The organism is Methylobacterium oryzisoli, assembly GCF_046557895.1.
GTDB classification, from domain to species: Bacteria; Pseudomonadota; Alphaproteobacteria; order Rhizobiales; family Beijerinckiaceae; genus Methylobacterium; species Methylobacterium oryzisoli.
On the sequence record NZ_JBKIBX010000002.1, the window covers coordinates 93,112 to 148,840 of the forward strand.

The window sequence follows — 55,729 nt, forward strand, 5'->3', positions numbered from 1 at the left end:
GAGCAGCGCCCGATCGCAACGCGATCGGGCGCTGCTCTAGCCAGGGTCGTTGCAGGACCGGCCGCGAGGGATTTGGGATCATGGCAGATCGACTGGATGCGCGCCGGCTCGCCCCCCAGGGCAGCGACGCGTTCGCGCCCGCATGGGATCTCGCGGGGGGTCTCGCAGGAGATCTCGATGGCGACACGCTGCGCGAGGAATGCGGCGTCTTCGGCATCCACGGTCATCCGGATGCGGCCGCCATCGTGGCGCTCGGCCTCCACGCCCTCCAGCATCGCGGGCAGGAGGCGGCCGGCATCGTCTCCTTCGACGGGCGGGTCTTCCACTCGGAGCGCCGCCTCGGCCTCGTGGGCGATTCGTTCTCCGACCTCGCCACGATCGAGCGCCTGAAGGGCACCGCGGCGATGGGGCACGTGCGCTACTCGACCACCGGCGAGACCATCCTGCGCAACGTCCAGCCGCTCTTCGCCGAACTTGAGACCGGCGGCCTTGCGGTGGCGCATAACGGCAATCTCACCAACGGGCTGCTGCTGCGCCGCCAGCTCGTGCGCGACGGCGCCATCTGCCAGTCGACCTCCGACACCGAGGCGATCCTCCACCTCGTCGCCCGCTCGCGCCACGTGCGCATCGTCGACCGGGTGATGGATGCGCTGCGGCAGATCGAGGGCGCCTACGCCCTCGTGATGATGACGAACAAGAAGCTCATCGGCGCGCGCGATCCCTTGGGCATCCGCCCGCTGGTGCTCGGCGAACTCGACGGGCGCTACATCCTCGCCTCCGAGACCTGCGCCCTCGACATCATCGGCGCGCGCTTCGTGCGCGACATCGAGAACGGCGAGATGGTGGTGATCTCGGACGAGGGCATCCGCTCGATCCGCTTCGCCCCCGAGCAGCAGCTGCGCCCCTGCATCTTCGAGTACATCTACTTCGCCCGGCCGGATTCGGTCGTGAACGGCAAGAACGTCTACGCGGTGCGCAAGAGCATCGGCGTCGAACTCGCCAAGGAGGCGCCCGCGGACGCCGACATCGTGGTGCCGGTGCCGGATTCCGGCGTGCCCGCGGCGCTGGGCTACGCCCAGGAGACCGGCCTGCCGTTCGAGATGGGCATCATCCGCAACCACTATGTCGGGCGCACCTTCATCCAGCCGACCCAGTCCGTGCGCGAGCTCGGGGTGCGGATGAAGCATTCGGCCAACCGCGCGGCGATCGCCGGCAAGCGCATCGTGCTCGTGGACGACAGCCTCGTGCGCGGCACCACCTCGGTGAAGATCGTGCGCATGATGCGCGAGGCCGGCGCCAGCGAGGTGCATTTCCGCATCGCCTCGCCGCCGATCACGCATCCGGATTTCTACGGCATCGACACGCCCGAGAAGGAAAAGCTGCTCGCCGCCACCCACGACCTGGAGGGCATGCGCCGCTACATCGGCGCGGATTCTCTCGCCTTCCTGTCGATCCCCGGGCTCTACCGGGCGATGGGCGAGGAAGGCCGGGACGCGGCATGCCCGCAATACACCGACCATTGCTTCACCGGCGACTACCCGACCCCGCTCACCGATCTCGCGGTCGCCTCGCCGCGGCGCATGGCGATCCTGGCCGAGGCGGATTGACCCGATGACCGAACCCTTCCCGGGAGCCCAGCCCCTCGCGGAGCGGATCGCCGTCGTCACCGGCGCCTCGCGCGGCATCGGCCGGGCGGCGGCCCTGGCGCTGGCCGCCGCCGGCGCCCACGTGATCGCGGTGGCGCGCACGCAGGGCGCGCTGGAAGACCTCGACGACGCGATCCGCCAGGGCGGCGGCTCGGCCACCCTCGTGCCCCTCGACCTCAAGGATTACGACGCCATCGACCGGCTCGGGGCGGCGATCAACGAGCGCTGGGGCCGTCTCGACATTTTGGTCGGCAATGCCGGGGTGCTCGGCGCCCTGATGCCGCTCGGGCACATCGACCCGAAGATCTGGGCCAACGTGATGGACATCAACCTCACGGCGAACTGGCGCCTGATCCGCTCGCTCGACCCGCTGCTGCGCCGCTCCGAGGCGGGCCGGGCGGTGTTCGTCTCCTCGGGCGCCGCGTCGAGCTGCCGGGCCTATTGGGGGCCCTACGCGGTGTCGAAGGCCGCTCTCGAAGCGCTGGTGCGCACCTACGCGGCAGAGACCGCCACCACGCCGGTCAAGGCGATGCTCCTCAATCCCGGCCCGCTGCGCACCGCCATGCGCCAGGCCGCGATGCCGGGCGAGGATCCCGAGACGCTGCGCACGCCCGAGGATCTGGCGCCCCACATCGTGCGCCTCGCGAGCCCGGCCTGGACCGAGAGCGGCACGATCTACGACTTCCCGACCGACCGGGTGCTGACGCCGCAGAAGCCGGCCTGACGCGGGCCGGCCCATTCCGGTAAGGGCGCGGGGATCCCCGCGCCCGGCCCTCGGGACGCGCCGCTCAGGCGGCCTTCACCTCCGACAGGAACTGCCCGACCTCCTGGGCCAGACTCGCGGAGTGGTGCGACAGCGCCTCAGCCGCGTGCAGCACCTGCGCGGCCGCCGCCCCGGTCCTGCCAGCCCCCTGGCGCAGCTCCGCGATGCGGCTCGTCACCTGCTCGGTCCCCTGCGCCGCCTCCTGCACGTTGCGCGCGATCTCCTGCGTCGCCGACCCCTGCTCCTCCATCGCCGCCGCGATGCCGGTCGCGTAGCGCGCGATCTCGGCGATCACCTGCCCGATGCGCTGGATGTCGCCCACCGCCTCCCGCGTCACCGTCTGGATCTCCCCGATCTGCCCCGAGATCTCCTCGGTCGCCCGCGTGGTCTGGCCGGCCAGTTCCTTCACCTCGGTCGCCACCACGGCGAAGCCGCGGCCCGCCTCGCCGGCGCGCGCCGCCTCGATGGTGGCGTTCAGCGCCAGCAGGTTCGTCTGCGCGGCGATCGAGGAGATCACCGACACCACGCTGCTGATGCGCTCGGCCGTGCCGGCCAGGCGCTGCACCGTCGCGTCGGTGCGGCGGGCGTCCTCCACCGCCTGCCCGGCGATGTGCGAGGACTGGGTGACCTGATGCACGATCTCTTGGATCGAGGCGGACATCTCCTCGCTCGCCGCCGCCACGGTCTGGACGTTGGCGGCGGTCTGCTGGGCGGCGCCCGCCACCGCGCCCGATTGGCGGGTGCCCTGGTCGGCGGTGTCGGCCATGGCGGCGGCGGTGGCCTGCATCTCGCCCGCGGCGTCCGAGAGCCCGCGGGTGAGGTCGGCGACCCTGGCCTCCAGGGCCCTGGTCAGGCCGTCGAGCAGGGCGGCGCGGCGCATCTTGGCCTCGGCCTCGTCGGCCTGGGCGGCGGCGGCGTCGCGGGCGCGCAGGGCGTGGTCCTTGAAGACCTGAAGCGAGCGGGCGAGCGAGCCGACCTCGTCGCGGCGCGCGGTGCCGGCCACGGCGACGCCGAGATCGCCGCGGGCGAGGGCGTCGAGGGCGGCGGCGACGCCCGAGAGCGGGCGGCTCACCCCGAACACCGCGACGGCGGCGAGCGCCGCGAAGGCGACCGCGAGACCGCCCGCCGCGATGAGGCCGAGGTGGCGCGTGGCCGCCTGCGTCGACCGCTCGATCTGCTCCTTGGCCAGCGCGAGGTCGTGCATGTTGGCCTCGACGTTCTTCGTCACGGCCTCCATCGCCTTCCGGCGCGCCTCCTGGCCCTCGCCGCCCGAGATCGCGAAGGCGCCCTCGGCATCACCCATCATCCCGAGGACCATCGCCCTGTCGGCGATGTCGAAGTAGTCGCGGATCAGGCGCTTCATCGCTTCGTAGACGGCGAGCCGTTCCGGCGTGTCGGCGAGCAGCACCAGGTTGTCGATCGATCCGAGAGCGGTCTGCTGCGCACCGAGATAGCCTTGGTGGAATTTCTCCAGAAGCTCGGGCCTCTTCTCGATGATCGTGTTCCGCTCCTGGATGCTGGCTTCGCTCATGGCGTTGGCCATCTGCAGGGCAACGACGAGCCGCTTCGCCTGCACGTCGATGATGTGCTGGGTTTCCGTCTTCAGCCTCTCGATGCCGGATCGCCCCAACACCACCAAGCCGACCGCCACGAGGAGGATCAGCGTCGTCGGAATGGCCAGCTTTCCGACAAGCTTGACATTGTTGAGTAACGCCACTGCCGCACCCGTCGCTGTGTGAGCCGACCGCCGGCCCGGGCAACCCGGAATCCGCCGTGCGGACCATGGTACGCAAGAGAAGATTCCCAGAGGTTAAGCGCTGACGAAAAATCACCTGACGTAGATGTCGTCGGCGACGAACTCCCGCGCGCGATGCGGCCGACGGTTTTCGTTCGGCTTGGCATCGACGCACCCGCGCGGCTATCACCCGGCGGACGGAGGATTCACGATGATCGACGTGCGGGCGATGTGCGCCATCGGGCAGCGGGGCCAGCTCGGGCTGCACGGCCGGCTGCCCTGGGAGGGCAACACCGACCCGCTCTACGTCGAGGACGTGACGCGGTTCTTCGCCGAGACGCAGGGCCACGTGCTGATCGCCGGCCCCAAGACCATCGAGGCCGTGCCCGACTTCGCCTACCGCGACCGCACCATCGCGGTGATCCGCTCGCACGAGGACCCGCGGGCGGTGCTGGCCCGCTATCCGGGCCGGCGCATCTTCGTGGGAGGCGGCATCGCGGTCTGGAACGTCTACGCGCCCTTCATCCAGAACTGGGACATCACCCGCCTGCCCTACGACGGCGAGGCCGACCGCTGGTTCGACCCCGCGTGGCTGGTCGGTGGGCGGCTGCGCGCGTGAGCGGCGGCGTCATCGCCCTGTCGGCGCTCTTGCGATAGGGTGACCGCAGGACGAGCGGGGCACGGGCGCAGGGAACAGGCGATGAGCGAGAGCACGGATCAGTTCAAGCGCAAGCCGCGGCGCAAGAGCGAGCGCGGCCGCACCCTGACGGTCTCGGCGGAGCAGAAGGCGGCCTACGAGGCGCTGCTGCGCGAGAAGGAATCGCGCGAGGCCTACGCCAAGCACCTCCCGGCCGATCCCAAGCCCCGCTGATCCCAAGCCGCACTGGCGCCAAGCCGCGCTGGGTGCCGCTCACGCGTCCTTGTCGAACGGGTTCTTCGAGGTCCGCAGCGACAGCCGGATCGGCACGCCGGGCAGGTCGAAGGCGTCGCGCAGGCCGTTGACGAGATAGCGGGTGTAGGAGCGCGGCAGCGCGTTGAGCTGGTTGCCGAACAGGGCGAAGTGGGGCGGACGCGTCTTCACCTGCGTGGCGTAGCGGATCTTGATGCGCCGGCCCGAGACCGCGGGCGGCGGGTTCGCCTGCACCGCCTCGGCGAGCCACTGGTTGATGCGCGCGGTCGCCACCCGGCGGTTCCAGACCTCGTGGGCGGCCACCACGGCCTGCATCAGCCGGTCGACGCCCTCCCCCGCCAGCCCCGAGAGCGGCACCACGGCCGCCCCCCGCACCTGCGGCAGCAGCCGGGTGGCCTTCTCCTTGAGATCCTTGAGCAGGCCCGGCTGATCGGCGACGAGATCCCACTTGTTGAGGCCGATGACGAGCGACCGGCCCTCCTGCTCGACGAGGTCCACGATGGTGAGGTCCTGCTTCTCGAACGGGATCGTCGCGTCGAGCAGCACCACCACCACCTCGGCGAAGCGCACCGCCCGCAGGCCGTCCGAGACCGCGAGTTTCTCCAGCTTGTCGTCGACGCGCGCGCGGCGGCGCATGCCGGCGGTGTCGTGCAGCTTGATCCTGCGCCCGCGCCAGACCCAGTCGAGGGAGATGGAATCGCGGGTGATGCCGGCCTCGGGGCCGACGAGCAGCCGCTCCTCGCCGAGCATCCGGTTGATGAGCGTCGACTTGCCGGCGTTCGGGCGCCCGACGATCGCGACCTTGAGGGGACGATCCGCGTCGGCCTCCTCGTCCTCCTCGGGCTCGGGCAGCACCTCGGCGAGGGCGTCGAGCAGGTCGCCCATCCCCTCGCCGTGCTCGGCCGAGACCAGCACCGGGTCGCCGAGCCCGAGGCCGAACGCCTCGTAGGCGCCCGACATCCCGGCCCCGCCCTCGGCCTTGTTGGCGAGCAGGATCACCGGCTTGTCGGAGCGCCGCACCAGTTCGGCGAAGGGCTGGTCGGCCGGCAGCAGCCCGGCGCGGGCATCGATCACGAACAGCACCGCGTCGGCCTCTGCGATGGCCGCCTCGGTCTGGGCGCGCATGCGGCCGGCGAGCGAAGCGGCATCCGCCTCTTCGAGCCCGGCGGTGTCGATGACCGTGAAATGCAGGTGGCCGAGGCGCACTTCGCCCTCGCGCCGGTCGCGGGTGACGCCGGGACGATCGTCCACGAGGGCGAGCTTGCGGCCGACGAGCCGGTTGAACAGCGTCGACTTGCCGACGTTCGGACGCCCGACGATGGCGACGGTGGGCATCGGCATGGGGTTCGGGTCCTGTTGAGATCTTCGTCAAACGCCGCAGGGCCGCGCGGGGTGCCGGCGGCCCGGTTCGGGAGGGTGATGCAGGCCCGCGCAGTGCGAGGGCGAACCGGCGCTGCCTAGCGCGAGGCCTCCGCCGGCGGCGGCGGAGCCGCCGGCGCCGCGGTCGCCGCCTCGCTCACCTGAACGGGACCGCCCGCCACCAGCGCGACGTAGATCTCCAGGCGCTGGCGCAGGCCCTGCGGGGTCTCGCGGTCGGCGGCGATCTGGTCGAACCAGCGGCCGGCGCCCTCGAAGTCGCCCTTGCGCATCGCCGTGAGGCCGAGCATCTCGCGGGCGGTGTGGCGGAAGGCGCTGGTGGGCACGGCGAGGCCCTGGAGGCTGTTCAGCGCCTCGGCGTCTCCGGCATCGAGGCCCAGCAGCGCGGCCCGCAGGCGGGCGAGGTCGCGCAGGCTGGCGCCCACGGCGGTGTCGGCGGTGATGGCCGCGTAGGCCTTCGCTCCGGCCGCCGGGTCGGCCTTGCCCGCTTCCGCGGCCGCGCGCAGCCGCGCCAGCAGCCGGTAGCCGCCCTGGACCTCCCCGGCGAGGGTCTCGAAGACCTTCTCGGCCGCATGCGGCCCGTCGCCCCTGGCGGCGCGCACCGCGGCATCGAAGCGCTGGCTCGCCGCCTCGGCCTGGACGGTCTGCGCGTGCTGCCAGTAGCGCCAGCCGCCGACGCCGAGCACGAGGAGAACCGCGAGCCCGATGAAGACGCCGCTGTAGCGCGTCCAGACCTGCGCCGCCCGGTCACGACGGTAATCCTCGTTGACCTCGCGGATGAACTCGTCTTCCTTCATCGTGTGCTTGCTCGCCGGAATCGTGCCGCGCGCGCCCGCGACAGGGCGGCCCGCGTAGCACAGTCGCGGGCCGATGGCGAGGCTCGGGGCCTGCGGGACGCGTCCGGCCTCAGGCCTGGCCCGGCCAGACCGCGACGCCGATCAGCCACGGGTGCAGCACGCGGGCGAACACGAACCACGCCACGACGCCGATGCCGACCGCGAGCGCGTCGTTGCGCCAGCCGGCCGGGGCCGCGGCCGGCCCCGCATGGGCCTTCACCTCGTCGCGCCGCTTGATGCTGATGCGCGCCGCCACCGCCCAGGCCAGGAAGGCCCCGAACAGCAGCATGGAGCCGAGGTCGCCGTTGGCGAGGAGGTGGGCGGTGGCCCAGAGCTTCACGCCGACCAGCATCGGGTGCTTCAGCCGGCTCTTGATCTGCCCCGGCAGGTAGGCGGCCGCGAAGGCCACGAAGGCGAGGAGCACCAGCAGCAGGGAGAGGTGGCGCGTCCAGACCGGCGGCGACCAGATCTCGACATAGGCATTCGCCCGGTACTGGCCGTAGCCGAGCCCGAGCACGACGAGGCCCACGAGCGAGAGCAGCGTGTAGCCGATCTTGTAGGGCCCCTCCCCGACCCGCGCGATCAGCCGGGCGCGGGGGCCGCGCAGCATGGTGAAGGCGTGGGTGCCGAGAAAGAGCACGAGGCCGACGAGGAGGAGCGTCATGGGCGGATCACCGGCGAGGACGGGGCGGCGTCGCGGGAGCATGGAGCGCCCCGCGATGTTTCGGCGGTCCGCGCAAGCAAGCCGCAAGCAATTCTGGGCAGGCTGCCGGTCCCTGTCCAGGCTCGCCCATGCGCCGTCCCCGCCTCAGCCCCCTTATCTGGGCCGCCCTCCTCCTCGCCGCGGCCCCCGCCCGGGCCGATCCGCCGCTCTCGGCCCTGACCCTGGTCGGGCCGGCTGAGCCCGTCTTCCGGGCCGCCCACGACGCCTGCGACGGGCACGACGTGCCCGATGCCCCGGCCCGGGCGTTTCGCGACGCGGGCGGCGGGCTCGTCCTGTTCGGCATGCATTACCGCAACCGGGCGCTGCGCGGTCCCGATGCCGACCACCTGAAGCTCGATTGCCGGGTGGTGCTTGACTCCGGTCTCAATGGTGATCCGGCGCGCTACGACGACCGCACCTGGATCACCGCCACCTGGACCGAGGACGGCCGCAGCGTCGCGGCGCTCCTCCACCACGAGTATCACGGCGAGGCGCATCCCGGCCGCTGCATCGCCACCGAGATGATGGCCTGCTGGTACAACAGCCTGCTGGCGGCCCGCTCGGCGGATGGGGGCGCGCGCTTCGCGCGGCCTGCGCCGCCGGCCGTGGTGGCCGCCGCGCCGTTCCGGCAGGAGGTAGACCAGGGCCGCCACCGCGGCTTCTTCAACCCCTCGAACATCGTGCGCGAGGGACGCCACTGGTACTTCCTGGCCGCCACCACCGGCTGGGCCGGCCAGCCGCACGGGGTCTGCCTCTTCCGCTCGGACGACGTGAGCGATCCGAGCCGCTGGCGCGCGCATGACGGCCAGGGCTTCACGGTCGCCTACGCGGATCCCTACCGCAAGGGACCCAAGCCGTCCGGCGCCTGCCGCCCGGTCGGGCCGTTTCCCGGACCGGTGGGCTCCGTGAGCCGCCACCGCGGCACGGGCGCCTGGATCGCGGTGTTCCAAGCCGCGGCGGGCGGCGTGTTTCCGCGATCGGGCTTTTACTGGACCACCTCGCGCGACCTGACGACCTGGGACACGCCGCGCCTGCTGCTCGCCGGGGCGACGCTCTACGACGATTACTGCAAGGCGGGCGGCGGCCTGATCAGCTACCCGTCCCTCATCGACCGCGACGCCAAGGGCCGCAACTTCGACGACGTGGGCGACAGCGCCGAGCTCTACTACGCGACGCTGCCGGTGCAGGGCTGCACGGTGCAGGGCGAGCGCGAACTGGTGCGCCGCCGGGTGGCGATCAAGGTCTGGCCCTGACCGCGATCAGCCCTGCCCCACCAGCAGCCGCTCGGCCGCCTCCCGGGCCGCGCCGTCCAGGGGCCGCGGCCGGCGGGTCGCGGTATCGATCAGGACGCAGGTCGCCTCCGCCTCGCCCGCGAGAGCCTCCCCGCACAGGATGCGGTTGCGAAAGCCCATCGAGCTGCGCCCGAGCCGCGCGAGCCACGTGGCGGTGCGCACGCTGCCGGGGAAGTGGAGTTCGGCCCGGTAATCGATCACGAAGCGGGCGATCACCAGCATGCTGCCTTGCGGCAGGGCCGGGGTGATGTGGCGGGCGAAGAACCTCACCCGCCCGCTCTCGCAGAAGGCCGCGAAGACCGCGTTGTTGACGTGGCCGTTGGCGTCGGTGTCGCGGTAGCGCAGGACGTCGTCCGTCCAGAGCACCCGCGGGTCGTCGGCGAGCGCCGCGAGGTCGGGCGAGGCGTCAGCCATGCCGCGCCGTCCCGCCGAGGTGGAAGACCCGGTGCGGCACCAGTTCGCCGCGCTCGACGTCGCCGACCGCCACCAGCACGCCCCCGCAGGTGGCGTAGGCCTTGCCCGCCATCGGCGCGTCGCGCCCGCGCAGGATGACCGGCTGGCCGCGCATCAGCCGGAGCGCCATGTCGCGCGAGACCGGCACGCAGGGCACCGCGTCGAGCGCCGTCTCCACCGGGCGCAGCACCGCCGGGTTCGGCTCGCTCTGCGCCGCCTCCAGCGCCCCGATGGTGCAGGACTGGTCCTCCGCGAAGGGACCGACCCGGGTGCGCCGCAGGGCCGAGACGTGGCCGTGGCAGCCGAGCGCCCGGCCGAGGTCGCGGGCGATCGCCCGCACGTAGGTGCCTTTGCCGCACTCGGCCTCGATGACTGTGCGCTCCTCGGAATGGGCCACCACCGCGAGGCGGTCGATCTGCACCGGCCGGGCCACGAGGTCGACCACCTCGCCGTCGCGGGCGAGGTCGTAGGCGCGCTCGCCCTGGATCTTGATCGCCGAGTAGCGCGGCGGCACCTGCTCGATGGCGCCGACGAAGCGCGGCAGCAGCGCCTCCACCTGCTCGCGGGTCGGGCGCGCCTCGGAGGTCGCGACCGGCCGGCCCTCGGCGTCGTCGGTGTCGGTCTCGACGCCCCAGGTCACCGTGAACACGTAGGCCTTGCGGCCGTCCATCACGAAGGGAACCGTCTTGGTGGCCTCGCCGAGCGCGATCGGCAGGATGCCGGAGGCCAGCGGGTCGAGGGTGCCGGCATGGCCCGCCTTCTTGGCGTTCAGCGCGCGCTTCACCGCCGCGACCGCGTGGGTCGAGGTCATGCCCACGCCCTTGTCGAGGATCACCCAGCCGCTGATCTCGCGGCGCTTGGGCCGGTCGCCGGCCGGGCGCCCGCGCCCGCGCGGCGGGCGGCCCTCCCGGGGTGGCGCCGGCGCGCGCTCGGCAGGCTGGTCCTCGTGCATCATCGTCTCGCGTTCCCACACACAAGGGGAACGGTCCTGCGAGGCCTCTCCATCCCCGGACCGCCGCCCCGTTCTGATCAATTCACGGCAGAGCCGCCCGGTTCGGGAGAGCCCTCACGCCGCTCTCACTCCTCGGAGTCGGTATCCGGCGCGAGGTCGCGCTGGACCTTGTCGCTGCGCAGGAGCGCGTCGATGCGCGCGGCCTCGTCGAAGGTCTCGTCGCGGCGGAAGCGCAGGTCGGGGGCATATTTCAGGTTGACCCGGCGGGCCACCTCCTGGCGCAGGGCTTTGCGGTTGCGGTCGAGCGCTTCGAGGACCCCGGTCTCGTCCCGGCCCCCCAGCGGCATCACGTAGGCGGTGGCGAGCTTGAGGTCCGGCGACATGCGGACCTCCGGCACCGTGATGACGTGCTGGCTCAGCACGGGATCCTGCAGGTCGCCGCGGCTCAGCACCTCCGCGATGGCGTGGCGCACGAGTTCGGCCACGCGCTGCTGGCGCTGCGAGGGGCCGGTGGTTTCGGTCGGTTTGCGCACGTTCTCTCTCCGGACCCCAGGTGGCCGGCGCGCTGCGCGGGCGTGAGGCACAGGCCTGAACCGACGAGCCCGAGGCGGTCGACGCCTCGGGCTCGGCAGATGCGGGGGCCGCCCGGCGTGAGGCGGCCGAACGGCGTGTGGCGGATCAGAGCGTCCGCCGCTCCTCGTGGACGATGTAGCACTCGATCACGTCCCGGACGCGCATGTCCTGGTAGTTCTCGAACGCCATGCCGCATTCCTGGCCGGCCGACACCTCGCGGGCGTCGTCCTTGAAGCGCTTGAGCTGCGAGAGCTTGCCCTCGTGCACCACCACGTTGTCGCGGATGAGCCGGACATGGGCGCCGCGCTCGACGCGGCCGTCCTCGACGCGGCAGCCGGCGATCTTGCCGACCTTCGAGACGTTGAAGATCTCGAGGATCCGCGCCTCGCCCAGGCGCTCCTCGCGGAGCGTCGGCGGCAGCAGGCCCGACATCGCCGCCCGGACGTCATCCACGAGGTCGTAGATGATGTTGTAGTAGCGGATCTCGACGCCCGCCCGCTCGGCGGCCTCTCTCGCCTCCTTGTGGGCGCGCACGTTGAAGCCGATCACCACCGCGCCGGAGGCCTGCGCCAGCGTGATGTCGGATTCGGTGATGCCGCCCACGCCCGCGTGCAGGATGCGGGCCGCGACCTCGTCGTTGCCGAGCTTTTCCAGCGCGCCGGCGATGGCCTCGACCGAGCCCTGAACGTCGCCCTTGACGACGAGCGGAAATTCCTTGCGGCCGGCGCCCTCGCGCAGGTCGCGCATCATGTCCATCAGCGAACGGCCGGCGCCGGTGCCGGCGGCCGCCGCGCGCTCGCGCTTCTGGCGGGCCCGGTACTCGGTGACCTCGCGGGCGCGCGCCTCGTTCTCGACCACCGCCACGCGGTCGCCGGCCTCGGGCGTGCCGTTGAAGCCCAGCACCTCCACCGGAACCGACGGCCCGGCTTCCTTGGTGTTGCGGCCGGTGTCGTCGATGAGGGCGCGCACGCGGCCCCACTCGGCGCCCGCCACCACGATGTCGCCGGTGTGCAGGGTACCGCGCTCCACGAGCACGGTCGCCACCGGACCGCGGCCGCGGTCGAGCTTGGCCTCGATCACCGTGCCCTCCGCCGACCGGTCGGGGTTGGCGCGCAGGTTGAGGATCTCGGCCTGCAGCGCGAGGCCCTCCAGCAGGTCTTCGAGGCCCTGCTTCGTCTTGGCCGAGACCTCGAACTCGAGGGTCTCGCCGCCCATCGATTCCACCTGCACGTCGTGCTGGAGGAGTTCGGTGCGCACCCGCTGCGGGTTGGCGTCGGGCTTGTCGACCTTGTTGATCGCCACGATCAGCGGCACCTCGGCCGCCTTGGCGTGGGAGATCGCCTCGATCGTCTGGGGCATCACGCCATCATCGGCCGCCACGACCAGCACCACGATGTCCGTGACGCGGGCGCCGCGGGCGCGCATCGACGTGAAGGCCGCGTGGCCCGGGGTGTCGATGAAGGTGATCTTGCCGCCGGAGGGCGAGGTCACCTGGTAGGCGCCGATGTGCTGCGTGATGCCGCCCGCCTCGCCCGAGACGACGTTGGCGTTGCGGATCGCGTCGAGCAGCGAGGTCTTGCCGTGGTCGACGTGGCCCATGATGGTCACGACGGGCGGACGCGGCTGGGTGTCCTCGTCGGTGTCGGGCTCGTCGAACAGGCCCTCCTCGACGTCGGATTCCGCCACGCGGCGCACCGTGTGGCCGAGTTCCTCGGCGATGAGCTGGGCCGTGTCCGAGTCGATCACGTCGGTGATCTTGTGGATCTGGCCCTGCTTCATGAGCATGCGGATCACGTCGACGGCGCGCTCGCTCATGCGGTTGGCGAGTTCCTGGATCGTGATCGTCTCCGGGATCACCACGTCGCGCGACAGCTTCTCCTTCTGCTCCATCTGGCGATGGCCGGTCAGGCGCTGCGTGCGGCGGCGGAACGAGGCGAGCGAGCGGGTGCGCTCGTCCTCGCCGGAGGTCGCCGTGGCGATGGTGAGACGGCCGCGGTTGCGGTCGCCGCCGGGCGATTTCGGGGTCTTGGGCGGCGTGATGATCTTGAGCGGCATGCCGGGCCGCCGGATCACCCGCTTGGTGTCCTCCTCCTCCGCGGCGGCCGCGGCCGGACGGCCGGTGGCGGGGCGCGCGGGGGTGGTGCCGGGCGCCGGCTTGGCGGTGGCCGCCGCGGGCTTCGGCTCGGGCTGCGGCTCGGGCTTGGGCGCGGGGCGCGCCATGAAGTTCAGGTCGCGGGGCTTGCGCGCATCCGCGGTGAGCAAGCGGCGCGGCTCGGCCGGGGCGGCCGGGCGAGCCGCCGCCGGACGTGCGGCAGCCGGGCGCGCGGCAGCCGGACCGGCCGCGGCCGGACGCGGGGCGGCCGGGCTGGCGGCAGCTGGCCGCGCAGCGGCGGGCGTCGGCGTCGGCGCGGCGGGTGCAGCAGGCTCGGCCGTCGGCGCGGCGGTGGCGGCCGCGGAGCGGGCCGCCTCCTCGTTCATGCGGCGCTCGGCCTCCTCGGCGGCGCGGCGCTTGCGCGCGTCCTCCTGGCGGCGGCGCTCCTCCTCCTCGCGCTTGCGGGCCTCGGCCGCCTCGCGCTCGCGGATCTCGGCGGCCTCGCGCTCGACCCGGCGGCGCGCGTCGTCGGCGGCGCGGCGGCGCTCGTCCTCCTCTCGCTTGCGGGCATCCGCCAGCGCGTTCATGCGGGCGCTCTGCTCCTGATCGCTCAGGGTGCGCAGCACCACGCCCGAGCGCGCCGGGGCCTGGCGCGGCTCGGAGGGCCGCGGCGCCGCGGCGGCCGGGCGACTCGGAGCCGCCGGCGCGGGAGCCGTCTCCTTCGGGGCTGCCGGCGCGGGGGCACCGATGACGCGACGCTTGACCGTCTCGACCACCACCGACTTCGAGCGGCCGTGGGAGAAGCTCTGTCGCACGATGCCCTGCTCGATCGGACGCTTCATCGAGAGCGTCTTCGCAGGGCCCGCGTGCAGCGTCTTGTCGCCCGGATTCTTCGTCTCACTCATTCAGTTCAGACCCTGGGGGTTCTCAATCGTCCCGGGATCCGGCCTCCCGGAGGCCGCCTCCCACCTGCATCCCGGGAACGGGCCGACCAGGCCGATCCCTGCCATTCACTCAATCACCGGCCTTCCGGGGGCCGGTCACAGACACTGTCGCATCCGCCTGGACTGTCGTCCGGGAGCGCCGCGTCGGCGCCGCTCGGCGCCGGTCCGACATCCCCGGGCATCGCCGCCGCGCCGCGAAAGGCACGGAGCCGACGCCAACGCGCGAGCAAGCCGGCAGTGCCGGCTCCCGCGACGAGGGCAGCGTGTATCACATGATCCCGGCCCAAGGCCATGTCCAATTCTTCGCTGGACATGTCGTCCACCACCGGGATGCCCGATATGGCATCGCCGTAGCGGCGGCGCAATGCCTGGGCCAGTTTGCGCCGCCCGTCCTGGCTCGCGTCGCTCGCGTGCACGAGGGCGGCGACGCCCGCCCGGCTCTCCACCGCGCTCTCAACCTTGGTGAAGCCCGTGACGACGCAGCCCGCCTTGTTGGCGAGCGCCAGCGCCTGGCGCAGGTCGTGGCGCAGGGCGGCCTCGATCACATCCGCGAGATCGGGGCCGGCGACCGCGTGCTTCGCCTTGAAGGCGCGCTGGAACAGGCGGCGGCGCACCGCCTCGCCCACCGCCGCGCGCGTCGCCGTGACCCAGGCTCCCCGGCCCGGCAGGCGGGCCTTGAGGTCGGGCACCACCGTCCCGTCGGGCCCGAGCGCGAAGCGGATCAGGCCAGCGGGATTCTGCGACTCGCGCGTGACGAGGCAGGTCCGCTCCGCATGCGCGCGGCCGCGCCCGATCCCGGCATCGAGGATGTCGGGCGGCAGGTCGTCGGCGGGGGCGTCGGTTGCGGACATCGGGAGGGTCAACAGGTTGAGCGCGGACGGCGCGGGATCCGCGCCATTTTCTGCGGGTGATGTGAATCGTCAGGTCGGCTCGCCCTCGGCCTCCTCCAGGGCCTGCTCGTCCTCGGCGGGCGCCTCGGGCGGGGCCTCGATCCAGCCGGCGCTCACGCGGGCCGCGACGATCATCGCCTCCGCCTCGGCGCGCGAGAGGTCGAACCCGTCGAGGTAGCCGGCGTGGCGCACCGCCTCCGGCCCGCGCCCCTCGGTGTAGCCGACGAGGTCGTCGGTGGCGCAGCCCGCCAGATCCTCGATGGTCCGCACCTCGTTCTCGCCGAGCGCCACCAGCATCGGCGTGGTGATGCCGTCGATCTCGCGCAGCTCGTCCTCGACGCCGAGTTCGCGGCGGCGGGCGTCGTTCTCGGCCTCGATGCGCGCGAGGTAGTCCTGGGCGCGGCTCTGGATCTCGGCCCCGGTCTCCTCGTCGAGGCCCTGGATGTTGGCGATGTCGCCGGGCTCCGTGTAGGCGATTTCTTCCACCGAGCGGAACCCTTCCGCCGACAGGAGCTGCCCCACGGTCTCGTCGACGTCCAGCGCCTCCATGAAGGCGTTGGTGCGCTCGACGAACTCCTTCTGGCGGCGCTCCGACTCCTCGGCCTCGGTCAGGATGTCGATGTCCCAGCCGGTGAGCTGCGAGGCGAGCCGCACGTTCTGGCCGCGCCGGCCGATGGCCAGCGAGAGCTGGTCGTCGGGCACCACGACCTCGATGCGGTCAGCCTCCTCGTCGAGCACCACCTTGACCACCTCGGCGGGCTGGAGGGCGTTGACGATGAAGGTGGCCTGATCCTGCGACCAGGGGATGATGTCGATCTTCTCGCCCTGCAATTCGCCCACCACGGCCTGGACGCGCGAGCCGCGCATGCCCACGCAGGCGCCGACCGGATCGATGGAGGAATCGCGCGAGATCACGGCGATCTTGGCCCGCGAGCCCGGATCGCGCGCCACCGCCTTCACCTCGACGATGCCGTCGTAGATCTCCGGCACTTCCTGGGCGAAGAGCTTGGCCATGAACTGCGGGTGCGAGCGCGAGAGGAAGATCTGCGGCCCGCGCACCTCGCGGCGCACGTCGAACAGGTAGGAGCGGATGCGGTCGCCCGGCCGGAAGGTCTCGCGCGGGATGCCCTCGTCGCGGCGCACGATGCCCTCGCCGCGGCCGAGATCGACGATGACGTTGCCGTACTCGACGCGCTTCACGAGGCCGTTCACGACCTCGCCGATGCGGTCCTTGTACTCCTCGTACTGGCGGTCGCGCTCGGCGTCGCGCACCTTCTGGACGATGACCTGCTTGGCCGACTGGGCGGCGACGCGGCCGAAATCGAAGGGCGGCAGGGTGTCGGCGATCACGTCCCCGACCTGGGCGGCCGGGTTGTGGCGGCGCGCGGTCTCGAGGTCGATCTCGCGGGCGTCGTTCTCGACCTGCTCGACGACGAGCAGGTGGCGCGACAGGCGCAGCGCCCCGGTGCGGGGATCGATCTCGGCGTGGACGTCCGTCTCGGCGCCGTAGCGGGAGCGGGCCGCCTTGGCGATGGCCTCCTCCATCGCCCCGATCACGATCGAACGGTCGATCACCTTCTCGCGGGCGACGGCGTCGGCGATCTGCAGGAGTTCGAGCCGGTTGGCACTGACGACGGCCATGAGTGCAATCCTTCCCTTGTGTCTTCGTGGCCGCGGCGACGGCGCGGCGCTGATGTGCGGTGTCTTCGTTGCAGGGTGTCTTGGCGAGGTGTCTTGGTTGCAGGGTGCCCTGGCCGGGCGCCCCGGCCTGATCCTTCGCGGTCAGTGCGCGGTCGGCGCCTCCGCGCCGTCGTCCTCGTCCTCCTCGTCGTCCCCGGGCGGCGCGGAGCCGCGGCGCAGGGATTCGCGGACGAGATCGTCGGTGAGCACGAGGTGCGCCTCGCCGATGTCGGAGAGCCGCAGGTCGTAGGAGGCCGGCAGCCCTTCCTTGACGTCGGGAAGGTCGATGCGGACCGTCGCGCCCTCGGGCGCCCGGATGATGCCCCGGAAGCGCTTGCGCCCGTCCAGCGGCACGCTGAGCTCCACCTTGGCCTCGTAACCGGCCCAGCGGGCGAAGTCCTGCGCCCGCACCAGCGGCCGGTCGATTCCCGGCGAAGAAATCTCCAGGTGGTAGGCCCGGCCGATCGGGTCGTCGACGTCGAGAAGCGGCGAGATCGTGCGGCTCACCGCCTCGCAATCCTCCACCGTCATGGTGCCGTCCGGCCGCTCGGCCATGATCTGCACCGTGCAGCCGTTCTGGCCCGTGACCTTCACGCGCACGAGGCGGAAGCCCAGGCCTTCGAGGGAGGGCTCGACGATCTGCGCCACGCGCGCGGCCACGCCGGTCTCGGTGATCAGGCGCTTCTCGCCCGGGGGCTGGTCTGGGGCGTCGGTCATGGATCCCGGCGGTGACGTCCTGGCGATCGGGGGCGGTCCCGCCCGCGCCGATGAGCTTGCGGCAATAAAAAAGAGCGGACCCCGGGGGGCCCACTCCCGCACCGCGATCATCGACCGCGAACAGAACTGTTGGTGAACAGATAATCCCATGCGGACCGGAATGCAAGGCGCTCGCCGGGCGTTCCGTCGTGGCGGAGAGACATGGCGCGGCGGAGCATCCGGCCCGCCGCGCCGGTCCGCGCTCACAATGGCGGCAGGCGCAGGTGCCAGTCGGTGGCCTGCTGGTAGGCCTGGCCCACGCGCAGGGCCATCGTCTCCTCGTAGCCGCGGCAGACGATCTGGAGCGAGAGCGGCATCCCCTCGGCGGTGAAGCCGCTCGGCAGGGCGAGCGCGCAGAGATCGAGGAAGTTGCCGAAGCGGGTGAAGCGCGAGGGCATCACCGCCTGGTCCACCGCGTCGAGGCGCGGGGCCGCCGTCTCGGTGGTGGGGGTGAGGAGCGCGTCGAGCCCCGCGAAGGCCCGGTCGAGCGCCCGCTTCATGTCCTGCTGCAGGCGCCGGGTGCGCAGGTAGTCCCGGGCCGAGATCGACGCGCCCGACAGGATGCGCGCGCGCACGTCCTCGTCGAGGGGCGCGGAAAAGTCCTCCGCCACCGCGCCGTTGTGGAAGTAGGCCTCGGCGTGGAGGATCGCCGAGGCGTTGACGAAGTCGACGAACCGAAACGGCAGCGCGACGTCCACGATCTCGGCGCCGAGCCGCTCCAGCCTGTCGAGGGCGCGGTCGTAGGCGGCGAGCATCTCGGGCGCCACGCCCTCGCGCTCGGCGGCGGGCATCCGCCCGAGGCGCAGGCCCCGCACGCCCCGGTCGAGGGAGGGCATTGGGTCGGCGGGGGCGATCCCGCGGGTGTTGGGGTCGAGGGGATCGGGTCCCTGCATCACGCCGTAGAGGAGCGCCACGTCCTCGACGGTGCGGGCCATCGGCCCGGGCGTGTCGAGGGTGGTGGAGAGCGGCAGCACCCCGTGCGTGCTCACCCGCCCCACCGTGACCTTGAGCCCGGTGATGCCGCAGAACGAGGCCGGCAGCCGCACCGAGCCGCCCGTGTCGGTGCCGATCGCCCAGGGCGCCATCCGGCCCGCCACCGCGACCCCCGAGCCGCTGCTCGATCCGCCCGGCGCGCGGGGATGCTCCGGGTCCCAGGGATTGACGGGGGTGCCCATGCGCCGGTTGGTGCCCCAGCCGCCGAGAGCGAACTCCACCGTGTGGGTCTTGCCGATGAGGATCATCCCCTGGGCGATCAGGCGCTTGGCGATGGTGGCGGTCGCGGTGGCGCGCCGCTCCCGCATCGTGTGCGAGCCGCCCGTGGTGACGCGGCCCTCGACGTCGATCAGGTCCTTGAGCGCCACCGGCACCCCGTGCAGCGGCCCGACCGCGTGGCCTGAGCGGATCGCCCGGTCGGCTCCCTCGGCGGCCAGCCGCGCGTCGTCGGCATAGACCTCCACGAAGGCGTGCAGGCGCGGATCGAGCCGGCCGATGCGGGCGAGCAGCGCCTCGACGGCGTCCACCGGCGAGAGCCTCCGGGCGGCGATCGCCCGCCCGAGGCCGGCGGCCGAGAGCAGGGCGGGATCGGATTCGGCGGGAGAAGCGTCTGTCATGAATCCTACTGCAGGCTCACGAGGGTCAGGTCGACGAACCACGATTGCGGAGAGACGAAGCCCTTCACCCGGGGCGACATCGCCCGCGGGTTGAGATCGTGGACGATGTAGAGCCAGGGCGGATCGTCCACGAGGCGCTCGTGGGCCGCCCGGGTCGCCGCGGCGATCTCCCGCGGGTCGGTGGATTCGGAGAGCGTCCGGAGCGTCGCATCGAACGCCTCGTCCTTCCACTGCGCGAAGTTGAACCCCTTCGGGGAGAGGTTCGCGGAGGAGAAGTAGCGCGCCATCACGCTCACGTCCGAGGAGGGCGAGCTGACGTTGAGCGCGAGCGCTCCCTGGAGGGCCGGGGCATCCGGGGCGGAGCGCCCGGCGGTGAGCAGCACCTGCCACTCGACCACGTTGAACGTGACGTCGACCCCGCAATTCTGCTTCAGGTTCTCCTGCAGGAACTCGTTCATCGGCAGGGGCTGCATCTGGCCCGAGCCCGAGGTCGAGATCATGACCGGGAAGGCGAGCGGCCGGCCCGGCCCGTAGCCCGCCTCCTTGAGGAGCGCCCGGCCCTTGCCCGGATCGAGTCCGTAGCGGTGCTGCGGGGCGCCGAAGTTCGGATCGCTCTTCTTGAGCCAGCCGACCGAGGGCTCGGCGGTGCCGTTCAGGAACCCCACCACGGCGTCGCGGTCGACGCAGTAGTTGAGCGCCTGACGCACCCGCACGTCCCGGAAGGGGCTGGCCGGCGCGCCGATGTTGTAGAACCACGGCCAGACATGCGGGTAGGACCCGGTCGTGATGGCGAACCCGGCCTGCCGCAGCGACGGGATGCCGTCCGGCGCGGGCGCCTCGATCCAGTCCACCTGGCCCGCGCGCAAGGCCGCGATGCGGGCATTCGCCTCCGGAATCGGCATCAGCCGCACCCGGTCGAGCTTCGACCGGCGGGCCGGGTCCCAGTAGCCGTCGTGACGGACGAGGTCGACCGCCTCGCGGGGCGCCACGCGGGCGATGCGGAACGGGCCGGTGCCCGCCGCCGGCAGCGTGCCGACCCTGGCCCAGTCCCGCCCCGCCCGCTCGAACGAGGCCGGCGAGGTGAACAGGATGTAGACCGCCATGTAGGGGAAGTAGGAGGCCGGCACCGTCGTGGTGATGGCGACCGTGCGCTCGTCGATCTTCCGGTAGGATTCGAGCAGGGGGGCGCGGGCGCGGGTGATGCCGGCGGCGGGCGGCTCGTACTGCTTGGCATCCGCCTTGAAGTAGCGGTCGAGGTTCCAGATCACCGCGTCGGCGTCGAACGGGCTGCCGTCGTGAAAGGTCACGCCCTGTCGCAGGTGGAAGAGCCAGACGCGCTTGTCGTCGGGGGCCTGCTCCCACCGCTCGGCGAGGCCGGGGCGCAAGGTGGCGAGCCGGTCGGTGCGCGTGAGGTCCCACAGCACCAGCCCCTCGAAGACCGGGTAGCCGAGGAAGCGCATCCCCTCGAAGCCGTTGTTCGGCATGCCGGTCGCGGTGGGCGTGTCGGCCGCCGTCATGGCGATGCGCAGGACGCTCTCGGCGGCCTGCGCCGGCACGGCGGCGAGACTCGCGAGGAGGAAGCCGGTGAAGCGGTTCATGGCAGGCGGATCCCGGTCGGTCGCGACGCCGCGACCCGCATCGGCCATCCGCAAACTCCGGGCCATCCGCACTCGGACCACACGGCCACGCGCGAAATGCACTTTACAGTTTGATCGCGCCGGAGGATGTTCGCGTAGCGCGGGAATCCGCGAGGCTCCGCCGGCCGCATCGTAGCACGAAAGCGGCGAAGGTCTAGCTTCGCGCACCTGTGGATTTATATGTAAAACTCGTTCCCATTTCGAGACAAACCCTCGGGAATGCCTAAAATTTAGTTGTGATTTCGCTCGCAACCGGCTTCTCGGACGTCCCCCGGACCTGCTACGGTTAAGAAACATTAACCAGGACGTGTGGGATCATGCCTGCAAATGCGCTGCGGTCGGTGAGTTGGGCGCCGACGATCGCGATGTCGTGGCTCTGGGGCCTCGGGTTCTTCTACGCGATCCACGTCACGCTGACCTACGGCTGGCTCGGCTTCGTGGGCTTCGCGGCACCGAACGTGCTCGGGCTCTTCCTGTTCGGCTGGGTCTTGGGCGCCCCCGGACGCGACCCGGCCCAGATCCTCAAGACCATCCAGGGCTCCTATGCGGGCGTGTTCCTGCTCTGCCAGCTCGCCGCGGTGGCGATCACCATCTTCGGCTTCCTCGCCTATGCGTGGCGGCCGATGCTCGGCGCGGAGGCGGCGCTGATCGCGGGCGTGGTCATCCTCGGCTCCTGCGCGATCGGTCACGCGGTCGGGCTCAAGGCCCTGCGCGGGCTGCACGCGGCCTACCTCGCGCTCGGGGTCGGCGCGGCCCTCGTGGCGTTCGGGGCGCTCCAGGGCACGTCCGAGGCGGCGGTGCCCGTGGCGGCCTTCGACGCGCGCTTCTACGGCCTCGTGCTGCCCTCCCTGGTCGGCTTCCTGCTCGGGCCGTGGACCGACCTCCAGCAATGGCAGCGCGCGGTGGAGATCCGGGCGAGCGGCGGCTCGGTGCGCACCGCCTACGGGGTCGGTGCCGTGCTCTTCCTCGGGCTCCTCGTCCTCAACGCCTGCCTGGCGGCCGCGGCCGGCCCCGCCGCCGCATTCGTGGCGGCGGACGGCGTGCCGGGCGCGCAGCCGGCGGTGGCGGTCGCGGCGGGTGCGGTGCCGGCCGCGGGCGTCGCCTTCCTGGTCTGGACGCTCATCGCCGCCACCTCGACCCTCGACAGCGCCTACGCGTCGATCCGCTGGTTCATGTCCTCGCTCACGGCGCGCAGCTCGTCGCCGCTCCTCGCCTTCGTGTCGCCGAGCCTCGTGTCCTCGCCGCTCTGGCTGATCCTGGCCGCCCTGGCCATCGCGGTGGCGATGATCAGTGCGAATCTCTCGATGATGTACCTGATGCTGCCCTTCTGTACGCTGCTCGTCGGCGGCGCGGCCTGCCTCGTCGGCGAGGTGCTGGGGGCGGAGCGCCGCTACGACGGCACCCTGTGCGCGATGCTCGGGCTCGCCGCGGCGCTGATCTTCCTCGCCGGCTATCTCGGGCCGGCGCCGCTGCTGGCCACGGCCGCTCCCCTGCTGGCGCTGGTCGGCGCCGCCCCGACGCTCGCGGGCCTCTGGCGCAAGCCGGCGGCGGACGCCCCCCGCCCGGTCGCGGCGGTCCCCGCCCCGGCCGAGCCGGCGCCGGCCCTCGTCACCCTCGCCAACGAGAACCACGCCTCGTCCTACGGCTTCGACGGCCAGTGGTTCGTCTTCCACATGACCCCGACCTACGACGACACCAACTCGGTCGGAAACATCTACTTCGCCAACTACGTGCGCTGGGTGGGCAAGGCCCGGGAGCTGTTCTTCAACGTCTGCATGCCGGATTTCAGCCTCGCCTCGACGGACTTCTACGTGCTGACCCGGGACTTCAACCACCAGTTCCGGCGCGAGGCGAAGGAGTTCGAGCCGATCGTGGTGCGCATCCGCATCTCCGCCCACAGCCGGAAGTTCGTGACCCTGGCGCACGAGATCCACAGCGAGACGCACGGCCTGCTCGGCCGCGGCGAGCAATCCCTGATGTTCGTGGACACGGTGCATTACCGGCCGCTCGACATCCCGCGCTCGATCGTCAAGGGCTTCCTGCCCTACTTCGCCGGCTCGGTCGCCGCGTCTCCGGCGGCGGCCCTGATGATCGGCGAGGCCGCGACGGCCTCGTGAGATCCGCGCGACCGCGCGCGGCTCCTGCGCGCGGCGTCCGGGCCACCGGACGCCGCGTGCGCGTCCGCCCTCAGGCGGCGCGGCTGCGGGTGGCGAGCGGCCCGGGGAGCCGGGCGAGCGCGAGGGCCTCGGCGGCGGGCACCGGGCGGCTGAACAGGTAGCCCTGGAGCTGGTGGCAGCCCTGCTGGATCAGGCACTGGCGCTGCGCCTCGTCCTCGACGCCCTCGGCGGTCGCGGTCATGCCGAGGCTCGTCGCGAGCTCGACGATCGCCCGCACGATGGCGACGTCGCTGCGCTCCTGCGGCAGGTCGCGCACGAAGCTGCGGTCGATCTTCACCTTGTCGAAGGCGATGCGGCGCAGGTAGCTCAAGCTGGAATAGCCGGTGCCGAAATCATCGAGCGACAGGCGCACCCGCATGTCGCGCAGCGTCTGCAGGGTGTCGTGCACCGAGGACGAGGCTTCGAGGAAGACCGATTCGGTGACTTCGAGTTCGAGCCGCGAGGGCGCGAGCCCGCTGTCGCGGAGCGCCCGGCGGACCACCGCCGGCAGGTCGGAATGCCGGAACTGGATGCCCGATACGTTGACCGCGACGCTGAGCGGAGCCGGCCAGGTCGCGGCGATGCGGCAGGCCTCGCGGATGATCCACTCCCCGAGCGGGATGATGACGCCGGTCTCCTCCGCCAGCGGCACGAACTCGGCCGGCGAGACGAAGCCGCGCACCGGATGCTTCCAGCGCAGCAGCGCCTCGAAGCCCTGGATGCTGCCGTGGCGCGCGCCGACCAGCGGCTGGAAGTACAATTCGAACTCGTCGCGCTCCAGCGCCCCGCGCAGGTCGGCGGTGAGCGCCCGGCGCGCCTCGATCCGCTCGTCCATCTCCGCCTCGTAGAAGCGGTAGCCGTTCCGTCCCTCGCCCTTCATCCGGTACAGGGCGAGGTCGGCGAGCCGCATGATCTCGCGGGTGCCGTCGGTGGGCGCCACCGCGATGCCGATGCTGACCCCGATGCTGATGCGGATGCCGTCGATCGGGAAGGGCGCGGCCAAGGCGGCGACGATCCGGGCGGCGAGATCGGCGAGGACCGGCCGGGCGGGCTCCGCCGGGCCGCGGTGCAGGATCGCGAACTCGTCGCCCGCGAGGCGCGCCACCAGCGCACCGGGCCCGGCGACGGCCCGCAGGCGCGCCGCCACGGCCTCCAGCAGGGCGTCGCCCGTGGCGTGCCCGAACGCGTCGTTGACGCTCTTGAACTCGTCGAGGTCGAGGCAGAGCACCGCGAAGCCGCCGCCCGCGCGGATGCGCTCGGCCTCGGCCGTCAGCGCCTGCTGGAGCGAGGCGCGGTTGGGCAGTTCCGTCAGCGAATCGTGCATCGCCAGGTAGGACAGGCGGTCCTCCGAGCGCTTGCGCTCGGTCACGTCCGATCCGACGCCGCGATAGCCCGCGAAGGCGCCGCCCCGGTCGAAGATCGGCTTGCCGCTGAGGCTCCACCAGCGCGTCTCGCCCGCGATGTCGACGGGCAGGAGGCAGTTGCGGAAGGTCTGGCGTCCGACGATGTAGCCCCACAGGACCCGGCTCGGGTGGTCCGCCTCGTCGGCCGGCCGAAACAGCCGCTCCAGGGGCAGCCCCTGCAATTCGCGCTCGGACGAGTCGGCGACCTGCACCAGCCGGGCCGAGACGTGCTGCAGGCGCAGCCGGCGGTCGGTCTCCCACAGCCAGTCGCTCGCGCTCTCCTCGAAATCGTTGAGCAGGAGGTTGGTGAGTTCCTGCTGCCGTTCGAGGTCCGCCTGCGCCGTCACCCGCGCGGTCACGAGGCGGCTCAGGTGCAGGATCGTGAACAGGATGAAGCCGGCGTAGAACAGCAGCAGCACGCCGACGTTCACGTAGAAGAGGTCCCCCGTCATCGCGAGGGCGGTGAACGAGCCGACGATGATCGGACCCGAGTAGCTGATCGCGGCGGCGGGCATCACGGCCGCGCTCATGCCGGTGGCGATCAGGCCGGCGCAGGAGGCGGCGATGAGCAGACGCAGCGGCGCGTCCGCCGCGACGAAGAGCATGACGGGGATCGAGGCGAGCAATGCCCCGTAGGCGAAGGCGACGGCCAGGACCCCGCGCACGAAGGTCGCCGAGACGGCGTCCGGCTTGGGTCGGGTGCGCCAGCGCCAGCAGCGTTCGAGCGCCAGCCCGGCCAGCGGCATGATCAGGCTTTCGAGCGCCGCCACGTAGCCGCGGAACTCGGGCGTCCAGAACAGGACCGTGATGACCTGGACCACGCTGAGGCTGACCAGCACGGTGAAGGGCGCCAGCCGCAGCGCGACGTCGATCTGCTCGACCTCGACGCGGCGCCTCAGCCCGGCATCCAGGGGGCGCGCACCATGTCCCGTATCGATGAGGAACGACAGCAAGGTATCACGCGCGGCTGCATGGGTGCGGAGGCCGAACCGTGACACCCGACGCTTGCCAAGGCCTTAATCGGCTCGGTCAACTTACGCCCGCCGCAGTCCAGCCTGTGCACATCGGCAGAATGCCCGCACCGGATGGACGCGAGAACCGACCTAGCGGCAGCCCAAATCAAGGCTTCGTGCATCTCTTGGAACGATCTTTTGATCAACCGTGCCGCGAGTATTTTGCTCTTTGCCGTTCGAGGCGACGCACGGAAAAGATCAAAGCTTCAACCGGAAGCACTCGAAGAACGTTTAAAACGCAATTGAGGAGCAGAAATTAATCAATAGCCGTAGGTACAGGTATTCCGCGACATTACCGCGGACGCTGAGCCGGCGGCGATCGATACAGCGCGCCGGTCGGGCCTGAGCGATCCGGGGTACCGGCGGCCGGCGCCCCGGATCCTTCGCGTCACTGCATCAGCTTCAGGAGGGCGCGGCCCTTCTTGGAGGCGAGTTCCTTCGCCTCGATGGTCGTGTCGCCGTCCGGGTTCGCCGCCGCGAAGCGGGCCTCGACGATGGACAGGAACTCGGCCTGATCGAGGGTGCCGTCCTTGTCCGGATCGGCGGCCTTGAGTTCCTTGGCGCTGACCCGGCCCTTCAGCTCCTTGGCGTCCAGGGTGCCGTCCTTGTCCGGATCGAGGCTGGCGAAGAGCGCGGTCGCGGCCGCCTTCACCTCGGCGAGATCGAGGGTGCCGTCCTTGTCGGGATCGTAGGCCGAGATCGCGGCGGCCGGGCTCGCGGCCATCGCTTGGCCCACGGGCAGCACCCCGAGCATGGCGGCCAGCACGGCGGCGGTCCGGAAAGCAGTCATCCTTGGCTCCTATCGTCGGGTAGCTCGAACACTCGTCCGCAGAACGGCCTCCGCGGGGGCCGGTCGTCCGCCGGGCGGACTGCACCGGACGGCCGACTTCCCCTGCGGCCATGCCGTTCCGGCCACACAGGTGGTGGGCGGCATCTGCGGAACAAGCGTGGCCTGTGCCAAAGCGCCGGCTTTGTCACCGGAAAACCGACACCGATCCTGCGGCGAACCGGCGCATTGCCAGCACGGCCTCCTCGGTCTGCCGGCCCGAAAGGACCCGGATGCCTGACGGGGTGCCGCGACTTGCCGAATTATCCCGAGCGCGAGAGAGGCTGCGCGGGTCGCCTCCCCGAACGGAAACGGCGGGCCCGGAGGCCCGCCGTTCCTGTCCCGCGGGTGTCGTGTGCGCTCAGCGCGCGCCGGGGAGGCGCTGCGCCATCGCGAGGTGCTCCTGCATGGAGGGCATCACCTGCTGGACGTAGTTGCGCAGGGCCGGGTTCGGGCCGGACTGCAGGTAGGCCTGATGCGAGGCGATCGCCATCTGGTGCGACTGCACCTGCATGCGGGCGTAGGTGCGGTCGAAGCGCGGACCGGCCGGGGTGTCGGCGAGTTCGGCCAGCATGGCCTGCTGCTGCGGGCTCAGAGGGACCACATTCGTGGCCGCCGTGGTGGTCACGTCGCCGTCGGGATCGAAGGCGTTCGCGCCGACCTGCGCCCCGCGGGCCGCACCCGCGCCGAGGCCCTCGACCGCGCCGACCGGACCGCCCTGCAGGGTGCCGGAGACCACGCCCGCCGCCGCGCCCGTCGCCGCGCCGACCGCGCCGCCGGCGATCGCGAACGGCGCCTCGACCAGACCGCCGATCCCGCCGCCGCGGGCCACGTTCTCGCGCCCGCCGAGCAGCGCCACGTTGGCGGCGCGGTGATCGCGGATCATCTCGCGGGCGTATTCGCGCACCCGCGGGTTGCGGCTCTTCTCGAGGGCGAGCTGGCTGGAGCGCACCTCGAAGGCGTTCGACATCAGCGCCATCTCGCGGAAGTCGCCGGATTGCTGCGCCAGGGCGGGAACCGCCAGGGTCACGGCGAGAACAGAAGCGGCGAAAGCGGTCTTCATCGGGATCTCTCCGGGTGATGTTCTTCTTGAGTGGGCTTCTTGCGTCACGCGATGCAGGGAGCGGCGCGCCGGCTCTGCGCGGTCACCGCCGCCGAGATCGCTGTGCCCCGTCAACGATGCTTGGCCGACGAGGTTCCGACCCAACGTCATGCGTCCGCATCATGACCGGCTCCCCGGCGCGGACGTGTTTCCCTGGCCGCCGAGGGGGCGTCTCCGCTATGACCGGCGCGCCCGCACCGCCGGGCGGCCCGGGTTCACAACACCGTGACGCGCCCCTCGAAGCTGCCCCAGATCCAGATCCTGCGCGCGCTCGCGGCCCTGATGGTGGCGGTGAGCCACGCGCTCTTCGAGGCGTCCGGCCTCGCGGCGCGGACGCAGATGCCCTTCGCGCCGGCCGCGTGGCTGCCGTGGAACGCCGGGGTCGACATGTTCTTCGTCATCTCCGGCTTCATCATCGTGCATGCGGCGGGGCCGCTGCACGGGCGGGCGGGTGCGCGCCGATCCTTCATCGCCCACCGCATCGCCCGCGTGGTGCCGCTCTACTGGATCGTGACCACGGCCTATCTCGGGGCGGCGCTCGCCGCGCCCGGTCTCCTGGGCGGCGGCCACCTCGACCCGGCCCTGGCGGTCGCCTCCTACCTGTTCTGGCCGATGGCGCGCCCGGACGGGAGCGTGCTGCCGCTCTACTCGCTCGGCTGGACGCTGAACTACGAGATGGCGTTCTACGCGCTCTTCGCCCTCTGCCTGCCCCTGCGACGGCGGCTCGCGGTGGGCGCCGTCGCCGGAGGGCTCGTCCTCCTGGCCGCGCTGCACGCTCTGGCCGGCCGGCTGCCGGTGCCGCTCGCCTTCTGGAGCGATCCGATCGTGCTCGAATTCGCCTTCGGCGCGGCGCTGGGTCTCACCCGGGCGGAGGGCATCCGGCTGCAGGGAGCCGTCCGCCTCGTCCTGGCGGCCGGGGGCTTCGTGCTCCTCGCGCTCGCGGGCGAGCCGGCGGCGCTGCCGCGCTGGCTCGCCTGGGGCGTGCCGGCCGCGATGCTGGTCGCGGCGGCGGGGCTCGGACGGGGCGGCGAGCCGGATTCGGCACCCCTGCGGGCGGCCGTCCTGCTCGGCGACGCGTCCTACGCCCTCTACCTCGTCCACCCCTTCGCGGTGCGGGGCGTCCGGGTCCTCGCCGAGGCCACCGGCGCGGCGAGCCTCGGGCCGGTGGCGGTGGTGCTGGCGATGCTGGCCCTCGCCTGCGCGGCGGCGGTCGGGGTGCACCGCCTCGTGGAGCGCCCGCTGACGGCGCGGCTGCGGACCCTGCTGGAGAGGAGGCTCACCAGGATGGCCGCGGCAGCGCAACGGCCCGCGCGCTGAGAGGTTGACGCGGGTGGCGCGGCACGGGGCCGCGAAGGGCCGATGATGCGCAGCCTCCTGCTCCTCCTGCTCTGCCTCGTCGTGATCCCCGAGGCGCGGGCCGATGCGGCGCTGAGCGTGCGGTTCGTGGCGCCCGAGCGCTACACCGATGCCGGGAACCGCTACGGCTCGGGGCCGACCCTGCAGGCGACGCTCGGCGAGATCGAGCGCATCCTGCGCGATCTCGGCCGCCGGGGTCTGGCGGCGAACGAGGCGCTGCGCATCGAGGTGCTCGACATCGACCTCGCCGGCCAGATGCTGCCGAGTCCCGGCACGGGCCAGTTCGTGCGGGTCGTCAGCGACGTCACCCCGCCGCGCTTCCGCCTGCGCTACGGCCTCACGCAGGGCGGCCGCACCGTGCTGTCGGCCGAGGAGGCGGTGAGCGACCTCACCTTCCTGATGCGCGCCAGACCCGGCCAGGGCGCCTTCGTGTACGAGCGCGACCTGCTGCGGAGCTGGTTTGAGGCCCGCATCGTGCGGCGGCAGCCGCCTCCGGCCTGAGCGCCGCGATCCCGCCGGGTTCGGCAGCACCCCGTCAGCGGCCGACGAGGCAGTCCACCGCCTTGCGCCAGCCCGCGAGCCGGCGCTCGCGCACGCTCGCCTCCATGGCCGGGGAGAAGCGGCGCTCCAGGCGCCAGTGATCGGCGAAGTGCTCGGGCTCGGGATAGAGGCCGCAGCTCAGGCCGGCGAGGTAGGCCGCGCCGAGCGCCGTCGTCTCCTTCACCTCCGGCCGGTCGACCGGGGCGGCCAGCAGGTCGGCGAGGCGCTGCATGGTCCAGTCCGAGGCCACCATGCCGCCGTCGACCCGCAGCACCGTGGCGCTCCCCTCGCCGTCCGGCCAGTCGGACCGCATGGCGGCGAGCAGGTCCGCGGTCTGGTAGCAGACGCTCTCCAGGGCGGCGCGAGCGAGTTCGGCCGGGCCTGTGCCGCGGGTGAGGCCGAACAGGGCGCCGCGGGCGTCGGGCTCCCAGTAGGGCGCGCCGAGCCCCACGAAGGCGGGGACGAGGTAGACGTCCTGGCCCGGATCGGCGCGCTCGGCCAGCTCGCCGGTCTCGGCCGCGGAGCCCACCACCCGCAGCCCGTCGCGCAGCCACTGCACGGCAGCGCCCGCCACGAAGATCGAGCCTTCGAGCGCGTAGGTGCGCACGCCCTCGATCTGGTAGGCGATGGTGGTCAGGAGCTTGTTCTGCGAGGCGACCGGCTGCGGGCCGGTGTTGAGGAGGGCGAAGCACCCGGTCCCGTAGGTCGACTTGACCATGCCGGGCCGGAAGCACGCCTGCCCGACGGTGGCCGCCTGCTGGTCGCCGGCCACGCCCCGGATCGGGATCGCGGCGCCGAACAGGTCGGGGTCGGTGGTGCCGAAATCGCCCGAGGAGTCGCGCACCTCCGGCAGCATCGAGGCCGGCACGCCGAGGAGCCCGAGCAAGTCGTCGTCCCAGGCGCCGCGGTGGATGTCGTACAGCAGCGTGCGCGAGGCGTTCGTCGCGTCGGTGACGTGGAGCCGCCCGCCGGTGAGCCGCCAGAGCAGGTAGCTGTCCACGGTGCCGAAGGCGAGTTCCCCCGCCTCCGCCCGGGCGCGGGCCCCCGGCACGTTGTCGAGGATCCAGGCGATCTTGGTGCCGGAGAAGTAGGGATCGAGGATGAGGCCGGTCTTGGCCGTGACGGCGGGCTCGTGCCCCTCGGCCTTGAGGCGGGCGCAGAGGCCGGCGGAGCGGCGGTCCTGCCAGACGATTGCCCGGTGCACCGCCTCGCCGGTGCCCCGGTCCCAGACCAGGGTCGTCTCGCGCTGGTTGGTGATGCCGATGGCCGCCACGTCGCGCGCCTCGGCCCCGGCTCGGCGCAGGGCCTCCCGGCAGGTGTCGATCGTGGTGCGCCAGAGATCCTCCGGCTCGTGCTCGACCCAGCCCGAGGCCGGGAAGTGCTGCGGGAATTCCGCCTGCGCCAGCGCCGCGATGGAGGTGTCGGGCCGAAAAAGCAGGGCGCGCGAGGAGGTGGTGCCCTGGTCGATGGCGAGGATGAGGGAGGACATCGGACGGCTCTTTGCGCGGTTGCTGCGTGCCTCAGCAGACTTGCGCAGGGCAATTCTGCTGAGGTTTTCATGTTGCATCATTTTCGCTGCCGCGGTCCTTCGGTTCGCCGCCGAACCTGTGACCCCTTCGGCACCGGCCGACCAGGCCGGCGGAATGATGCTTAGAGGGGTGGCGGCTCCAACGTGGCGAGGCCGAGGGTGGCGGCCGCCCGGCCGAGCCGCGCGTCGAAGGTCGCGAAAGGTAGGCCGGTGACCTGCAGCAGCGCGAGGTGCAGGGCGTCGGGACCGCGCACGCCGAGGGCGGCGTCCTCGACGATGGTCCGGGCCAAGGCGAAGATCCGGCTGGCGATGGTCAGCGGGCGGGCGCGGGCCTTGCACCAGGCATCGAACTCGCCGTTGATCGTGCGTGCTCGGGCATCGTCGAGCACGCGTTCTCTGACCAAGCGTGAGATCGTTGCAGAGAATTCCAAGACGACGAGTTCCGATACGACCGGGTCGATCCCCGGCGATTCGATCCAGGCTTCGATCCGGGCACTCTGCGCCTCGCTCACGAAAACCGGCACCAGAATGTTGGTGTCGCAGTAGACGCGGATCACAATCCCTCGTCTCGCATCTGCCGGATCAGGGTCGTCGAGTCGAACGGCTTGAGAGGGACCACCCGGTTGGCGCGCAGGCGCTCCATCTCCTCCTTCGTCACCGGCCGCGGTTCTGCCGGAACGAGCTGGATCAGGTCCTCGTCGGGGCGGGTGATGATCACCTCCTCGCCCGCGCTCGCCTTGGCGAGCAGCTCGGGCAGACGATCAAGGACGTCTTCCATCCTGTAATAGGCCATGACAACCTCCGTGGCAGCGTTGGCCGCCAGGATAGCGGAATCCGACCGTCAGCCAAAAGGAGAGCCGGGGCTGCACACCCCGGCTCCCGCAGGGTCATCCGCGCTTGGGCGGCGAGGCGGGCCAGCTCTTGATGAGCGTGTCGTAGTCGATCGTCTCACCCTTCGGCTTCTCGTTGGCGAGCTTGCGCTGCGGCGCCAGCGTGCCGTCCTTCTTGGCCTGCTCGAACCAGTGCTCGGCCGAAGACTTGGGGTTGAGCTTCGGGCCGCACTCGCCCTGGACCTTGGAGCGCTCGAGGCGCGCCATCACGTCGTCCTGGGCCGCCGCCAGCGCGTCCATCGCCGCCTGGGGAGTCTTGGCGCCCGAGGAGGCGTCGCCGATGTTCTGCCACCAGAGCTGGGCGAGCTTGGGGTAGTCCGGCACGTTCACGCCGGTCGGGGTCCACTGCACGCGGGCGGGCGAGCGGTAGAACTCGACCAGGCCGCCGAGCTTCGGCGCCCGTTCGGTGAAGGACTTGTCCCAGATGTCGCTCTCGCGCACGAAGGTGAGCCCGACATGGCTCTTCTTCAGGCTGACGGATTTCGAGTTGATGAACTGGAGGTAGAGCCACGCCGCCTTGCGCCGCTCCAGCGGGGTCGACTTGAGCAGCGTGACCGAGCCGGCATCCTGGTAGCCGAGCTTCATGCCCTCCTTCCAGTACGGACCCTTGGGCGAGGGCGCCATGCGCCATTTCGGGGTGCCGTCCGGGTTCACCACCGGCAGACCGGGCTTGACCATGTCGGCCGTGAAGGCGGTGTACCAGAAGATCTGCTGGGCGACGTTGCCCTGCGAGGGCACCGGCCCCGATTCCGAAAAAGTCATGCCGGCGGCCTGGGGCGGCGCGTACTTCTTCAGCCACTCGGCGTACTTGGTGACGGCGTAGACCGAGGCCGGGCCGTTGGTGTCGCCGCCGCGCTCCACCGAGGAGCCGACCGGGCGGCAGCCCTCCATGCGGATGCCCCACTCGTCCACCGGCTTGCCGTTCGGGATGCCCTTGTCGCCGTTGCCGGCCATCGACAGCCACGCATCGGTGAAGCGCCAGCCCAAGGACGGATCCTTCTTGCCATAGTCCATATGGCCGTAGACCTTGACGCCGTCGACCTCCTTCACGTCGTTGGTGAAGAAATCGGCGATGTCCTCGTAGGCCGACCAGTTGACCGGCACGCCGAGCTCGTAGCCGTACTTGGCCTTGAACTTTTCCTTCAGGTCCGGCCGGGTGAACCAGTCGTAGCGGAACCAGTACAGGTTGGCGAACTGCTGGTCGGGCAGCTGGTAGAGCTTGCCGTCCGGGCCGGTGCCGAAGGAGCGGCCGATGAAGTCGTCGAGGTCGAGGGTCGGCGAGGTGACGTCCTTGCCCTCGCCCGTCATGAAGTCGGACAAAGCCACTGTCTGGCCGTAGCGGAAATGGGTGCCGACGAGGTCGGAATCGTTGATCCAGCCGTCGTAGATGTTCTTGCCCGACTGCATCTGCGTCTGGATCTTTTCCACCACGTCGCCCTCTTGGATGAGGTCGTGGCGCAGCTTGATGCCGGTGATCTCGCTGAAGGCCTTGGCGAGGGTGCGGGCCTCGTATTCGTGCGTGGTGATGGTCTCGGAGACGACGTTGATCTCCATGCCGGCGAAGGGCTTCGCGGCATCGATGAACCACTGCATCTCCTTCAGCTGCTCCTCCTTGGAGAGGGTGGAGGGCTGGAACTCCGTCTCGACGTAGCGCCTCGCCTCGTCCATGCCGGCGAGCGCCGGGGCGGCGAGGCCGAGCGTCAGCGCGCTGGCGGCGGTGAGCAACAGGGCGCGGGTGTGGCGTGGCATGGCGTGGTGTCCTCCCGTGGTGTCGTCCGTTGGACGGTTGACGATCTGAACGCGCGGCCGCTCAGGCGAAGCGGAACAGGAAGGCCCCGTAGAGGAGCGAGAGGCCGAGCGCCCATTCGAGGCTCGGCCCGACGAAGCCGAGCCAAGCGAGGTTGATGAAGGCGGCCCCGAGCAGGGTCAGGAAGAGCCGGTCGCCGCGGGTGGTGGGGATGCGCAGGATGCCGACCCGCGGCGTCTCCGGGCGCCGCAGCGCCAGCCCCGTGAGCAGGGCGAGGAGGCCGGCGATCACCGCGAAGAACACGGCGGTCTGCCAGGTCCAGGCCATCCAGGCGAAGTCGATCCCGGAGACGTCCATGGCGCCTCTCCTCACACCCGGCCGAGGGCGAAGCCCTTGGCGATGTAGTTGCGCACGAACCAGATCACGAGCGCCCCCGGCACGATGGTGAGCACGCCGGCCGCCGCGAGCAGCCCCCAGTCCATGCCGGCGGCCGAGACCGTGCGGGTCATGGTGGCGGCGATGGGCTTGGCGTCGACCGAGGTCAGCGTGCGGGCGAGCAGCAGCTCGACCCAGGAGAACATGAAGCAGAAGAAGGCGGCCACCCCGATGCCGGAGGCGATCAGCGGCATGAAGATCCGCACGAAGAAGCGCGGGAAGGAATACCCGTCGATGGCCGCCGTCTCGTCGATCTCGCGCGGCACGCCCGACATGAAGCCTTCCAGAATCCACACCGCCAGCGGCACGTTGAACAGGCAATGCGCGAGCGCCACCGCCCAGGGCGTGTCGAACAGCCCGACCGCCGAGTAGAGGTTGAAGAACGGCAGCGCGAACACCGCCGGCGGCGCCATGCGGTTCGACAGGAGCCAGAAGAAGAGGTGCTTGTCGCCGAGGAAGTGGTAGCGCGAGAAGGCGTAGGCCGCCGGCAGCGCGAGCCCGATCGACAGCACCGTGTTGATCGCCACGTAGGACAGCGAGTTGAGGTAACCGCCGTACCAGCTCGGATCGGTGAAGATCCGGATGTAGTTGTCGAAGGTCAGCTCGCGCGGCCAGAGCGTGAGCGCGCCGGTGATCTCCTGGTTGGTCTTCAGACTCATGTTGACGAGCCAGTAGATCGGCAGGAGCAGGAAGGCGAGGTAGAGCGCCATCACGAGGTTGCGCCCGCGCATCAGGCGGCCCTCCGGTCGAGGTCGATGCTGGTGGCGGGCGGGATCGCCGTGCCCGTCCCGTCGGCCGGGTCGGCCTGCACCTCAGCGCCGCCCGCACCGACGTTGGTCATCACGGTGTAGAACACCCAGCACACGGCCAGGATGATCAGGTTGTAGACCAGCGACATCGCGGCGGCGCGGCCGAGGTCGAACTGCCCGAGCGCCAGCTTCACGAGGTCGATCGACAGGAAGGTGGTGGCGTTGCCGGGGCCGCCGCCGGTGAGCACGAAGGGCTCGGTGTAGATCATGAACGAGTCCATGAAGCGCAGCAGCACGGCGATCAGCAGCACCCGGCGCATCTTGGGCAGCTGGATGGTGCGGAAGACCGCGAAGGCCGAGGCGCCGTCGATGCGGGCGGCCTGGTAATAGGCGTCCGGGATCGACTTGAGGCCCGCGTAGCACAGGAGCGCCACGAGGCTGGTCCAGTGCCAGACGTCCATCACGAGGATCGTCGTCCAGGCGGCGAGCGGGCTACCGACGTAGTTGTAGTCGATGCCGAGCCGGTTGATCGCGTAGCCCAGGAGCCCGATGTCGCCGCGGGCGAAGACCTGCCAGATGGTGCCGACGACGTTCCACGGGATCAGGAGCGGCAGGGCCATGATCACGAGGCAGAAGGCCACCGCCTTTCCCTCCCGCGGCATGGCGAGCGCCACCGCGATGCCGAGCGGCACCTCGATCAGCAGCACAAGGGCGGAGAAGAGCAGGTTGCGCCACAGGGCGTCGAAGAACCGCTCGCCGAACTGGCTCGACGGATCGAGCAGCTCTTGGAACCAGCCGAGGCCGTTCCAGAAGAACTGGTTGTTTCCGAACGTGTCCTGCACCGAGTAGTTCACCACCGTCATCAGCGGCAGCACCGCCGAGAAGGCGACGACGAGGAAGACCGGCAGGACGAGGAGCCACGCCCGGTGGTTGACGGTCTTGGTCATGGCCGGGGAGTCCTGCAGATCACGTCACCGCCTCCCCGGGCACCAACGCGCCGTCGGCGTAGATGTGGATGCGGCGCGGATCGAGGGTGAGGGCTGCCTCGGTGCCGTCGACCACGTCGCCTTCCCGCAGGGTCGCGACGAGGGGCCGGCCGGCGAGATCCACCCGGGCGAGGCGGCTGCGGCCGATGTCGTCGATGCGGCGCACCTGCACCGGCAGGCCGAGGCCGCGCGGCGCCAGATGGGCGAATTCCGGCCGCACGCCGAGCTCGATCCGGGCCGCCTCGGGCAGGCGCGGATAGGCGCGGGCGAGTTCGATGGCGTGGCCCGCGACCGTGGCCGTGCGGCCCTCGACGCGCGCCGGCAGCAGGTTCATGCCGGGCGAGCCGATGAAGTGGCCCACGAAGGTGTGGGCCGGGCGGTCGAACAGCTCGTCCGGGGTGCCGGTCTGCACCACCGCCCCGTCATGCATCACCACCACGGTGTCGGCGAAGGTCAGCGCCTCCGTCTGGTCGTGGGTGACGTAGATCATCGTCAAGTCGAGCTTGCGGTGCAGGTCCTTGAGGGTCGAACGCAGCTGCCATTTCAGGTGCGGATCGATGACGGTGAGCGGCTCGTCGAACAGGATCGCGGCCACGTCCGGGCGCACGAGGCCGCGGCCGAGCGAGATTTTCTGCTTCATGTCGGCCGTCAGGTTGTTGGCCTTGCGGTCGAGCACGCCCGTGAGGTCGAGGAGGCGCGCGATCTCCTCCACGCGCGCCCGGATGGTGGCGGGCGCCACCCTGCGGTTGCGCAGCGGGAAGGCGAGGTTCTCGCGCACGCTCATGGTGTCGTAGACCACCGGGAACTGGAAGACCTGCGCGATGTTGCGCGCCTCGGTCGGCAGGGCCGTCACGTCGCGGTCGTCGAACAGGATGCGCCCGCGGGTCGGCACCACGAGGCCCGAGATGATGTTGAGCAGCGTGGTCTTGCCGCAGCCCGAGGGGCCGAGCAGCGCGTAGGCCCCGCCCTGGCGCCAGACGTGATCGATCTCCTTGAGGGCGTAGTCCTGCGGCCCGGCCGGGTTCGGCCGGTAGGCGTGGGCGAGGTGGTCGAGGGTGATGCGGGCCATGATCGCCTCACGCCGCCGCTTGCGCGGGGGCCGCCGCGGCGCGCCGCCCGGCCTCATCGAAGACGAGGAGATGGCGCGGATCGAGGTGGAGAACCGTCTGCGTGCCGGGCTCCAGCCGCCGCACTCCGGGCACCTGCGCGACGAAGCGATGCTCGCCCGCCGCGACGTGGACGAAGCTCTCCGAGCCGGTGATCTCGGACACCTCCACGGTGGCCGGAACCGCGATCGCCTCCGCGGGCAGCGGATCGAGCGCGAGGTGGTGGGCGCGAAAGCCCAGCGTGAAGGTGCCGTCCGGCACGGTCGCGAGGCTGCCCGCCGCCCGCACCTGCCCGCCGGTGGAGAGCGAGACCCGGCCCGCCGCCTTCACGCCACGCAGGGTGTTGAGCGGCGGATCGGAAAACACCCGCGCGGTGGTGAGGTCGTCCGGGCGGCGGTAGACCTCGGCGGTGGGGCCGAACTGCGTCAGGCGGCCCTGGTACAGGCTCGCGGTCCGGCCGCCGAGCAGCAGCGCCTCGGCGGGCTCGGTGGTGGCGTAGACGAAGATCGCGCCGGTCTGCGCGAAGATGCGCGGCAGCTCCTCGCGCAGCTCCTCGCGCAACTTGTAGTCGAGGTTGGCCAGCGGCTCGTCCATCAGCACGAGGTCGGCGCGCTTGACGAGCGCCCTGGCGATGGCGGTGCGCTGCTGCTGGCCGCCCGAGAGTTCGAGCGGGCGGCGCTGCAGATAGGGGTCGAGCTTGAGCAGGCGCGCCGCCTCGCGCACCCGCGATTCGATCTCGGGCCGGGGCAGCCGCGCGACCCGCAGCGGCGAGGCGATGTTTTCGTAGACGGTGAGCGAGGGGTAGTTGATGAACTGCTGGTAGACCATCGCCACGTTGCGGCGCTGCACCGGCCGGCCGGTCACGTCCTGCCCGTCCACGAGCACGCGGCCCTCCGTGGGGGCGTCGAGCCCGGCCATCAGGCGCATCAGGGAGGTCTTGCCCGCGAGCGTCTGCCCCAGCAGGACGTTGAGCGAGCCCTTGTCCAGGGCGAGCGACACGTCGCGGATGTGGGTCTCGGCGCCCACCCGCTTCGTCACCCCTTCGAGCACCACGCTCATCGCGCCCTCCCGTCAGGCGGCCGAGGAGGCGGCCGCGCCCCCGCGCATGAACGCGTCGAGGGCGGCGGCCTCCGCCGGGTCGAGCCGCAGGCCGAGCTTGGTGCGCCGCCACAGCACGTCGTCGGCGCGTATCGCCCATTCCCGCCGCATCAGATAGCGCACCTCGCGCTCCGTGAGATCCGCCCCGAACACCCGGCCGAGATCGGCGGCGGTGCGGGCGCCCTGCAATATCTCCCGCGTGTCGGTGCCGTAGGCGCGCACGAGGCGCGCCGCGTGGGCGGGCGCGAGGTAGGGGTGCTCGCGCCGGACCTGCGCCACGAGGTCGTCGGCGCCCGTCACCGGGAAATCACCCCCGGGCAAAACTGCGCCCCGGGTCCAGGCCGGCCGGCGCGCCGCCGGCAGGTGGTCGCGCAGGCGCTCCAGCGCGGCCTCGGCGAGGCGCCGGTAGGTGGTGATCTTGCCGCCGAACACCGACAGCAGCGCCGGCCGCCCGTCGCCGCCATCGAGGGTCAGCACGTAGTCGCGCGTCGCCTCCTGGGCCTTGGTCGCTCCGTCGTCGTAGAGCGGGCGCACGCCCGAATAGGTCCAGACGACGTCCTCGCGCCGGATCGCATCGCGAAAATACTCGCTGGCGGCGGCGCACAGATAGGCGATCTCCTCCTCGCTCGCGCTCACGGCGGCGGGGTCGCCGCGATAGTCGCGGTCGGTGGTGCCGATCAGCGTGAAATCGCGCTCGTAGGGGATCGCGAAGACGATCCGGCCATCCGCGTTCTGGAAGATGTAGGCCCGGTCGTGCGCGAAGAGGCGGCGCACGACGATGTGGCTGCCCTGCACGAGCCGCACGCCCGCCGCCGTGTTGGCCCGCACCACGCCGGTGAGCACGTCCGCCACCCACGGGCCGGCCGCGTTGACGAGGACGCGCGCCTGCACCGTCTCGCGCCGCCCGCCCGCCTCCTCGACGGTGACCTCCCAGCGATCGGCCAGACGCGCGGCCCCGACGACCCGCGTGCGCGGCCGGATCACCGCCCCGCGCGCCGCCGCGTCGCGGGCGTTGAGGACGACAAGGCGGGAATCCTCCACCCAGCAATCCGAGTACTCGAACGCCCGGCCGAACCCGGGCTTGAGCGGGGCGCCGGCCGGGTCGCGCGCGAGATCGAGGGTGCGGGTGCCGGGCAGGCGCCTCCGCCCGCCGAGGTTGTCGTAGAGGAGGAGGCCGAGGCGCAGGAGCCAGGCGGGGCGCAGGCCCGCATGGTGCGGCAGCACGAAGCGCAGGGGCCAGACGATGTGGGGCGCCATGCCCCACAGCACCTCGCGCTCCATCAGCGATTCCCGCACGAGGCGGAACTCGTGGTGCTCCAGGTAGCGCAGGCCGCCGTGGATCAGCTTCGTCGAGGCCGAGGAGGTGCCGCTGCCGAGGTCGTTCTGCTCGAACAGCACGACGGACGCGCCGCGCCCGGCCGCATCGCGCGCGATGCCGCAGCCGTTGATGCCGCCGCCGATGACGGCGAGGTCGAACAGGCCGGGCTGCTCGCGCCGCAGGCTCAAGGCCGCCTCCCTCTGCGCCGTTTCGCTTCTGATCGAAAACGAAGCTATTCGAGCGCGAAAGCGAACGCAAGCAGGCAAAAGTGAAAGGCTGAAGCTTTCGGTTGGGGACCTGCCGCTGGGTTCGGCGGCGTTGAGAAGGAGTGCGCGGGATCCCCTCTCCCGTGCGGGAGAGGGGTAGGGGTGAGGGTCCCGGGAGGGAGCCGCAGTGAGACAGGGAGCGTCGTGAGGGGAGCGGAACGGGTCAGGATCACGCTTGCACGGCAGTGCTGGTAGCGGCAGCGTCGAGACGTCTTGCGGCACCCTCCCGGGACCCTCACGCGGGATCTTCGATCCCCTGCCCCTCTCCCGCACGGGAGGGGTTCCCCGCGCCAGTCATCTGGGCCTTGGGCGAGTCGGACAGGCGGCACGCCGCACGCCCGCTCGGCGGTGCTAGGCCGGCTTGTCCTGCGACCGCTGCGGCCGCTTCGCCCGGGTCGCCACCAGCGCGCCCGCCACGATGAGTGCGCAGGCGAGGGCCAGGGCGGGCGTGGCCGGTGCGTAGCCGGCCGCGACGAGGATCAGGGTCGAGAGCACCGGGGCCGCGTAGGAGCCGACGCCCAAGAGCCGGATGTCGCCGCGCTTCACGCCGATGTCCCACAGGTAGAAGGCCGCGCCCACCGGGCCGAGGCCGAGGGCCAGCACCGCCCCCCACTGGCCGGGCCCGGTGGGCCAGACCGTGGTCTCGAAGGCGAGGTGGCAGACGAGGCTCAGCGCCGCGGTGGCGAGGCAGAAGCCGGCCACCGCATCGGTCGGCACCGCGCCCACGCGCCGCGACAGCACCGAGTAGCCCGACCACAGGAAGGCGCAGGCGAGCGCCGCGAGGTAGCCCGGCAGCGCGGCGGCCTCGAAGGTGAGCGTGCCGCGGCCGAGGAACAGCGTGACCACGCCCGCGAGCCCGAGCAGTGCTCCTACGAGATGCGCGGGCCGCAATCCCCCCTCCCCCGGCAGCAGGGCCGAGAACAGGACGATCAGGAGCGGCCAGAGATAGCTGATCAGGCCGGCCTCGGCGGGCGGCGCAAGGCGCAGGGCCGCGAAGTAGAGGGCGTGGTAGCCGAACAGGCCGGCGAGGCCGAGCGCCCAGACGGCGGGGGACTGGCGCAGGGCGGAGAGCCCCGCGGGCCGCACCACCCAGGTGGCGCAGCCGATCAGGCCGCCGACCAGGAAGGTCATGGCGGCGAGCTGGAACGGCGGGACGGCCCCGGAGGCGGCGGTGAACAGCGCGAGCAGCGACCACAGCAGGATCGCGCCGGATCCGATCAGGGTGGCGGTGCGGACGGACATGCGGGTGCGCCTACCACGCGGCAGGCGCGGCCTCACGCGGAATCGCGCTATGGACCGGAGATCCGATCGCAGGAGGCCGCCCCTGATCTCCCTCGCCCCGGGCCTCGTCCACTATCCGGGCTACCTCGACGCCGCCGCGCAGGCCGCGCTCGCGGCCGACCTCGCCGCGGTGCTGCGCGCCGCCCCGCCCTTCACGCCCACCATGCCGCGGACGGCTAAGCCCTTCTCGGTGCGGATGAGCAATTGCGGGCCGCTCGGCTGGGTCTCGGACCGGGACGGCTACCGCTACCAGCCGCACCACCCCGAGACCGGTCGCCCCTGGCCGCCGATGCCGGGTGCGATCCGCGACGCCTGGGCGGCGCTCGCCGCCTGCCCGCAGCCGCCGGAAGCCTGCCTGATCAACCTCTACGCGCCCGGCACCCGGATGGGTCTGCACCAGGACCGCGACGAGGCGGATTTCTCGGCCCCTGTCCTGTCGCTGTCGCTCGGGGCGACGGCGATCTTCCGCTTCGGTGGCTTGCGACGCGGCGACCCGACCCGCTCCGTGCATCTGCGCAGCGGCGACGCGCTGGTGATCGGCGGGGCCTCGCGGCTGATCTTCCACGGGGTCGACCGCCTCCTGCCGCCGGCCGCGCCGGACCTCCTCGGCGCGGCTCCGGTGGGGCTGGCGCTCCCGGAGGCGGTGCCGTCCGGCGGTCGCCTGAATGTGACCCTGCGGCGCGTCTCGGGCCCGCCCCGCGCTTGACACGGGCGGGCCGGGGGCCGACCCATCGCCCAGGGCGGTTGCCCAAGAATCCGGCCGGCCGAGAGGGGCCGGCCCGCAGGAGTACGATCGACATGGCCTTGCGCGTCCTCGCCGCCCTGCTCGCGAGCCTGGTGCTGTCGCTGCACGCGCACGCGGCCGAGCCGGTCTATCCGCCGGGCTCCCGCTTCGGCTTCGAGCCGGCCGCCGACATGCAGGTCTCCCGCCGCTTCACCGGCTTCGAGCGGCCGGGGGGCGGGGCGACGGTCTCGGTGGTGGAGCTGCCGCCGCAGGATTACGGCACGCTCACCGCGAGCTTCACCGCCGAGAGCCTGAAGTCGCAGGGGCTGACGGTGAAGAACCGCGAGGAGATCACGCTCCCGGACGACCGCAAGGGGATCCTGTTCACGGGCGAGCAGCCGATCGAGCAGCCCGGCGCCCCGACCATCGCCAAGTGGGTGCTCCTCGTCGCCGACCCGAGCGTGACCGGTCTCGTCATCGGCCAGAGCCTGCCGGGGGTCGAGACCGAGCAGACCATGCGCGGCATGCTGACGAGCGTGCGGGTGCGCGCGGCGCTCACCGTCGACCAGCAGGTCGCCGCCCTCCCCTTCCGGGTCACCGAGACGGCGGGATTCCGGCCGGTGCGGGTGCTGGCGGGCAACTCGGTGCTCTACACCGACGGCCCGAAGGACCAGATGATGAGCCTCGAACAGCCGATCCTGGTGCTGGCCGAGGCGGTGCAGCCGCCGCTGCCGGCCGACCAGCGCGACGCCTTCGCCAAGGCGGCCCTCTACTCGAACCAGACCATGAAGGACTTCGCGATCGAGCGCGCCCAGACCTTCCGGCAGGCGGGCGCCGACTGGCACGAACTGGTGGCGCGCGCCACCGACGTGCCCTCCGGCATGCCGGTGGTGGTCTCCCAGACCATCCGCTTCAAGCCGGACGGCTACTTCCGGGCGGTCGGGGTGGTGAAGTCCCAGGATCGGGAGGCCATGCTCCCGCGCTTCCGCAAGCTGGTGGACAGCGTGGAGTTTCCCTGAGGAAGTCTGTTCTCAGGCGCCGGCGACGCGGCCGCCCTCGATGCGGCGCAGCCATGCCGGATCGAGGTCGAGGACCGCGGAGATGCGGTCCAGCACCTCTGCGGTCGGTACGGCCGCACCCCGCTCGATGTCGCGGTACTCGTCCAGGGTAAGGCCGGCCGCGCGCGCGATGTCATCCTGTGCCCTGGCACGGTGATCGCGCAGCCCGCGCAGGACACTGCCGTTCCCTCGCGCGGCGGCCTCGGCGAACCAGCCCGGCAGGACGAGATCGACGCCTTCGTCGATGGCGCGCTGCCGCTCCGCCGCGATGAGAACCGTCATCTCGTCCTCCGCACCCTCGTCGCCGGCACGCGCGAGAAGGGCGAGATCGTCCCGGTAGCCGAGCACCACCAGTTCCTCTCCGAGGTCAGTCGTGATGCGCTGCGGTTTCATGACGTGCCTCACCGATCAATGTCGCAGCGATGACCCGCCGCCAGGATCAGCAATCCCCGCCTTTCCCGGACGACTGAAGCGTCAGCGGAAGGAGATCCCGGAAAGGGATGTCTACTAAGCGAGCCGCCCGGCGCTCAGTTCGCCTGCGCCTTCTTCGGGACCGGCTTGGCGGCTTGGCCCGCGGGCTGCGGGCAGCCGGCCTGCTTGCCGCCCGGCTTGTCGTCCTTGGAGCCGGGCACGAACATCGCCGAGACGCGCCCGCCCGCGGTCGGGTCCATGTTCGCCCGGCCGGTGTTCATGTCGTAGACGAGGCGGCTGCCGCGGGTCACGTTCTGGCACTGGCTCAGCACCACGTTGCCGGTGACGACCACGCGGTTGGCCACCTTGTCGAAGACGGCGTTGTCGCCCGTCGCGACCTGGTCCTTGGACACCACCGTGACCGGCCCGGCGCAGACCACCTGGCGGATCGCCCCCGTGTCGGAGGGATCGGCGGGCTTGGTCTCGGAGGACTTGGTCTCGGCGGGTTTGGCCTCCCCCGCCTTCGCGTCCTTGTCGCGGTTGCGCTGGTAGTGGACGGTCATGCTGGAGCAGCGGATGGTGCTCTCGCCCTGCACCGCCACCACGTTGCCGGCGAAGATCGCCTTGTTCTCGCGGTCGAAGACGTCGAGGCGGTCGGCGTCGATCTTGATCGGATCCTTGGCCGAGCCGAAGGCGCCGAAGCCGGAGCCGCGCTCCTTCTTGGGCGGCGCGGTCTCGGCGCGGACGGGCGCGGAGGCCGGCAGGATCGCGAGAATCGGGGCGAGCGCGAGGATGAGGGCGATGCGGGGGGTCACGGCTTGTCCTCCCTGACCTCCGCCGAGGAGGTGCGCAGGGGTGTTGCGGTGTCGCCGCCGAACACGGCCTTGACGTTGCCGACGAACGAGATGGTCTTGCCGTTGTCGGAGACGTCGAGCCCGTCGGCCCGGATCGTCCCGTCCGGCAGCGTCACGGCCACCGCCTCGCGCGAGGTCAGGGTGCCGGCCTTGAAGTTGACCTGGGCGGAGGAGAGGCGCGCCTCCTGGCCCTTGTCGGTCCAGAGGCGGATGTGCCGGTCGAGGTCGAGCGATTCCTTCTGGGTGTCGAACACGCCGCTGTCCGCCTCCAGATGGGCGAGGCCGCCGGCCTCGTCGGTGTGGAGACGGCCCTTCATGCTCTGCAGCTCGATCACGAAGGGGCGGCGCACGTCTTGGAGCGCGGCCTTCGCGGTCACCTCGTAGGGGCGGTTGTCCTTGCCGCGATAGCCTGCCAGGCGCGGGCTCTCCATCGTCACCTTGGAGCCCGAGACGCCGATCGACCCCAGGCTCACCGAGACGCCGAGATCCGCGAAGGGGTTGAAGTAGGTGCCGACCACGATGGCGAGGCCCGCCGCGGCCGAGCCGACGGGAATCATCACGCGCAGGGCCCGCACCAGGGCGCTGTGGCGCCGCGCCCGGCCGTGCGCGCGCAGGCGCCGAGGGTCCAGCGCCGGATGGCCATGGGTCTCGACCGTGTTCAGGACTGAGGTGGCCACCTGCACGCGCGCTCCGGCTCGGATCTCGCCGCGGGAGTGGCCGACCCGGCCCCGCGCATGCACCGCGCCGGTGTCGAAGTTGTGGCCGTCCGCGCGAAACCTTAAGCGTGTGCCAGGATGTCCACCTCGTCCCAGCCGAGGAGGTCGAGGCGCGCGCGGGTCGGCAGGAAGGCGAAGCAGGCCTGCGCCAACTCGGTGCGCTCCTCGCGGGCGAGCATCGCGTCGAGGCGCTCGCGCAGGGCGTGGAGGTGCAGGACGTCCGAGGCGGCATAGTCGATCTGCGCCTGGGTGAGCGTGTCGGCGCCCCAGTCGGAGGATTGCTGCTGCTTCGACAGCTCGACGCCCAAAATTTCGCGCACGAGGTCCTTCAGGCCGTGGCGGTCCGTGTAGGTGCGCACGAGCCGCGAGGCGACCTTGGTGCAGTAGATCGGCCCCGGCATCACGCCGAGGCGGTGAAAGAGCACCGCGAGGTCGAAGCGGGCGTAGTGGAAGATCTTGGTGACGGCCGGATCGGCCAGCACCCGCTTGAGCACCACGGGCTCGGGGCCGACCTTGGGGATCTGCACTACGTCGGCCTCGCCGTCGCCGCGGGAGATCTGCACCACGCAGAGGCGGTCGCGGTGGGGTTCGAGGCCGAGGGTCTCGGTGTCCACCGCGATGGCCGGTCCCGCAACGTAGTCGTCGGGCAGGTCGCCGCGGTGCAGGCGGTGGGGCATGGGTCTCGGATCCGGCTGACGGGGCGGTCCGCCGCCCCCGTCCTCGGCGCCTAGCACCCCGCCCGGGGACCGGCAAGGCGGAGACCCGCGTCCCTCAGTGGGCGGCGATGCGGCGGGCCGGCACGATGTCGTTGGCCATCACCTCGCCGAAGGGGCCGTCGTTGCGCGCCGCGCCCCGGGCGGTGCCGGTGGTCGCCCGCAGCGGCAGCTTCGGGAAGACGAGGTCGGCGAAGCGGTAGGCCTCCTCCAGGTGCGGATAGCCCGAGAGGATGAAGCGGTCGATGCCGAGATCGATGTACTCCTTCATCCGGTCGGCCACCTGATCGGCCGAGCCGACGAGCGCGGTGCCCGCGCCCCCGCGCACGAGGCCGACCCCGGCCCACAGGTTCGGCGAGACGACGAGGCGGCTGCGGTCGCCCCCGTGCAGCGCCATCATCCGGCTCTGGCCGACCGAATCCTGCCGCCGCAGGGTCTCCTGCGCCCGCGCGATGGTGGCCGCGTCGAGGCGCGAGATCAGCGCCTCCGCCGCCGCCCAGGCGGCGCCTTCCGTCTCGCGCACGATCACGTGCAGGCGGATGCCGAACGAGAAGGTCTTGCCTTTCCGCTCGGCCGCGCGCCGGGCGCGGGCGATCTTGTCGGCGACCTGGGCCGGCGGCTCGCCCCAGGTGAGATAGACGTCGCAATGCTCGGCCGCGACCGCGATCCCGGGCTCCGACGAGCCGCCGAAATAGAGCGGCGGGTAGGGCTCCTGCACCGGCCGGAAGATCAGGCGCCCGTCCTCGTTGCGCAGGTGCCGGCCCTCGAAGCTGACGTTGTCCCCGGCCATCAGGCCGCGCCAGACGCGCAGGAACTCGTCCGTCACCGCGTAGCGCGCGTCGTGGTCGAGGAAGACGCCGTCGCCGCGCAGTTCCACGGGATCGCCGCCCGTCACCACGTTGATGAGGAGGCGCCCGTCCGAGATCCGGTCGAGGGTCGCGGCCATGCGGGCGGCGGCGCTCGGCTGCATCAGGCCGGGGCGCACCGCGACGAGGAAGCGCAGGCGCCGGGTGAGCGGCGCGAGCGCCGAGGCCACCACCCAGGAATCCTCGCAGGAGCGGCCGGTGGGCAGGAGCACGCCGTAATAGCCGAGATCGTCCGCCGCCTGCGCGATCTGGCGCAGGTAGGCGAGCGAGACCTCGCGGGCGCTCTCCGGGCTGCCGAGGTAGCGGCCGTCGCCGTGGGTCGGCAGGAACCAGAGGATGTCGGTCTGTGCGGTCATCGATCGGTCTCCGGGGATGCGCCGAGCAGATGGTCGAGGATGCGGCCCTCCAGGGCGGCGAGGTCGGGATCGCCCCGCCGCCGGGGACGGGGCACCTCGACGCGCAGGTCGAGGGCGATGCCGCCCTCCTCGATGAGCAGGATGCGGTCGGCGAGCGCCACCGCCTCGGCGACGTCGTGGGTGACGAGGAGCGCCGTGAAGCCCTGCGCGCGCCAGATCCGCTCGATCAGGTCCTGCATGCCGATGCGGGTGAGGGCGTCGAGGGCGCCGAGCGGCTCGTCGAGGGCGAGCAACCCCGGGCCGCTCACCAGCGCGCGGGCGAGCGCCACGCGCTGGCGCTGGCCGCCCGAGAGCGTGGCGGGCCATTGGTCCGCCTTGTCGGCGAGCCCGACCTCCGCGAGCGCGGCCCGCGCCCGCTCGTGCCGCTGGCGGACCGTGCCCTCCTCGCCGAGCCCCACCGCGACGTTGTCGATCACCCGTGCCCAGGGCAGCAGGCGCGGTTCCTGGAACATGATGCGGCGCGTGGGGCTGCCCGCGCGCGCCGCGTCGAGGCCGATGCGGCCGTTGCTCGGCGTCTCCAGGCCCATGACGAGGCGCAGCAGGGTGCTCTTGCCGCAGCCCGAGCGGCCCACCACGGCGACGAACTGGCCCGCCGGCACGTGCAGGTCGATGGTGCGGATCACCGGGGTGCCGTCGAAGGATTTCGACAGGTCGCGCAGGGTCACGGCGAGACCGGTCCCGGCCCCGGTCCCGGCCGGCTGCGGGGCGCGCCGGGGGGTGGCCGCGGTGAGGGACGCCGGGTCGAGGCGGCGCAGCGTGGTGGCGATCATGCGGGGGGATCTCGGCGAGGGGATCGGGACGGGCGCGGCGCTCAGGCCGCGCGGTAGGCCGGGTTCCAGGCGAGGCAGGCGCGTTCGAGCCGCCGGGTCAGCGCGTCCGCGACCTTGCCGAGGCCGGCATAGATCACGATGGCCAGCACCACGACGTCGACCAGCATGAACTCGCGCGCCTGCATGGCCATGTAGCCGAGGCCCGAGGAGGCCGAGATCGTCTCGGCGACGATGAGGGTGAGCCACATGATGCCGAGCGCGTAGCGCAGCCCGACGAAGACGGAGGGCAGCGCGCCGGGCAAGACGACGCGCCGGAAGAGGGCCGCGTGCGACAGGCCGTAGACCCGGCCCATCTCGATGAGCTGCGGATCCACCGAGCGGATGCCGTGCAGGGTGTTGGCGTAGATCGGGAAGAACACGCCGAGCGCCACGAGGAAGAGCTTGGCCTCCTCGCCGATGCCGAACCACAGGATCACCAGCGGGATCAGCGACAGGTGCGGGATGTTGCGGATCATCTGCACGGTGGTGTCGGTGAGTTTTTCGGAGAGGCGCGACAGGCCGTTGGCGAGGCCGAGCAGGAAGCCGATGCCGCCGCCGATGAGGAAGCCCGTCGCGGCACGCAGGAAGCTCACCCCGAGATTGGTCCACAATTCGCCGGTGCCGGCGAGCCGCCAGCCCGCCGCGAGCACGTCGAGGGGGGCCGGCATGAAGCGGGTCGAGACGAGGCCGGCGCTGCTCGCCGCCTGCCAGCCGAGCAGCACCGCGGCGGGCAGGAGCCAGGGCAGCAGGCGCGCCCGCGCGCCGGACCAAGCTGTGTGGCGCACGGGGGCGCCAACGAGGGAGACGGACATGCGGGACCTCAGCCGTTCTGGACCGGGCGCGCCCAGACCGCGTCGGCGATGCGGATCGGCCGCGGGATCAGACCGAGGGCATGGAAACGGTCGGCGACGCGCTGCTGCTCGGCGGCGACTCCCGGCGTCACCGGGCCGATGACGTACTCGGCGCGGTCCACCGCCCGGCGCGTGGCGGAGAGCGGCACGCCCGTGCCCTGCGACAGGAGCGCCGCGACCTCGCCGCGGTTCGCCTCGCACCAGCGCGCCACCTCCGCCAGCGCATCGAGGGCGGCGGCGAGCACCGGCGCGCTCGCCTCGGCGAAACCGCGATGGGCCAGGAAGTAGTTATTCTGGCGCGCGACCTCGGTGGCGCGCGTCAGGATGCGGACCCCGTCGCCGGCCTCCGCCACCGCGAAGTACGGATCCCAGATCGTCCAGGCGTCGATGCTGCCGCGGGCGAAGGCGGCCGCGGCGTCGGCGGGCGCGAGGGTGACGGGCTCGATGTCCCGGTAGGTCAGCCCCGCCTTCTCCAGCGCCGCCACCGTGAGGTTGTGGGCGCTCGACCCCTTGGCGAAGGCGACGCGCTTGCCCTTGAGGTCGGCGAGGCCGCGGATGGCCGACCCCTTCGGCAGCAGGATCGCGGAGCCCGTGCCGGCCGCCTCCTGCGCCGCCGCGTAGACGAGGTTCGCGCCCGCGGCCTGCGCGAAGATCGGCGGCGCGTCGCCGGTCTGGCCGAGGTCAATGCTGCCGAGGCCCAGCGCTTCGAGGAGCGGCGGGCCGAACGAGAACTCCACCCACTTCACCGCGACGCCGAGTGGCTTCAGGCGCGCCTCGATCGCGGCCTGCTGCTTGGCGACGACGAGGATGCCGTTCTTCTGGTAGCCGATCCGCAGGAGGCCGGGCTCGGCGGCGGCGAGCGGCAGGACGGGCGCCGCCAGCGCGGCGGCGAGGAGGCTGCGGCGGCTGATCATCGGCCGGCTCCGGCGAGACGGGCCGCGGGCGGTTCCCGCAGGGCGCTCGCGCGCCCGAGCAGGGCGGCGAGCTGGTCGGCCGCCTCGGCGACCCGGGCGCGGATCGCCGGGGCCACGAGCGCGCCGTTCCGGAAGTCCGCCTCCGAGGCGTAGACCGCGCTCGGGACGGCGAGCGCCGAGAAGAAGCCGAACAGGGGCCGCAGCGCGTGCTCGACCACCAGCGCGTGGCGCGGCCCGCCCCCGGTCGCGGCGAGCGCCACGGGCCGGTTCACCAGCGCCCCCGGCTCGACGAAGTCGAACAGGTGCTTGAACAGCCCCGTATAGGCGCCCTTGTAGACCGGCGAGCCGACGACCAGCCCGTCCGCCTCCTCGATCGCCTCGACGATGCGGCGGGCCGGCAGGGGCAGGTCCGCCCGCGACCACGCCGCGCCGAGACCCGGCCCCGCATCCACCACGTCGAAGAGGCGAACCTGCACGGGCAGCCGCGCGGCGGCTTCTTCGGCGATCGCCTCCACGAGGGCGCGGGTCTTGGAGGGCCGTTGCAGGTTCGCGCTGAAGCCGACGAGGGTGAGACGCGTCATGACGGGTTCCGCTGCTGGTTCCGGAGAGACGCGGCTGCCGTCCGGCGGCCGGAAATCGTCTTCCGGAATGCTGTTGCAGAACCCGGATCGGGTCAATGAAACGTTCTATCAAAAGAACGGTGCAGGAGAGATGATCGACCCTGAGCAACCGTACTTGGACAGAAGCTCATTTCAATCGGTGCATTTCGGGCCCATCAGCACCAAAATTCTTCCATCGTGCGCATCGATTCAAGCACCGCTACCCGACGGGCCGGATCCAGATCCTGTTTAACGAACGATCGCAGTTGAATGGGTCCCGGCCCATCATGTCCGCCGGGATCCCCGCCAGGAGAGCGCCTAGGCCGGATAGGGCTCGGTCCGGATCTCGAAGCCCAACTCCTCCGGCGCGGGGTTCCGCGCCAGCCGCTCGGTCATGAAGACCCACTTCCGGCGTTGCAGCACGCCGAGGCTGAACCCGTAATGCTTTGCCATGTCGTGGGCAGCGCGGGCGACGGGCTCGAAGTAGTAGTCGTCGCCGAACATCACGCCGCCCTCGTTCAGGCGCGGCAGATAGCCGTGAACCTCCTCCACCACTTGATGGTAGGCGTGACCGGCGTCCACGTAGATTAGATCAGCCTTGAAGCCGAGGTCGCGCATCACCTGCCAGCCGGTCGCCGTATCGACCGTGAAGGGGAAGATACGTCCCTCGTTGCCGCGGGCGACTGTGTTGCCGAGGAAAGCTTCGAGGATTGTCGGCATCCCGTTGCGCCGGCGCATCGTGTCGATCGTATCACCCAGCACCCAGTGCTCCGGCCCCCCCAGGAACGTATCGACGCAGATAATCCGCGAATCGAGGCCTTCCGCCTTGCAGATATCGGCCATGTGGTTGGCGGAGTGGCCTTTCCAAGAGCCGAGCTCGACGATTGTGTCGGGCCGTGTTGTCCTTATAAGCCACTCGAAAACCGGCTCATCCGCGAGCATGCTCTGCTCGTCCGTGACGAAACGGCTGCGATCCATGGAAGACCAGAAATCCTCCGGGAAGATGCGATCGAGAAATGTGTCGTTGGGACCCGGGATTCTTGTTCGCTCGACCGGAAAAGATGTTTTAGATGTACTTGCCTTACCGCGGTTGAATAAAATATCCAGCAATGCCATCGTAATTTTCCATCAGGTTTCGTGAATAATGATACGCGCCGTGATGCACAGCCGGATCTGCATGAAAAGGATACTGCCACTCTGCGCGAAAGCCGTCGAGAACGACCGTGCTTTCGTTTATGGTCGGCCGTCAAGCTTTCGCAGAGATCGCGACGGTCAGGATCGTGTCAAAGGCCCGGTGCACCAACTTCGTGGACCCGGGTCCGATCCGGACGATCAGCGGACATCGCTCGTCCGGGAACGAAGCGCGGCCCAGGGTGCCTCGCTCCGCACGTGCCGGCCCGGAATACGCCTTGTCACACCGCCCTGTGCCGCTGCGTCTCGTCCACACGCCGACCGCGCCAAACACACGGTCATCGCCTTGACCGGGAACGGCCCGCCGTCGGCATGGACCGCTCCGATGCACTCAAGGTCTTCGCTTTGACACGGCCACTTTCACTGGACCAGCAAGCATTCCAACGAAGAGCGCGTCAGACCACCCGGCGCGGGCGCTCGACGAAGGGCGCCTCGTCCTCGGGCGGCTTCGGCTGCGGGAGGACCACCGGCGTCGCGGTCGCCGCGAAGGGCGGGGCGGAGGTATCGAGGCCGTTGCCGTGGGGCCGGGGTGCCTTGGCATCGGTCACCGGCCCGGGCTTCGCCTCGCCCGCGGGCGGCTTGGTCTCGCCGGTCCGCGGCGGAGCGGGCGGGGGGGCGGGCGTCCGGGTCTCGCCGGCCGGCATCGGCGCCGTCCGGGTCGGCTCGGGGGCGGCGAGGACGTCGGGCTCCTCCGCTTCCGGCTCCTCGGAGGCGTCGGCCGCGTCGGGACCCCGGGTGATCAGGTCGGGCGGCGTCTGCCACACGAAGGCGTCGAGGCGCCCGCTCACCGGGGAGATCGGCGCCCAGCGCTCCGAGACGATCCCGTCCGCGCACCACGCCGGGTCGCGCGGCGCGCGGGCGGCGCGGGCGAGCCACTCGCGGGCGCGGCCCGAGCCGCGGCCGTGCTCGGCCTCCTCGATCTCGGCCATCAGCAGGTAGGCGCGCCGGGTCGGGGATTCGGCGACGAGCGGGGCCAGCACGTCGCGGGCGCGGGCGAACTCGCGGGCTTCGAGGGCCGCCCGCGCGATGGCGAAACGCGCCTCCGGGTGCCAGGACGAGAGGCGGGCCAGGGTCTCGGCCCGGGCGAGCCGGTCGCGGCTCGAATCCCCCGGGCGCAGGTCGAGGTAGACCCGGGCGAGGTCGGGATGCGGCCCGGCCTTCCAGGCGGCCTCCACCACCCGGGCGGCCTTCTTCAGCTCGGCCCGGCGCGACAGCAGGCGCCCGGCCACCACCGCGGCCGGCACGAGGTCGGGGGCGAGCTTCACGGCCTCCATCGCCTGGGCGAGCGCCCGCTCGGGATCGCCCGCCTCGCGCTCCTGGGCGCTCGCGGTGAGCAGCACCGCCCGCTGGCGGCGCGCCGCCGCCTTGTCGGCGATGCCGAGCGAGGCGCGGCGCGACACGGTGTCGAGCGCACCGTTCCAGTCGCGGTCGGCGCACTGGGCTTCGAGCACCGCCTCGTTCGCCCAGGACACGCTCGGAGCAAGATGGGCGGCCTCCGCCGCGTAGGCGCGGGCCGTGGCCTCGTCGCCCTGGCGGCGCGCCTCCACGAACAGGCCCCGCAGGCCCAGCACCCGGGTCTCGGGATCGTCCGCCATGCGCCGGAAGGCGCGCTCGGCCCCGGCGCGGTCGCCCGAGATCTGCGCCGCCTGCGCGGTGAGGAGCAGCGCCAGCGGCTCGCGGCCGAGCAGGCGCTCGGCCTCGCCCGCGTGGGGGGGCGCCGCCACGGGGTCGCCGGAGCCCACCGCCACCATGCCGCGCGAGAGGGCCGAGTAGCCCCGCGCCCGCCGCCGCTCGCGGCCCGACCGGGAGAGCTGGCGCGGCAGGCGCAGCACGCCGCGGGCGAAGGCCCAGGCGAAGCCCAGCACCACTGCGAGCACCAGCACCCCGACGAGTCCCGCCGCGAGGCTGGTCGCCACCTCGTAGCCGCCCCAGGTGACGGTCACGACGCCGGGATGGTCGGCGAGCCAGACCGCCGCGTAGGCCGCGATGGCCAGAAGGGCCAGGAAGGCGAGAGCGCGCCACATCGGTTGTTCAACTCCTCGAATCCGCGCGCGGGCCTGCGCGGCGGGGGCATCACTGCCCCCGGAGATCAGTCATCGGCCGGGCGGCCGCGCGGGCCGCCGGGTGTGAACCGGCGCGGCCCGCGCGGGAGATCCCGCGCCGGACCGCACTGGGAAACGGCGAGCCGGCCGTTCGGTCCCAACGGACCGCCCGGGGCGGTTCCGCCGAGGCCGGGCTTCCGGCTCATGCGGCTCAGCGAGCCGCGCCCGAGAGGGCCCCGAAGGCGGCGGCGAGCCGGGCGCGCGCGGCCTCGCCCGCCGCGACCCGGGCCTTGAGCGTATCACCGAACGCCGCAGCCTCCTTGCGGGCGGCCTCCGGCATGGCATCGAAGGCGGCGGCCGCCTCGGGCAGCGCGCCGCGGTCGAGGGCGGCCTGCACCTTCGCCACGGCGGCCTCGGTGGCGTCGCCGCCCTGGGACGCGGGAGCGTTGGGCTCGGCCGGGGCATCCGTTCGCCGCACCGCCACGATCGAACTCGCCATGCTGGCGAGCCGGTCGGTGACGCTGCCGCGCTCGGCCACCTCGCGCTGGCGCGCCGCCCGGACGGCGGCGGTGATGCGGTCGCCGATGCCCTGGAACTCCTGCGCCAGCGCCTGGGCGGTCGGCGCGCCGCGGGCCGCGAACGGCTCCAGCGGCGCGAGCGCCGCCGCGTCGTTCGGCCCGAGCTGCTTGAGCGCCGCGAGCGCGTCGGCGTAGGGCGCCCCGAAGGCCAGCGCCGCCGCGATGCGGTCGGCCGCCACGGCCCGCAGGCCGGCCTGCACCGTGCCCGCCTCGGCCCGGCCCGCGATCTCGCGCGCGAGGTCGGCGAGGCGCTGCTCCTGCGCCTTGCCCCGCGCGTCGAGGGCCTGCTGCAGCGCATCGAGCCGGCCGGCCAGTGCCTTGTCGGCGGCCTCATCCGCGGCGGTGCGGCGGCCGAGATCCGCCTGAACGGCCTTGAGGCCGGAATCGAGGCCGTCGAGGCGGCTCCTCAGCTCGGTCGTGTCGGAGCGGCCCTGCAGGCCTGCGACGGACTGGGACAGCGCGTCGACCTTCTGGCGCAGCTCCGGATCGCCGGTGCCGTTCTGGAGGCCGGCGAGGCGCTGGTCGATCGCCTCGAACCGGGCCTGGAGGTCGCCGGTGGCGGGCGCTGCCGCCGGGGCCGGAGCGGCGCCGGGCGCGGGCGCGGCACCGGCCGTCCTGAGCGCCTCGGCCGCTTGGTCGGACGCCGCCTTGGCGGCGGCCTCCGCGGCGGCGACGCGGCGGTCGAGGGCCTGCACGCTGTCGCGGGGCGCGAGGGCGGCGAGCCGCTGGTCGAGGCTGGCGGTCGTCGGATCGCCGGCGGGCTGCGGTCCGATCCCGTAGGCCGGGCCGTACACGGTGAGGCCGTAGAGGAGCCCCGCGCCGACCACGCCGCCGAGCAGCGCGGCGGTCAGCACCGAGCCGAACCCGGCCCCCGACCGGGCCGCCGGGGGCGGGGGCGCGGCCGGACGGGTCTCCGGCCGGGCCGGTCCCGCGGCGGTCCGAGGAGGTTCGGCCTTCAGGGGATCGGGCTTCAGGGGATCGACCTTGCCGGCCGCGCCGGTCGGGCCCGGCTTCGCGGGATCGGGCTTGGCGAGATCGGGCTTGGCGGCCTCCGTCTTGCCGGGTCCCGGTGCAGCGGTCGTGGCGGCGGCCGGTCCGGTCTTCGGGACGCTGGAGGCGGCGGCCGGGATCGGCGCACCGGCGGGCTTCGCTCCACCGGTCGCCCCGGTCGGCGAGACCCCCGACACCGGGGAGGACGGAGCCGGACCGGCCGGCTTCGCGGCGGCACCGGTCGCTCCGGTCCCGCCGGACAGTCCCGTCGCGCCAGACAGTCCCGTCGCGCCGGAGGATCCGGTCGCTCCCGTCGCACCGGTCGTCCCGGTGGTCCCGGTCGCGCCGGAGGATGCCGTGGCGCTGGACGGTCCGGTCGCGGACCTCACGGGGTCGGCCGGCTTCGCCTCGCCGGGTCGCGGTGCCGCGCCGGCCGTGGCGCCGGTCGTCCCCCTGGCGCCGGTCGCGCCCGTGCTGCCGGTCGCGCCGGGTCCGGTGGCGCCGGCCGGCTTCGCCGTCCCTGGCGCCGCTCCCGTGGGACCGCCGGGCCTGGGCCCCTCTCTGCCGGGCTGGCCGGCCGGGCCGGCGCCCTGGGCCTTGGGCGGCGCGTCGCTCACCCGGTTCGCCTTGAGGTCGATGATCGGGCCGCTCGCCGGGTCGATGCCGCGTCCGCCCGGCCGGTTGCGGGGATCCTGCTTGTCCTTGTCGGATGGAGTCACGGCCGAAGTTCCTCACGACTGCGCCGGGTGGGGGCCAAGCCCGCCGGCTGCCTCTCACCCCGCGTTGCCGCGGCCCGGCGGCGGCTCTCCGCCCGCTGGGACCGCATGTTGGTCCGCCGTCCTTAGCACCGCTTCCGGTCCCGGCGCGAGGCCGGCCAGCAATGCCTCTTCGGTCGGCTGCGCCGCGACGAAATGGGACACGATGCCGGCCGCGACCAGTGGGGCGGCCACGTCGGGCGACAGGCAGAGATGCGCGAGGCGGGCGAAAGCCCTCTCGCGGCCGGCGGCGCGCGCGAGGCCCAGCGCCGTCGCGGCGCTGCGCCGGGAGTAGTGCAGCGCGGCGTCGAGCCGCCCCTGCGCCAGCGCCGCCGCGGCCGCATCGGGCAGGTGCGCCAGGGGCCGGGCCGCGTAGGCCGTCCAGACCGTGACGGAGAACCCTGCGGCCGAGAGCGTCGCGGCGGGTTCCGGCTTGCGCTCCCGCCCGGCCGCGTGGAGGAGACGGGCCCCGGGCGGCAGCGCTCCGGCGACGAGGGCGGCGAGCGAAGCGGCGTCGCCGTCCGCGTCGTGCACCGCGGCGAGGCCCGCCGCCCGCGCCGCCGCGGCGGTCCGCCCCCCGACGCAATAGGCGG

At 72.2% G+C, this 55,729-nt stretch carries 50 protein-coding genes and 1 pseudogene (1 of these 51 cut by a window edge); 11 read left to right on the plus strand and 40 right to left on the minus strand.

The annotated features are described in order from the left end of the window. Positions 1-80 precede the first annotated feature (80 nt). Entirely contained in the window at positions 81-1,607 is a 1,527-nt protein-coding gene (purF, locus tag ACKUB9_RS02805) for an amidophosphoribosyltransferase (protein ID WP_407519236.1), read from the plus strand. Between the two features lie 4 nt (positions 1,608-1,611). Beyond that, on the plus strand, positions 1,612-2,370 hold the full coding sequence (locus ACKUB9_RS02810) for an SDR family NAD(P)-dependent oxidoreductase (protein ID WP_407519238.1): 759 nt from the start codon (positions 1,612-1,614) through the stop codon (positions 2,368-2,370). 64 nt (positions 2,371-2,434) lie between these two features. On the opposite strand, the gene ACKUB9_RS02815 is transcribed toward ACKUB9_RS02810, so the two are convergent. Then, positions 2,435-4,126: a methyl-accepting chemotaxis protein gene (locus tag ACKUB9_RS02815; protein ID WP_407519240.1), complete on the minus strand. Its 1,692-nt coding sequence runs from the start codon at positions 4,124-4,126 to the stop codon at positions 2,435-2,437. A gap of 229 nt (positions 4,127-4,355) precedes the next feature. On the opposite strand from ACKUB9_RS02815, the gene ACKUB9_RS02820 reads away from it, so the two are divergent. Together ACKUB9_RS02820 and ACKUB9_RS02825 are read left to right on the plus strand one after the other, a co-directional pair. After that, the gene (locus ACKUB9_RS02820) at positions 4,356-4,763 is read left to right on the plus strand and encodes a diacylglycerol kinase (protein ID WP_407519242.1); all 408 of its coding nucleotides are present in this window, start codon (positions 4,356-4,358) and stop codon (positions 4,761-4,763) included. Between the two features lie 81 nt (positions 4,764-4,844). Continuing rightward, positions 4,845-5,015, plus strand: coding sequence for a hypothetical protein (locus ACKUB9_RS02825; protein WP_407519244.1), 171 nt, complete (start codon positions 4,845-4,847; stop codon positions 5,013-5,015). A gap of 39 nt (positions 5,016-5,054) precedes the next feature. Here ACKUB9_RS02825 and der read toward each other — a convergent pair whose 3' ends face one another. The 3 genes from der to ACKUB9_RS02840 form a co-directional block, all read right to left on the minus strand. After that, positions 5,055-6,395: a ribosome biogenesis GTPase Der gene (gene der / locus ACKUB9_RS02830; protein ID WP_407519246.1), complete on the minus strand. Its 1,341-nt coding sequence runs from the start codon at positions 6,393-6,395 to the stop codon at positions 5,055-5,057. A 116-nt stretch (positions 6,396-6,511) separates the two neighbouring features. Then, positions 6,512-7,228, minus strand: coding sequence for a tetratricopeptide repeat protein (locus ACKUB9_RS02835; RefSeq protein ID WP_407519248.1), 717 nt, complete (start codon positions 7,226-7,228; stop codon positions 6,512-6,514). A gap of 109 nt (positions 7,229-7,337) precedes the next feature. Continuing rightward, positions 7,338-7,931 carry an NnrU family protein gene (locus tag ACKUB9_RS02840; RefSeq protein WP_407519250.1) on the minus strand — a complete coding sequence of 198 codons (594 nt, stop codon included), beginning with the start codon at positions 7,929-7,931 and terminating at the stop codon, positions 7,338-7,340. Between the two features lie 128 nt (positions 7,932-8,059). Between ACKUB9_RS02840 and ACKUB9_RS02845 the strand changes: the two genes are divergently transcribed. Continuing rightward, entirely contained in the window at positions 8,060-9,223 is a 1,164-nt protein-coding gene (locus ACKUB9_RS02845; protein WP_407519252.1) for a hypothetical protein, read from the plus strand. A gap of 6 nt (positions 9,224-9,229) precedes the next feature. Here ACKUB9_RS02845 and ACKUB9_RS02850 read toward each other — a convergent pair whose 3' ends face one another. From ACKUB9_RS02850 to ACKUB9_RS02890, 9 genes and pseudogenes are all read right to left on the minus strand, one after another. Then, a complete protein-coding gene (locus ACKUB9_RS02850) occupies positions 9,230-9,676 on the minus strand; it encodes an acyl-CoA thioesterase (RefSeq protein WP_407519254.1) in 447 nt (148 codons plus the stop codon). Then, on the minus strand, positions 9,669-10,670 hold the full coding sequence (gene truB / locus ACKUB9_RS02855; RefSeq protein ID WP_407519256.1) for a tRNA pseudouridine(55) synthase TruB: 1,002 nt from the start codon (positions 10,668-10,670) through the stop codon (positions 9,669-9,671). The genes ACKUB9_RS02850 and truB overlap by 8 nt, the downstream gene beginning before the upstream one ends. A 122-nt stretch (positions 10,671-10,792) precedes the next feature. After that, positions 10,793-11,200, minus strand: coding sequence for a 30S ribosome-binding factor RbfA (rbfA, locus tag ACKUB9_RS02860; RefSeq protein WP_407519258.1), 408 nt, complete (start codon positions 11,198-11,200; stop codon positions 10,793-10,795). Between the two features lie 145 nt (positions 11,201-11,345). Continuing rightward, the gene (gene infB, locus ACKUB9_RS02865; protein WP_407519260.1) at positions 11,346-14,237 is read right to left on the minus strand and encodes a translation initiation factor IF-2; all 2,892 of its coding nucleotides are present in this window, start codon (positions 14,235-14,237) and stop codon (positions 11,346-11,348) included. Positions 14,238-14,350: 113 nt separating this feature from the next. Beyond that, the gene (locus tag ACKUB9_RS02870; protein WP_407519262.1) at positions 14,351-15,127 is read right to left on the minus strand and encodes an RNA-binding protein; all 777 of its coding nucleotides are present in this window, start codon (positions 15,125-15,127) and stop codon (positions 14,351-14,353) included. Positions 15,128-15,196: 69 nt separating this feature from the next. Beyond that, entirely contained in the window at positions 15,197-16,807 is a 1,611-nt protein-coding gene (gene nusA / locus ACKUB9_RS02875) for a transcription termination factor NusA (RefSeq protein WP_407519263.1), read from the minus strand. A 156-nt stretch (positions 16,808-16,963) separates the two neighbouring features. After that, positions 16,964-17,563: pseudogene (rimP, locus tag ACKUB9_RS02880) on the minus strand (ribosome maturation factor RimP); the annotation flags it as partial. A gap of 242 nt (positions 17,564-17,805) precedes the next feature. Next, entirely contained in the window at positions 17,806-19,212 is a 1,407-nt protein-coding gene (locus ACKUB9_RS02885) for an amidase (protein ID WP_407519265.1), read from the minus strand. A gap of 5 nt (positions 19,213-19,217) precedes the next feature. Next, a complete protein-coding gene (locus tag ACKUB9_RS02890) occupies positions 19,218-20,810 on the minus strand; it encodes an ABC transporter substrate-binding protein (protein ID WP_407519267.1) in 1,593 nt (530 codons plus the stop codon). A 356-nt stretch (positions 20,811-21,166) separates the two neighbouring features. Between ACKUB9_RS02890 and ACKUB9_RS02895 the strand changes: the two genes are divergently transcribed. Beyond that, positions 21,167-22,966: an acyl-CoA thioesterase gene (locus tag ACKUB9_RS02895; RefSeq protein WP_407519269.1), complete on the plus strand. Its 1,800-nt coding sequence runs from the start codon at positions 21,167-21,169 to the stop codon at positions 22,964-22,966. Positions 22,967-23,036: 70 nt separating this feature from the next. Here ACKUB9_RS02895 and ACKUB9_RS02900 read toward each other — a convergent pair whose 3' ends face one another. From ACKUB9_RS02900 to ACKUB9_RS02910, 3 genes are all read right to left on the minus strand, one after another. Next, on the minus strand, positions 23,037-25,361 hold the full coding sequence (locus ACKUB9_RS02900; RefSeq protein WP_407519271.1) for a putative bifunctional diguanylate cyclase/phosphodiesterase: 2,325 nt from the start codon (positions 25,359-25,361) through the stop codon (positions 23,037-23,039). 448 nt (positions 25,362-25,809) lie between these two features. Beyond that, entirely contained in the window at positions 25,810-26,211 is a 402-nt protein-coding gene (gene lanM, locus ACKUB9_RS02905; protein WP_407519273.1) for a lanmodulin LanM, read from the minus strand. A 397-nt stretch (positions 26,212-26,608) separates the two neighbouring features. Beyond that, complete coding sequence (locus ACKUB9_RS02910) at positions 26,609-27,310, minus strand: DUF4142 domain-containing protein (protein ID WP_407519275.1); 702 nt, start codon at positions 27,308-27,310, stop codon at positions 26,609-26,611. Between the two features lie 264 nt (positions 27,311-27,574). On the opposite strand from ACKUB9_RS02910, the gene ACKUB9_RS02915 reads away from it, so the two are divergent. Beyond that, the gene (locus tag ACKUB9_RS02915) at positions 27,575-28,666 is read left to right on the plus strand and encodes an acyltransferase family protein (RefSeq protein ID WP_407519276.1); all 1,092 of its coding nucleotides are present in this window, start codon (positions 27,575-27,577) and stop codon (positions 28,664-28,666) included. 42 nt (positions 28,667-28,708) lie between these two features. Next, positions 28,709-29,206, plus strand: coding sequence for a DUF3016 domain-containing protein (locus ACKUB9_RS02920; protein ID WP_407519278.1), 498 nt, complete (start codon positions 28,709-28,711; stop codon positions 29,204-29,206). A 34-nt stretch (positions 29,207-29,240) separates the two neighbouring features. Here ACKUB9_RS02920 and glpK read toward each other — a convergent pair whose 3' ends face one another. The 11 genes from glpK to yddG all read right to left on the minus strand — a co-directional run bounded on the left by glpK (position 29,241) and on the right by yddG (position 40,610). After that, positions 29,241-30,734: a glycerol kinase GlpK gene (glpK, locus tag ACKUB9_RS02925; RefSeq protein WP_407519280.1), complete on the minus strand. Its 1,494-nt coding sequence runs from the start codon at positions 30,732-30,734 to the stop codon at positions 29,241-29,243. Between the two features lie 161 nt (positions 30,735-30,895). Further along, positions 30,896-31,330 carry a type II toxin-antitoxin system VapC family toxin gene (locus tag ACKUB9_RS02930; RefSeq protein ID WP_407519281.1) on the minus strand — a complete coding sequence of 145 codons (435 nt, stop codon included), beginning with the start codon at positions 31,328-31,330 and terminating at the stop codon, positions 30,896-30,898. Beyond that, positions 31,327-31,566: a type II toxin-antitoxin system Phd/YefM family antitoxin gene (locus ACKUB9_RS02935; RefSeq protein ID WP_407519283.1), complete on the minus strand. Its 240-nt coding sequence runs from the start codon at positions 31,564-31,566 to the stop codon at positions 31,327-31,329. Before ACKUB9_RS02935 ends, ACKUB9_RS02930 begins: the two co-directional genes overlap by 4 nt. A 94-nt stretch (positions 31,567-31,660) precedes the next feature. Further along, a complete protein-coding gene (locus ACKUB9_RS02940) occupies positions 31,661-33,412 on the minus strand; it encodes an ABC transporter substrate-binding protein (protein ID WP_407519285.1) in 1,752 nt (583 codons plus the stop codon). 61 nt (positions 33,413-33,473) lie between these two features. Further along, positions 33,474-33,767 carry a DUF2160 domain-containing protein gene (locus ACKUB9_RS02945; RefSeq protein ID WP_407519287.1) on the minus strand — a complete coding sequence of 98 codons (294 nt, stop codon included), beginning with the start codon at positions 33,765-33,767 and terminating at the stop codon, positions 33,474-33,476. A gap of 11 nt (positions 33,768-33,778) precedes the next feature. Then, positions 33,779-34,576, minus strand: a complete 798-nt coding sequence (locus ACKUB9_RS02950; protein ID WP_238233537.1) for a carbohydrate ABC transporter permease — start codon at positions 34,574-34,576, stop codon at positions 33,779-33,781. After that, positions 34,576-35,541, minus strand: a complete 966-nt coding sequence (locus ACKUB9_RS02955; RefSeq protein WP_407519289.1) for a carbohydrate ABC transporter permease — start codon at positions 35,539-35,541, stop codon at positions 34,576-34,578. Before ACKUB9_RS02955 ends, ACKUB9_RS02950 begins: the two co-directional genes overlap by 1 nt. Before the next feature lie 19 nt (positions 35,542-35,560). After that, positions 35,561-36,649 (minus strand): ABC transporter ATP-binding protein, encoded by a 1,089-nt coding sequence (locus ACKUB9_RS02960; RefSeq protein WP_407519291.1) that lies wholly within the window; start codon positions 36,647-36,649, stop codon positions 35,561-35,563. 7 nt (positions 36,650-36,656) lie between these two features. After that, positions 36,657-37,745 (minus strand): ABC transporter ATP-binding protein, encoded by a 1,089-nt coding sequence (locus tag ACKUB9_RS02965; RefSeq protein WP_407519293.1) that lies wholly within the window; start codon positions 37,743-37,745, stop codon positions 36,657-36,659. Between the two features lie 12 nt (positions 37,746-37,757). Next, the gene (gene glpD, locus ACKUB9_RS02970; protein WP_407519294.1) at positions 37,758-39,290 is read right to left on the minus strand and encodes a glycerol-3-phosphate dehydrogenase; all 1,533 of its coding nucleotides are present in this window, start codon (positions 39,288-39,290) and stop codon (positions 37,758-37,760) included. A gap of 429 nt (positions 39,291-39,719) precedes the next feature. Further along, positions 39,720-40,610, minus strand: a complete 891-nt coding sequence (yddG, locus tag ACKUB9_RS02975; RefSeq protein ID WP_407519296.1) for an aromatic amino acid exporter YddG — start codon at positions 40,608-40,610, stop codon at positions 39,720-39,722. 49 nt (positions 40,611-40,659) lie between these two features. Between yddG and ACKUB9_RS02980 the strand changes: the two genes are divergently transcribed. After that, a complete protein-coding gene (locus tag ACKUB9_RS02980; protein WP_407519298.1) occupies positions 40,660-41,355 on the plus strand; it encodes an alpha-ketoglutarate-dependent dioxygenase AlkB in 696 nt (231 codons plus the stop codon). Between the two features lie 92 nt (positions 41,356-41,447). Then, positions 41,448-42,392 carry a hypothetical protein gene (locus ACKUB9_RS02985; RefSeq protein ID WP_407519300.1) on the plus strand — a complete coding sequence of 315 codons (945 nt, stop codon included), beginning with the start codon at positions 41,448-41,450 and terminating at the stop codon, positions 42,390-42,392. 12 nt (positions 42,393-42,404) lie between these two features. Here ACKUB9_RS02985 and ACKUB9_RS02990 read toward each other — a convergent pair whose 3' ends face one another. From ACKUB9_RS02990 to msuE, 9 genes are all read right to left on the minus strand, one after another. Next, positions 42,405-42,824, minus strand: a complete 420-nt coding sequence (locus ACKUB9_RS02990; protein WP_407519301.1) for a helix-turn-helix domain-containing protein — start codon at positions 42,822-42,824, stop codon at positions 42,405-42,407. Positions 42,825-42,958: 134 nt separating this feature from the next. Continuing rightward, the gene (locus tag ACKUB9_RS02995; RefSeq protein WP_407519302.1) at positions 42,959-43,657 is read right to left on the minus strand and encodes an LptA/OstA family protein; all 699 of its coding nucleotides are present in this window, start codon (positions 43,655-43,657) and stop codon (positions 42,959-42,961) included. After that, positions 43,654-44,373 carry an LPS export ABC transporter periplasmic protein LptC gene (gene lptC, locus ACKUB9_RS03000; protein ID WP_407519303.1) on the minus strand — a complete coding sequence of 240 codons (720 nt, stop codon included), beginning with the start codon at positions 44,371-44,373 and terminating at the stop codon, positions 43,654-43,656. The genes ACKUB9_RS02995 and lptC overlap by 4 nt, the downstream gene beginning before the upstream one ends. 101 nt (positions 44,374-44,474) lie before the next feature. Next, positions 44,475-45,089, minus strand: a complete 615-nt coding sequence (locus tag ACKUB9_RS03005) for a ribonuclease D (protein ID WP_407519304.1) — start codon at positions 45,087-45,089, stop codon at positions 44,475-44,477. Between the two features lie 94 nt (positions 45,090-45,183). After that, the gene (gene ssuD / locus ACKUB9_RS03010) at positions 45,184-46,347 is read right to left on the minus strand and encodes an FMNH2-dependent alkanesulfonate monooxygenase (RefSeq protein ID WP_407519305.1); all 1,164 of its coding nucleotides are present in this window, start codon (positions 46,345-46,347) and stop codon (positions 45,184-45,186) included. After that, positions 46,344-47,177, minus strand: a complete 834-nt coding sequence (locus tag ACKUB9_RS03015; protein WP_407519306.1) for an ATP-binding cassette domain-containing protein — start codon at positions 47,175-47,177, stop codon at positions 46,344-46,346. Before ACKUB9_RS03015 ends, ssuD begins: the two co-directional genes overlap by 4 nt. A gap of 41 nt (positions 47,178-47,218) precedes the next feature. Beyond that, positions 47,219-48,028, minus strand: a complete 810-nt coding sequence (locus ACKUB9_RS03020; RefSeq protein ID WP_407519307.1) for an ABC transporter permease subunit — start codon at positions 48,026-48,028, stop codon at positions 47,219-47,221. An 8-nt stretch (positions 48,029-48,036) separates the two neighbouring features. Beyond that, positions 48,037-48,981, minus strand: a complete 945-nt coding sequence (locus tag ACKUB9_RS03025) for an aliphatic sulfonate ABC transporter substrate-binding protein (RefSeq protein ID WP_407519308.1) — start codon at positions 48,979-48,981, stop codon at positions 48,037-48,039. Further along, positions 48,978-49,562 carry an FMN reductase gene (gene msuE / locus ACKUB9_RS03030; RefSeq protein WP_407519309.1) on the minus strand — a complete coding sequence of 195 codons (585 nt, stop codon included), beginning with the start codon at positions 49,560-49,562 and terminating at the stop codon, positions 48,978-48,980. Before msuE ends, ACKUB9_RS03025 begins: the two co-directional genes overlap by 4 nt. On the opposite strand from msuE, the gene ACKUB9_RS03035 reads away from it, so the two are divergent. Next, on the plus strand, positions 49,561-49,833 hold the full coding sequence (locus tag ACKUB9_RS03035) for a hypothetical protein (RefSeq protein WP_407519310.1): 273 nt from the start codon (positions 49,561-49,563) through the stop codon (positions 49,831-49,833). The genes msuE and ACKUB9_RS03035 overlap by 2 nt on opposite strands. Positions 49,834-49,898: 65 nt before the next feature. On the opposite strand, the gene ACKUB9_RS03040 is transcribed toward ACKUB9_RS03035, so the two are convergent. The 4 genes from ACKUB9_RS03040 to ACKUB9_RS03055 form a co-directional block, all read right to left on the minus strand. Beyond that, entirely contained in the window at positions 49,899-50,696 is a 798-nt protein-coding gene (locus tag ACKUB9_RS03040; RefSeq protein WP_407519311.1) for a class I SAM-dependent methyltransferase, read from the minus strand. A 470-nt stretch (positions 50,697-51,166) separates the two neighbouring features. Continuing rightward, positions 51,167-52,795, minus strand: a complete 1,629-nt coding sequence (locus tag ACKUB9_RS03045; RefSeq protein ID WP_410825748.1) for a heme biosynthesis protein HemY — start codon at positions 52,793-52,795, stop codon at positions 51,167-51,169. Between the two features lie 229 nt (positions 52,796-53,024). Beyond that, positions 53,025-55,100: a COG4223 family protein gene (locus ACKUB9_RS03050; RefSeq protein WP_407519314.1), complete on the minus strand. Its 2,076-nt coding sequence runs from the start codon at positions 55,098-55,100 to the stop codon at positions 53,025-53,027. Between the two features lie 54 nt (positions 55,101-55,154). After that, positions 55,155-55,729 carry the 3' portion of a uroporphyrinogen-III synthase gene (locus ACKUB9_RS03055; protein ID WP_407519315.1) on the minus strand. Its footprint extends 259 nt past the window's final position, so 575 of the gene's 834 nt are visible here — the last part of the coding sequence; its start codon lies beyond the right edge, outside the window; the stop codon is at positions 55,155-55,157.

Bases quoted from the DNA above. Each gene is read 5' to 3' on its own strand.
- purF (WP_407519236.1), top strand. From the start codon at position 81: ATGGCAGATCGACTGGATGCGCGCCGGCTCGCCCCCCAGGGCAGCGAC.
- ACKUB9_RS02810 (WP_407519238.1), top strand. From the start codon at position 1,612: ATGACCGAACCCTTCCCGGGAGCCCAGCCCCTCGCGGAGCGGATCGCC.
- ACKUB9_RS02820 (WP_407519242.1), top strand. From the start codon at position 4,356: ATGATCGACGTGCGGGCGATGTGCGCCATCGGGCAGCGGGGCCAGCTC.
- ACKUB9_RS02825 (WP_407519244.1), top strand. From the start codon at position 4,845: ATGAGCGAGAGCACGGATCAGTTCAAGCGCAAGCCGCGGCGCAAGAGC.
- der (WP_407519246.1), bottom strand. From the start codon at position 6,395: ATGCCGATGCCCACCGTCGCCATCGTCGGGCGTCCGAACGTCGGCAAG.
- ACKUB9_RS02835 (WP_407519248.1), bottom strand. From the start codon at position 7,228: ATGAAGGAAGACGAGTTCATCCGCGAGGTCAACGAGGATTACCGTCGT.
- ACKUB9_RS02840 (WP_407519250.1), bottom strand. From the start codon at position 7,931: ATGACGCTCCTCCTCGTCGGCCTCGTGCTCTTTCTCGGCACCCACGCC.
- ACKUB9_RS02845 (WP_407519252.1), top strand. From the start codon at position 8,060: ATGCGCCGTCCCCGCCTCAGCCCCCTTATCTGGGCCGCCCTCCTCCTC.
- ACKUB9_RS02850 (WP_407519254.1), bottom strand. From the start codon at position 9,676: ATGGCTGACGCCTCGCCCGACCTCGCGGCGCTCGCCGACGACCCGCGG.
- truB (WP_407519256.1), bottom strand. From the start codon at position 10,670: ATGATGCACGAGGACCAGCCTGCCGAGCGCGCGCCGGCGCCACCCCGG.
- infB (WP_407519260.1), bottom strand. From the start codon at position 14,237: ATGAGTGAGACGAAGAATCCGGGCGACAAGACGCTGCACGCGGGCCCT.
- ACKUB9_RS02870 (WP_407519262.1), bottom strand. From the start codon at position 15,127: ATGTCCGCAACCGACGCCCCCGCCGACGACCTGCCGCCCGACATCCTC.
- nusA (WP_407519263.1), bottom strand. From the start codon at position 16,807: ATGGCCGTCGTCAGTGCCAACCGGCTCGAACTCCTGCAGATCGCCGAC.
- ACKUB9_RS02885 (WP_407519265.1), bottom strand. From the start codon at position 19,212: ATGACAGACGCTTCTCCCGCCGAATCCGATCCCGCCCTGCTCTCGGCC.
- ACKUB9_RS02890 (WP_407519267.1), bottom strand. From the start codon at position 20,810: ATGAACCGCTTCACCGGCTTCCTCCTCGCGAGTCTCGCCGCCGTGCCG.
- ACKUB9_RS02895 (WP_407519269.1), top strand. From the start codon at position 21,167: ATGCCTGCAAATGCGCTGCGGTCGGTGAGTTGGGCGCCGACGATCGCG.
- lanM (WP_407519273.1), bottom strand. From the start codon at position 26,211: ATGACTGCTTTCCGGACCGCCGCCGTGCTGGCCGCCATGCTCGGGGTG.
- ACKUB9_RS02910 (WP_407519275.1), bottom strand. From the start codon at position 27,310: ATGAAGACCGCTTTCGCCGCTTCTGTTCTCGCCGTGACCCTGGCGGTT.
- ACKUB9_RS02920 (WP_407519278.1), top strand. From the start codon at position 28,709: ATGATGCGCAGCCTCCTGCTCCTCCTGCTCTGCCTCGTCGTGATCCCC.
- glpK (WP_407519280.1), bottom strand. From the start codon at position 30,734: ATGTCCTCCCTCATCCTCGCCATCGACCAGGGCACCACCTCCTCGCGC.
- ACKUB9_RS02935 (WP_407519283.1), bottom strand. From the start codon at position 31,566: ATGGCCTATTACAGGATGGAAGACGTCCTTGATCGTCTGCCCGAGCTG.
- ACKUB9_RS02940 (WP_407519285.1), bottom strand. From the start codon at position 33,412: ATGCCACGCCACACCCGCGCCCTGTTGCTCACCGCCGCCAGCGCGCTG.
- ACKUB9_RS02945 (WP_407519287.1), bottom strand. From the start codon at position 33,767: ATGGACGTCTCCGGGATCGACTTCGCCTGGATGGCCTGGACCTGGCAG.
- ACKUB9_RS02950 (WP_238233537.1), bottom strand. From the start codon at position 34,576: ATGCGCGGGCGCAACCTCGTGATGGCGCTCTACCTCGCCTTCCTGCTC.
- ACKUB9_RS02955 (WP_407519289.1), bottom strand. From the start codon at position 35,541: ATGACCAAGACCGTCAACCACCGGGCGTGGCTCCTCGTCCTGCCGGTC.
- ACKUB9_RS02960 (WP_407519291.1), bottom strand. From the start codon at position 36,649: ATGGCCCGCATCACCCTCGACCACCTCGCCCACGCCTACCGGCCGAAC.
- ACKUB9_RS02965 (WP_407519293.1), bottom strand. From the start codon at position 37,745: ATGAGCGTGGTGCTCGAAGGGGTGACGAAGCGGGTGGGCGCCGAGACC.
- yddG (WP_407519296.1), bottom strand. From the start codon at position 40,610: ATGTCCGTCCGCACCGCCACCCTGATCGGATCCGGCGCGATCCTGCTG.
- ACKUB9_RS02980 (WP_407519298.1), top strand. From the start codon at position 40,660: ATGGACCGGAGATCCGATCGCAGGAGGCCGCCCCTGATCTCCCTCGCC.
- ACKUB9_RS02985 (WP_407519300.1), top strand. From the start codon at position 41,448: ATGGCCTTGCGCGTCCTCGCCGCCCTGCTCGCGAGCCTGGTGCTGTCG.
- ACKUB9_RS02990 (WP_407519301.1), bottom strand. From the start codon at position 42,824: ATGAAACCGCAGCGCATCACGACTGACCTCGGAGAGGAACTGGTGGTG.
- ACKUB9_RS03005 (WP_407519304.1), bottom strand. From the start codon at position 45,089: ATGCCCCACCGCCTGCACCGCGGCGACCTGCCCGACGACTACGTTGCG.
- ssuD (WP_407519305.1), bottom strand. From the start codon at position 46,347: ATGACCGCACAGACCGACATCCTCTGGTTCCTGCCGACCCACGGCGAC.
- ACKUB9_RS03015 (WP_407519306.1), bottom strand. From the start codon at position 47,177: ATGATCGCCACCACGCTGCGCCGCCTCGACCCGGCGTCCCTCACCGCG.
- ACKUB9_RS03020 (WP_407519307.1), bottom strand. From the start codon at position 48,028: ATGTCCGTCTCCCTCGTTGGCGCCCCCGTGCGCCACACAGCTTGGTCC.
- ACKUB9_RS03025 (WP_407519308.1), bottom strand. From the start codon at position 48,981: ATGATCAGCCGCCGCAGCCTCCTCGCCGCCGCGCTGGCGGCGCCCGTC.
- ACKUB9_RS03035 (WP_407519310.1), top strand. From the start codon at position 49,561: ATGACGGGTTCCGCTGCTGGTTCCGGAGAGACGCGGCTGCCGTCCGGC.
- msuE (WP_407519309.1), bottom strand. From the start codon at position 49,562: ATGACGCGTCTCACCCTCGTCGGCTTCAGCGCGAACCTGCAACGGCCC.
- ACKUB9_RS03040 (WP_407519311.1), bottom strand. From the start codon at position 50,696: ATGGCATTGCTGGATATTTTATTCAACCGCGGTAAGGCAAGTACATCT.
- ACKUB9_RS03045 (WP_410825748.1), bottom strand. From the start codon at position 52,795: ATGTGGCGCGCTCTCGCCTTCCTGGCCCTTCTGGCCATCGCGGCCTAC.